The sequence below is a fragment of the Haladaptatus rarus genome, from assembly GCF_054177585.1.
Genome location: NZ_JBPEHG010000012.1, coordinates 1 through 56,251, shown reverse-complemented (window position 1 = coordinate 56,251; position 56,251 = coordinate 1). Strand labels below are relative to the sequence as shown.

General features: G+C 61.0%; 54 protein-coding genes (1 of these 54 cut by a window edge). 25 read left to right on the top strand and 29 right to left on the bottom strand.

Annotation, left to right across the window (positions count from 1 at the left end):
• Positions 1–1,084, bottom strand: partial view of an ABC transporter substrate-binding protein gene (locus ACR3FE_RS20500; RefSeq protein ID WP_458209439.1) — the 5' portion only. Its footprint begins 593 nt before the window's first position; only the first 1,084 of its 1,677 coding nucleotides appear in the window; the start codon lies at positions 1,082–1,084; its stop codon lies off the left edge, out of view.
• 164 nt (positions 1,085–1,248) lie between these two features.
• Between ACR3FE_RS20500 and ACR3FE_RS20495 the strand changes: the two genes are divergently transcribed.
• Positions 1,249–1,959 carry a helix-turn-helix domain-containing protein gene (locus ACR3FE_RS20495; RefSeq protein WP_458209438.1) on the top strand — a complete coding sequence of 237 codons (711 nt, stop codon included), beginning with the start codon at positions 1,249–1,251 and terminating at the stop codon, positions 1,957–1,959.
• On the opposite strand, the gene ACR3FE_RS20490 is transcribed toward ACR3FE_RS20495, so the two are convergent.
• Positions 1,930–3,168: an MFS transporter gene (locus tag ACR3FE_RS20490; RefSeq protein WP_458209437.1), complete on the bottom strand. Its 1,239-nt coding sequence runs from the start codon at positions 3,166–3,168 to the stop codon at positions 1,930–1,932. The genes ACR3FE_RS20495 and ACR3FE_RS20490 overlap by 30 nt on opposite strands.
• Positions 3,169–3,285: 117 nt before the next feature.
• Between ACR3FE_RS20490 and ACR3FE_RS20485 the strand changes: the two genes are divergently transcribed.
• On the top strand, positions 3,286–5,013 hold the full coding sequence (locus tag ACR3FE_RS20485; protein ID WP_458209436.1) for a thiamine pyrophosphate-binding protein: 1,728 nt from the start codon (positions 3,286–3,288) through the stop codon (positions 5,011–5,013).
• Positions 5,014–5,023: 10 nt separating this feature from the next.
• On the opposite strand, the gene ACR3FE_RS20480 is transcribed toward ACR3FE_RS20485, so the two are convergent.
• The 3 genes from ACR3FE_RS20480 to ACR3FE_RS20470 all read right to left on the bottom strand — a co-directional run bounded on the left by ACR3FE_RS20480 (position 5,024) and on the right by ACR3FE_RS20470 (position 7,234).
• On the bottom strand, positions 5,024–5,260 hold the full coding sequence (locus ACR3FE_RS20480) for a DUF8150 family protein (RefSeq protein WP_458209435.1): 237 nt from the start codon (positions 5,258–5,260) through the stop codon (positions 5,024–5,026).
• Positions 5,238–5,870, bottom strand: coding sequence for a hypothetical protein (locus tag ACR3FE_RS20475; RefSeq protein ID WP_458209433.1), 633 nt, complete (start codon positions 5,868–5,870; stop codon positions 5,238–5,240). The genes ACR3FE_RS20480 and ACR3FE_RS20475 overlap by 23 nt, the downstream gene beginning before the upstream one ends.
• An 83-nt stretch (positions 5,871–5,953) precedes the next feature.
• Positions 5,954–7,234: an MFS transporter gene (locus ACR3FE_RS20470; RefSeq protein ID WP_458209432.1), complete on the bottom strand. Its 1,281-nt coding sequence runs from the start codon at positions 7,232–7,234 to the stop codon at positions 5,954–5,956.
• 154 nt (positions 7,235–7,388) lie between these two features.
• Between ACR3FE_RS20470 and ACR3FE_RS20465 the strand changes: the two genes are divergently transcribed.
• Both ACR3FE_RS20465 and ACR3FE_RS20460 read left to right on the top strand, forming a co-directional pair.
• Entirely contained in the window at positions 7,389–8,354 is a 966-nt protein-coding gene (locus ACR3FE_RS20465) for an NAD-dependent epimerase/dehydratase family protein (protein WP_458209431.1), read from the top strand.
• Between the two features lie 184 nt (positions 8,355–8,538).
• Positions 8,539–8,895 (top strand): VOC family protein, encoded by a 357-nt coding sequence (locus tag ACR3FE_RS20460; protein ID WP_458209430.1) that lies wholly within the window; start codon positions 8,539–8,541, stop codon positions 8,893–8,895.
• Between the two features lie 350 nt (positions 8,896–9,245).
• Here ACR3FE_RS20460 and ACR3FE_RS20455 read toward each other — a convergent pair whose 3' ends face one another.
• From ACR3FE_RS20455 to ACR3FE_RS20425, 7 genes are all read right to left on the bottom strand, one after another.
• On the bottom strand, positions 9,246–9,704 hold the full coding sequence (locus tag ACR3FE_RS20455) for a RidA family protein (RefSeq protein ID WP_458209429.1): 459 nt from the start codon (positions 9,702–9,704) through the stop codon (positions 9,246–9,248).
• Between the two features lie 23 nt (positions 9,705–9,727).
• Entirely contained in the window at positions 9,728–10,936 is a 1,209-nt protein-coding gene (locus tag ACR3FE_RS20450; protein ID WP_458209428.1) for an ABC transporter ATP-binding protein, read from the bottom strand.
• 38 nt (positions 10,937–10,974) lie between these two features.
• The gene (locus ACR3FE_RS20445) at positions 10,975–11,841 is read right to left on the bottom strand and encodes a carbohydrate ABC transporter permease (protein ID WP_458209427.1); all 867 of its coding nucleotides are present in this window, start codon (positions 11,839–11,841) and stop codon (positions 10,975–10,977) included.
• Positions 11,838–12,794, bottom strand: coding sequence for a carbohydrate ABC transporter permease (locus ACR3FE_RS20440; protein ID WP_458209426.1), 957 nt, complete (start codon positions 12,792–12,794; stop codon positions 11,838–11,840). Before ACR3FE_RS20440 ends, ACR3FE_RS20445 begins: the two co-directional genes overlap by 4 nt.
• An 18-nt stretch (positions 12,795–12,812) precedes the next feature.
• Positions 12,813–14,312, bottom strand: a complete 1,500-nt coding sequence (locus ACR3FE_RS20435; RefSeq protein WP_458209425.1) for an ABC transporter substrate-binding protein — start codon at positions 14,310–14,312, stop codon at positions 12,813–12,815.
• A 147-nt stretch (positions 14,313–14,459) separates the two neighbouring features.
• Positions 14,460–15,062: an HD domain-containing protein gene (locus ACR3FE_RS20430; RefSeq protein ID WP_458209424.1), complete on the bottom strand. Its 603-nt coding sequence runs from the start codon at positions 15,060–15,062 to the stop codon at positions 14,460–14,462.
• Positions 15,063–15,861: 799 nt separating this feature from the next.
• Entirely contained in the window at positions 15,862–17,136 is a 1,275-nt protein-coding gene (locus ACR3FE_RS20425) for a M24 family metallopeptidase (RefSeq protein WP_458209423.1), read from the bottom strand.
• Between the two features lie 114 nt (positions 17,137–17,250).
• Between ACR3FE_RS20425 and ACR3FE_RS20420 the strand changes: the two genes are divergently transcribed.
• A complete protein-coding gene (locus ACR3FE_RS20420; RefSeq protein WP_458209422.1) occupies positions 17,251–17,733 on the top strand; it encodes a VOC family protein in 483 nt (160 codons plus the stop codon).
• 26 nt (positions 17,734–17,759) lie between these two features.
• On the opposite strand, the gene ACR3FE_RS20415 is transcribed toward ACR3FE_RS20420, so the two are convergent.
• The 4 genes from ACR3FE_RS20415 to ACR3FE_RS20400 are packed head-to-tail and all read right to left on the bottom strand — an operon-like array spanning position 17,760 to position 22,453.
• Positions 17,760–18,467 (bottom strand): ABC transporter ATP-binding protein, encoded by a 708-nt coding sequence (locus tag ACR3FE_RS20415; protein ID WP_458209421.1) that lies wholly within the window; start codon positions 18,465–18,467, stop codon positions 17,760–17,762.
• Positions 18,467–19,225: an ABC transporter ATP-binding protein gene (locus tag ACR3FE_RS20410; protein WP_458209420.1), complete on the bottom strand. Its 759-nt coding sequence runs from the start codon at positions 19,223–19,225 to the stop codon at positions 18,467–18,469. The genes ACR3FE_RS20415 and ACR3FE_RS20410 overlap by 1 nt, the downstream gene beginning before the upstream one ends.
• Entirely contained in the window at positions 19,225–21,198 is a 1,974-nt protein-coding gene (locus tag ACR3FE_RS20405) for an ABC transporter permease (protein ID WP_458209418.1), read from the bottom strand. The genes ACR3FE_RS20410 and ACR3FE_RS20405 overlap by 1 nt, the downstream gene beginning before the upstream one ends.
• A 1-nt stretch (position 21,199) precedes the next feature.
• On the bottom strand, positions 21,200–22,453 hold the full coding sequence (locus ACR3FE_RS20400; protein WP_458209417.1) for an ABC transporter substrate-binding protein: 1,254 nt from the start codon (positions 22,451–22,453) through the stop codon (positions 21,200–21,202).
• Positions 22,454–22,594: 141 nt separating this feature from the next.
• On the opposite strand from ACR3FE_RS20400, the gene ACR3FE_RS20395 reads away from it, so the two are divergent.
• From ACR3FE_RS20395 to ACR3FE_RS20385, 3 genes are all read left to right on the top strand, one after another.
• The gene (locus tag ACR3FE_RS20395; protein WP_458209415.1) at positions 22,595–23,872 is read left to right on the top strand and encodes a phenylacetate--CoA ligase family protein; all 1,278 of its coding nucleotides are present in this window, start codon (positions 22,595–22,597) and stop codon (positions 23,870–23,872) included.
• Positions 23,873–23,965: 93 nt separating this feature from the next.
• Positions 23,966–25,471 (top strand): DUF3179 domain-containing (seleno)protein, encoded by a 1,506-nt coding sequence (locus ACR3FE_RS20390; protein ID WP_458209413.1) that lies wholly within the window; start codon positions 23,966–23,968, stop codon positions 25,469–25,471.
• 352 nt (positions 25,472–25,823) lie between these two features.
• Positions 25,824–26,546: an EthD domain-containing protein gene (locus ACR3FE_RS20385; protein ID WP_458209555.1), complete on the top strand. Its 723-nt coding sequence runs from the start codon at positions 25,824–25,826 to the stop codon at positions 26,544–26,546.
• Between the two features lie 12 nt (positions 26,547–26,558).
• Here the strand turns inward: ACR3FE_RS20385 and ACR3FE_RS20380 are convergent, their stop codons facing one another.
• On the bottom strand, positions 26,559–27,449 hold the full coding sequence (locus tag ACR3FE_RS20380; protein WP_458209411.1) for a CPBP family intramembrane glutamic endopeptidase: 891 nt from the start codon (positions 27,447–27,449) through the stop codon (positions 26,559–26,561).
• A gap of 212 nt (positions 27,450–27,661) precedes the next feature.
• Between ACR3FE_RS20380 and ACR3FE_RS20375 the strand changes: the two genes are divergently transcribed.
• The 3 genes from ACR3FE_RS20375 (at position 27,662) to ACR3FE_RS20365 (ending at position 29,886) form a co-directional block, all read left to right on the top strand.
• Positions 27,662–28,489, top strand: coding sequence for a phosphosulfolactate synthase (locus tag ACR3FE_RS20375; protein WP_458209410.1), 828 nt, complete (start codon positions 27,662–27,664; stop codon positions 28,487–28,489).
• A gap of 196 nt (positions 28,490–28,685) precedes the next feature.
• Complete coding sequence (locus tag ACR3FE_RS20370) at positions 28,686–29,504, top strand: aldo/keto reductase (RefSeq protein ID WP_458209408.1); 819 nt, start codon at positions 28,686–28,688, stop codon at positions 29,502–29,504.
• A gap of 1 nt (position 29,505) precedes the next feature.
• Positions 29,506–29,886, top strand: a complete 381-nt coding sequence (locus tag ACR3FE_RS20365) for a DoxX family protein (RefSeq protein ID WP_458209406.1) — start codon at positions 29,506–29,508, stop codon at positions 29,884–29,886.
• Positions 29,887–29,904: 18 nt separating this feature from the next.
• Here ACR3FE_RS20365 and ACR3FE_RS20360 read toward each other — a convergent pair whose 3' ends face one another.
• Together ACR3FE_RS20360 and ACR3FE_RS20355 are read right to left on the bottom strand one after the other, a co-directional pair.
• The gene (locus ACR3FE_RS20360; RefSeq protein WP_458209404.1) at positions 29,905–30,813 is read right to left on the bottom strand and encodes a phosphorylase family protein; all 909 of its coding nucleotides are present in this window, start codon (positions 30,811–30,813) and stop codon (positions 29,905–29,907) included.
• 74 nt (positions 30,814–30,887) lie between these two features.
• Entirely contained in the window at positions 30,888–32,462 is a 1,575-nt protein-coding gene (locus tag ACR3FE_RS20355; protein WP_458209403.1) for an acetolactate synthase large subunit, read from the bottom strand.
• A 137-nt stretch (positions 32,463–32,599) separates the two neighbouring features.
• Between ACR3FE_RS20355 and ACR3FE_RS20350 the strand changes: the two genes are divergently transcribed.
• Both ACR3FE_RS20350 and ACR3FE_RS20345 read left to right on the top strand, forming a co-directional pair.
• Complete coding sequence (locus ACR3FE_RS20350; protein ID WP_458209401.1) at positions 32,600–32,773, top strand: hypothetical protein; 174 nt, start codon at positions 32,600–32,602, stop codon at positions 32,771–32,773.
• Between the two features lie 33 nt (positions 32,774–32,806).
• The gene (locus ACR3FE_RS20345; RefSeq protein WP_458209400.1) at positions 32,807–33,652 is read left to right on the top strand and encodes a bactofilin family protein; all 846 of its coding nucleotides are present in this window, start codon (positions 32,807–32,809) and stop codon (positions 33,650–33,652) included.
• Positions 33,653–33,715: 63 nt separating this feature from the next.
• Here ACR3FE_RS20345 and ACR3FE_RS20340 read toward each other — a convergent pair whose 3' ends face one another.
• Complete coding sequence (locus ACR3FE_RS20340; RefSeq protein ID WP_458209398.1) at positions 33,716–34,279, bottom strand: twin-arginine translocation signal domain-containing protein; 564 nt, start codon at positions 34,277–34,279, stop codon at positions 33,716–33,718.
• Between the two features lie 156 nt (positions 34,280–34,435).
• Here ACR3FE_RS20340 and ACR3FE_RS20335 point away from each other — a divergent pair, with 156 nt between their 5' ends.
• Positions 34,436–34,975 carry a hypothetical protein gene (locus ACR3FE_RS20335; RefSeq protein ID WP_458209396.1) on the top strand — a complete coding sequence of 180 codons (540 nt, stop codon included), beginning with the start codon at positions 34,436–34,438 and terminating at the stop codon, positions 34,973–34,975.
• A gap of 3 nt (positions 34,976–34,978) precedes the next feature.
• On the opposite strand, the gene ACR3FE_RS20330 is transcribed toward ACR3FE_RS20335, so the two are convergent.
• Positions 34,979–35,587 (bottom strand): hypothetical protein, encoded by a 609-nt coding sequence (locus ACR3FE_RS20330; protein WP_458209395.1) that lies wholly within the window; start codon positions 35,585–35,587, stop codon positions 34,979–34,981.
• A 323-nt stretch (positions 35,588–35,910) separates the two neighbouring features.
• Between ACR3FE_RS20330 and ACR3FE_RS20325 the strand changes: the two genes are divergently transcribed.
• The 3 genes from ACR3FE_RS20325 (at position 35,911) to ACR3FE_RS20315 (ending at position 38,928) form a co-directional block, all read left to right on the top strand.
• The gene (locus ACR3FE_RS20325) at positions 35,911–36,768 is read left to right on the top strand and encodes a succinate dehydrogenase/fumarate reductase iron-sulfur subunit (RefSeq protein WP_458209554.1); all 858 of its coding nucleotides are present in this window, start codon (positions 35,911–35,913) and stop codon (positions 36,766–36,768) included.
• 205 nt (positions 36,769–36,973) lie between these two features.
• On the top strand, positions 36,974–38,719 hold the full coding sequence (locus tag ACR3FE_RS20320; protein ID WP_458209394.1) for a cbb3-type cytochrome c oxidase subunit I: 1,746 nt from the start codon (positions 36,974–36,976) through the stop codon (positions 38,717–38,719).
• On the top strand, positions 38,719–38,928 hold the full coding sequence (locus ACR3FE_RS20315) for a DUF6684 family protein (protein ID WP_458209393.1): 210 nt from the start codon (positions 38,719–38,721) through the stop codon (positions 38,926–38,928). The genes ACR3FE_RS20320 and ACR3FE_RS20315 overlap by 1 nt, the downstream gene beginning before the upstream one ends.
• 63 nt (positions 38,929–38,991) lie before the next feature.
• Here ACR3FE_RS20315 and ACR3FE_RS20310 read toward each other — a convergent pair whose 3' ends face one another.
• The gene (locus tag ACR3FE_RS20310) at positions 38,992–40,011 is read right to left on the bottom strand and encodes a Gfo/Idh/MocA family protein (RefSeq protein ID WP_458209392.1); all 1,020 of its coding nucleotides are present in this window, start codon (positions 40,009–40,011) and stop codon (positions 38,992–38,994) included.
• Between the two features lie 63 nt (positions 40,012–40,074).
• A complete protein-coding gene (locus tag ACR3FE_RS20305) occupies positions 40,075–41,328 on the bottom strand; it encodes an outer membrane protein assembly factor BamB family protein (protein ID WP_458209390.1) in 1,254 nt (417 codons plus the stop codon).
• A 175-nt stretch (positions 41,329–41,503) separates the two neighbouring features.
• Between ACR3FE_RS20305 and ACR3FE_RS20300 the strand changes: the two genes are divergently transcribed.
• A complete protein-coding gene (locus tag ACR3FE_RS20300) occupies positions 41,504–41,941 on the top strand; it encodes a hypothetical protein (protein WP_458209388.1) in 438 nt (145 codons plus the stop codon).
• Here ACR3FE_RS20300 and ACR3FE_RS20295 read toward each other — a convergent pair.
• From ACR3FE_RS20295 to coxB, 3 genes are read right to left on the bottom strand one after another with little or no spacing between them, the layout of a single operon-like run.
• Positions 41,938–42,198 carry a cytochrome C oxidase subunit IV family protein gene (locus ACR3FE_RS20295; protein ID WP_458209386.1) on the bottom strand — a complete coding sequence of 87 codons (261 nt, stop codon included), beginning with the start codon at positions 42,196–42,198 and terminating at the stop codon, positions 41,938–41,940. The genes ACR3FE_RS20300 and ACR3FE_RS20295 overlap by 4 nt on opposite strands.
• 2 nt (positions 42,199–42,200) lie before the next feature.
• Positions 42,201–44,672 carry a cbb3-type cytochrome c oxidase subunit I gene (locus tag ACR3FE_RS20290; RefSeq protein WP_458209384.1) on the bottom strand — a complete coding sequence of 824 codons (2,472 nt, stop codon included), beginning with the start codon at positions 44,670–44,672 and terminating at the stop codon, positions 42,201–42,203.
• Positions 44,669–45,439, bottom strand: coding sequence for a cytochrome c oxidase subunit II (gene coxB, locus ACR3FE_RS20285; RefSeq protein ID WP_458209382.1), 771 nt, complete (start codon positions 45,437–45,439; stop codon positions 44,669–44,671). Before coxB ends, ACR3FE_RS20290 begins: the two co-directional genes overlap by 4 nt.
• 90 nt (positions 45,440–45,529) lie before the next feature.
• Between coxB and ACR3FE_RS20280 the strand changes: the two genes are divergently transcribed.
• On the top strand, positions 45,530–46,057 hold the full coding sequence (locus ACR3FE_RS20280; RefSeq protein ID WP_458209381.1) for a DUF6789 family protein: 528 nt from the start codon (positions 45,530–45,532) through the stop codon (positions 46,055–46,057).
• Positions 46,058–46,084: 27 nt separating this feature from the next.
• Here the strand turns inward: ACR3FE_RS20280 and ACR3FE_RS20275 are convergent, their stop codons facing one another.
• The gene (locus ACR3FE_RS20275; RefSeq protein WP_458209379.1) at positions 46,085–47,407 is read right to left on the bottom strand and encodes a M28 family peptidase; all 1,323 of its coding nucleotides are present in this window, start codon (positions 47,405–47,407) and stop codon (positions 46,085–46,087) included.
• Positions 47,408–47,583: 176 nt separating this feature from the next.
• Here ACR3FE_RS20275 and ACR3FE_RS20270 point away from each other — a divergent pair, with 176 nt between their 5' ends.
• From ACR3FE_RS20270 to ACR3FE_RS20255, 4 genes are all read left to right on the top strand, one after another.
• Entirely contained in the window at positions 47,584–49,440 is a 1,857-nt protein-coding gene (locus ACR3FE_RS20270; RefSeq protein ID WP_458209377.1) for a bacterio-opsin activator domain-containing protein, read from the top strand.
• A gap of 121 nt (positions 49,441–49,561) precedes the next feature.
• A complete protein-coding gene (locus ACR3FE_RS20265) occupies positions 49,562–51,343 on the top strand; it encodes an asparagine synthase-related protein (RefSeq protein WP_458209375.1) in 1,782 nt (593 codons plus the stop codon).
• A gap of 192 nt (positions 51,344–51,535) precedes the next feature.
• Complete coding sequence (locus tag ACR3FE_RS20260) at positions 51,536–51,790, top strand: hypothetical protein (RefSeq protein ID WP_458209374.1); 255 nt, start codon at positions 51,536–51,538, stop codon at positions 51,788–51,790.
• A 19-nt stretch (positions 51,791–51,809) separates the two neighbouring features.
• Entirely contained in the window at positions 51,810–51,974 is a 165-nt protein-coding gene (locus ACR3FE_RS20255) for a hypothetical protein (protein ID WP_458209373.1), read from the top strand.
• On the opposite strand, the gene ACR3FE_RS20250 is transcribed toward ACR3FE_RS20255, so the two are convergent.
• Complete coding sequence (locus ACR3FE_RS20250; protein WP_458209371.1) at positions 51,971–53,773, bottom strand: ATP-binding protein; 1,803 nt, start codon at positions 53,771–53,773, stop codon at positions 51,971–51,973. The two genes, ACR3FE_RS20255 and ACR3FE_RS20250, sit on opposite strands and share 4 nt — an antisense overlap.
• Before the next feature lie 160 nt (positions 53,774–53,933).
• Between ACR3FE_RS20250 and ACR3FE_RS20245 the strand changes: the two genes are divergently transcribed.
• A complete protein-coding gene (locus tag ACR3FE_RS20245) occupies positions 53,934–54,137 on the top strand; it encodes a hypothetical protein (RefSeq protein ID WP_458209370.1) in 204 nt (67 codons plus the stop codon).
• A 1-nt stretch (position 54,138) separates the two neighbouring features.
• On the top strand, positions 54,139–55,188 hold the full coding sequence (locus ACR3FE_RS20240) for an NAD(P)/FAD-dependent oxidoreductase (protein WP_458209368.1): 1,050 nt from the start codon (positions 54,139–54,141) through the stop codon (positions 55,186–55,188).
• A gap of 46 nt (positions 55,189–55,234) precedes the next feature.
• Here ACR3FE_RS20240 and ACR3FE_RS20235 read toward each other — a convergent pair whose 3' ends face one another.
• Complete coding sequence (locus tag ACR3FE_RS20235; protein ID WP_458209367.1) at positions 55,235–56,014, bottom strand: helix-turn-helix transcriptional regulator; 780 nt, start codon at positions 56,012–56,014, stop codon at positions 55,235–55,237.
• Positions 56,015–56,251 lie beyond the last annotated feature (237 nt).

Below are 56,251 nucleotides of genomic sequence, written 5' to 3'. Positions count from 1 at the left end.
GTGCGTTGCCGAAGTACGCCGCATCGACGAACGCCTGATTGTCGATGGACTTGGCGATCCCCATGCGTGCTTTCTTCGAATCGAACGGCTTTCGGCGCTGGTTCATGGCGAAGCCGTACCAGTTGATTCCCGGCGCTTCGAGTTTCGAGACGCTGTTCGACGACTCGATCTTCTTCACGTTCTGGAGCGGGACGAGGTTGGCGAAGTCGATATCACCGCTCCGAAGCGCGTTCACGATCGTCGCCGGTTCCGGAATCGGTTTGATGTCGATACCGTCGAGATAGGGGAGTGCGTTCCCTTCGCTGTCCTTCTCGAAGTAGTCGTCGAACGCTTCGAGCGTGACACCGGAGCCGACCTCGTGCTGTTTGACCTGGAACGGCCCGGTACCGACCGGCGTCACCTTGTACTTCTTCGCACCCTTCTTCTCGATAGCCTCCTTGTTGACTATGGTAGCCGCACGGCCGGGGCCACGCGTGAGATAGACGAGTGCGGGAGCCATCGGTTCCTCGAAGTTGAGTTCGACGGTGTGGTCGTCTTTCACGACGACGCCACCGTTGTCGACCGGTTTGAGCGACTCCAGTTTCGAGGCGGCTGGCGCTTCCTCGGAGATCGTCCGGTTGATGGTGTATTTCACGTCGTCAGCGGTGAAATCCGTCCCATTGTGAAATTTCACCCCCTGTCGAAGGTTGAACGTGAACTTCTTCCCACCGTCAGCGACCTGCCAATCTTTTGCAAGATCACCGCGGATCGTGAGGTCTTTCTTCAGCGTGACCAGTCCGTTGAACACGTTCGCGGCCACCTGGAAGTACTGTCCGACGCTGATGAACGGCGGGTCGAGAACGTCGATGCTACCGGTGAACCACCCGGCTTTCAGTCGGCCACCCCGCTGGTTGGACGACGGGACGTCGGTCGTTCCACCGCCACCGTCGGTCGTACCACCACCGCCACCGCCGTCTCCGTCACCGCTGTCGGTACAACCGGCCAACCCGGTGATTCCAGCGGCCCCGAGCAGTTTAATCGTCGTCCGCCGGTCGACGACCGGACCGCTTAGATCTGCATCCGAAATTTTGCCACCTGTTGTCATGGTACATAGGTTCACAGTAACACGGTCACTTTGCTATACCACCGGATATATTCGGATGCGAAAACAATCGCACGATATTTTTATAGAATCATATATCTTTATGGTAAGAACCATAACTTATCGAAAGCGAAGCTTCAACTCTATCGGTTCCCTCATTCAGAGCCATGCGAGAAGTGACGCTCCGAGTACGTCATCACGGCGAACCCGAGAGCGACATCAGTGCCGAGTACCCCGCGATCACGCTCCGTTCCGTCTCCTCGATGACGGGGAGTGCAGCCGAGCGAAAACGCATCATCGAGATCACGGGGCCGGAAGCGTCAGTCGCGGGATTTCTCGACGAATTCGCAGCAGCCGACGCCGTGTTAGCTGTCGATCCTCTGACCCCGCTCGACGTCGGCCGCGTGTTGGTCGCCATCACCTACGACAGCTACCGGTGGGACAGCATCTCACAGAGATTGACCGACATGGGGGTTCACTACCGTACCGGGACGACCATCACAGCCGGGTGGGAACGCTGGACGTTGTACCTCGACGACGACGAGGATCTGAACGAGATCGTCGATTCGATCGAACGAGCGGGAAACGAGACCGACCTCGTCCGAAACGTGAAACTCGGAGAGGTGACCGCACAGGAGCAACTGGAGCTCTCGCGTGTCCTACACGAACTCACCGACCGCCAGCGTGAGGTGCTGGGGACAGCGATCGACCTCGGCTACTACCGAACGAAAAAGGATACGAGCATCGAAGATATCGCGGATGCTGTCGGTATCGCCTCGACGACGGCGTGGGAACATCTCGCACGCGCAGAGACGAAGGTGATGGACGAAGTCGGCAAGCATTTCAGCTCAGTCGGCACTCGATCCTCGAATCGATAGCAGTACCCCGAGCAGAGACGCGACGGTAGCGAATCCGGCAAGAACTGCGAACAGGACGGCCGGAGAGAAGAAATCGAGGACGACTCCCGCGATGGCCGCCCCGAGCGCCCCGACGCCGAACACCCCGAGATAGGTGTAGCCGTAAGAGAGACCACGTGTCCCGGCTGGCGTGTACTCCGCGACCGTCGCCTGATAGAGGGGTTGGACGACGAACAGGCAGAATCCGAGGACGAAACTGACGGCGAGCAGGGGGCCGAGTCCGGCGTTCGCGGCGGGAACGAACACGAGCGCGATGACCGCCAAGACGCCGAACGCCGCCGCGATAGCGCGAGCGTTCTCCACCCTGTCGGTCAGTTTTCCGCCGACGAACTGCCCGGCCATCCCGACGGTGAGGAGTCCGGCGTAGAGATACCGGGCCGGTTTCAGCGATTCGCCCGCGACTTCGACGGGGTCGAACAGTGCCAGTCCACCGAGCAGATCGGGGAGGAAGGTCAGGACACCACGATAGAACAGCCCCGACATCATGACGATGCCGAAGACGGCGACGAACCACCCCGCGAAGAGCGTCCGCGAGTCGGCGAGAAAATCCGAGAAGGACGAGACGCCGCCGTCTGCACGAGCGTCCGAGCGTGCGTCGGCGCGACCTTCGACTGCTGCCGATTCGTCGATATTGGTGCGAAACGCGAGTATCGCGGCGACGAGCGCGGGAATGGCGAGGATGGCGACGACGGTTCGCCAGTCGAACGCGAGGAGCAAGAGGGTCGTCACCAGTGGCCCGAAGGCGATTCCGAAGTTGCCTGCCATCCCGTGGTAGGCGAACGCGCTCCCGCGCTCACTGACACCCTTGCTGAGAAGTGCGAGACCGGAGGGGTGGTAGACGCTCGCCGCCGCGCCCCACAGGACGAGCGCCAGCGCGACGAATGGGAGAGTCGGTGCGACGGATAAAACGAGAAACGACCCGCTCATGCCGAGGAGACAGGCGACGATGAGGCGGCGTGAGCCGTAGGCGTCCGAGAGGATACCGCCCGGCAGTGCGCCGAGTCCGAACAGGGCGTAGCCGACGGAGACGACGATGCCGAGTGTCGCCGTCGAGGTGTCGAACTCCGTCAGCCAGACGGTGAGGAAGATGGGAAAGGAGAGTTCGTAGGTATGAACCATCGCGTGCGCGAGCATGGCGAGCGAGACGATGGTTCGGTCGTTGCGGTTCACGGTGGCTGTTGGTTCGTTATCTGTTATAAAAGGTTGCCCGAATCGAACCGGGTGGTGGTCAGTCGGACTTCGATAATCGACAGAACAAAGAGCGCAGAGTGGGTCGATTCGGCTAGTATGACAGGCGTTGACGACACCGACGGGGGAACGACGAACACGAGCGAGGAACTGGTTTCGGTTCTCGAATCGCTCGGTGTGGAGTACGTGTTCGGCTATCCCGGCGGCCGCGTCATCGAGTTGCTGGACGACCTCCCGGAGTCGGACGTGGACGTCGTCCGACCGCGCGACGAACGCGAGGGAAGCGTCATGGCGGAGATGTACGGCCGCCTCCACGGGAAACCTGCCGTCCTCGCCGGACAGGGGCCGTGGATCGGAAGCCTCGGAACCATCGGACAGATGGAGGCCCGCCTCGCCTCCTCGCCGATGGTCGTCCTGACGGAGGCGAGCGAACGCGGCGACTACTCGACGCTCGCCCCGTATCAGCAGTCTCGGGGGGATTACGGCGGCCTCTCGCTTCCCAAGATTCTGGACGGCGTGACGAAAGAACACTGGTTCCCGCGAACGCCGACCGAAACGCTACGAAGCGTCCAACTAGCATTCAAGCACGCGACTGCGGGTCGCTCGGGACCGACCGCCGTCATCCTCGATGGCGGTGCGATCACCGACGAGGTACCGGACGACCCGACGCCACCGGTCTGGGACAGTGAAGAGCAAGTGCGAAACTGGGAGTCGAAACCGACCGACAGAGACGTGGCGGCGGCGAAAGACGCCCTCGAGTCGGCAGAACGACCGGTCATCGTCGCCGGAAACGGCGTTCACGCGGCACAGGCGTACGACGAGCTTCAGGATGTCGCCGAAGCGTACGACGCGGTAGTTGCAACCTCCTACCTCGGCAAATCGACGATTCCGGAAACCCACGGCTTCGCGGCGGGGGTCATCGGTTCGTTCGGCCACGAAGGTGCGAATCAGGTGGTCAGCGAGGCAGACACGCTCCTCGTCGTCGGTTGTCGGATGAACCCGATGGACACCAACTGGCAAGCACCGTCGTTCATTCGCCCGGACGAGCAGACGATCATCCATGCCGACATCGACACCCGGAACGCGGGGTGGGTGTACCCCGCCGACGTGGGACTCATCGGGGACGCAAAGGAGAGCCTTCGCGCTCTAGCGGACGCCGGAAGCGCGGACAACGACTGGGCGAGAGAACGCGCCGAAGAGGCGCGAGAATCGTTCTTCACCGAGAAATGCGAGAGTGACGCCGCGCCGATCAAACCCCAGCGCGCGGTGAAGGAGATCGAGGCGATGGTGAACGAGGACACCATCGTGACGGCCGACTCGGGCAACAATCGCTTCTGGCTGTTGAACTACCTGCAGACGCCCGCCATCCGCACGTACTTCGGTAGCGGAGGCGTCGGCGGAATGGGCTGGTCTGCGCCCGCCGCCGTCAGTGCCGCCATCTCGACCGACAAGGACGTCATCAGCGTCGCGGGAGACGGTGGATTCACGATGACGATGACGAGCGTCGAGGTCGCCGTCGAGTACGGCGTCGCACCGACGTTCGTCGTCCTGAACGACACCAGCCTCGGCATGGTGCGCCAGATGCAGGAGGAAGACGGCGACATCGCGGGCGTTGAATTCCACGACACCGACTTCGTGAAAGTTGCCGAAGGCTTCGGAGCCGAGGGAGTACGAGTGACGACGCCGGACGAACTGGCTGAGGCACTCCGCGAGGGGAAAGCGAGCGACCTGCCGTTCGTCATCGACACCCGAATCGACCGCGACGAGGACATGGCCGAGCAGTTGCAGTCGTCGTTCTACGCGGAAGTCGGTGGGCTACACGAATAGGCGAAACGATTCAGTCGGCGTTGTCAGCGTTTTTCCGGGCGATTTTGTCCTTCTTTCTGTAGAATTCGGCAGGGCTAGTCTCCCCTTTCTCCGCGAGTTCCTTCGCGGACTGGAGCTGAGAATCGACGACCTTCTTCTGCTGGCGTGACCACTCTTCGTCGTCGTGGGTGCGGACGTAGTTGGCCCACTGCTTGATGAACGCTCTGCGCTCTTCGGCGTTTTTCTCACGCATTTCGGAGTTCATCATAGTATCGCTGGACACCGAGTTCTTTGACGAGGTGTTCGAGTTCCTCCATATTAAGTCGTTCCTCGAACGTCACGTAGAGATGGAGGGCATCCTCGAAATCCTTGCCGGTGACGCTATCGGCACCCTGTGCCAAGTGAAGTTTGTACGCGATTTGGAGTTCGATGGGACTAACGTGGAGAGAGTTGCTATCGAGATCAGCAACGAGCGGGTCTTCGAGGACGCTTCGCTCCAGAGGGGAGTCAGCGAACCACACCTCGAAATTCGGAATCATCTCGTCTTCTTCTGCAATTCGAATTCGGTCACCCTCATGCAGCATCTCGTACATGCTGTCGAGCGGCATCGCCATTCCCCAGTAGCCACTGTCTTTCAGCGTCATCGCCAGTTGTTCAGTTTCCACCTCGGACAGTGGCTCGATGATGATATCAATATCTTCAGTCGAGCGAGAACGCCCAGTCAAGATAGCGAGATAGCCACTGACGATGACGTACGAAACACCCCGGTCTTCGAGAACGTCGATGAACTCGATAACGTCTCGGTCGAGTTCTGTTAGCTCCTTCGAGACGGTCAGCCTGTCCTCGCTCAACTCCATCAGTTGGAGGTACTGCGCCATCACTTAAGAATGTACGCCGGTTCCGGATCGACAGCGAGGAGCACGTGGGCGAGCAGTCACAGTCGTCTCAGTACTTCTCCGAGTCACTCCGCCTCCATCGTTCCCGCCGCCGAACCGCTCGTGTCGCGCCAGTAGAGTACGAACACCGTGACCAGCACCGCCACGACGGAGATTCCGGCGATGAGGGCGAACGCGGTCTGTAACCCGGCCCGCGAGATGAGCGCGCCGAACAGTGGGGGAGCGAGTGCGCTCCCGGTCATCGTACCGACCGTGATGAGCGCGAAATTGCGACCGAGGTCGCTCCGCGTCGAGAGGCGGTCGGCGAGTTTCGACCGAGCAGGGCCGGCGAGCGACCGGATTCCACCGACGACGAGCAAACTGCTGACCGCGACCGCCGCCGGAACCGTGAGCGTGGCGAGCAGGCCGACGAACAGGACGACGACGGTGTAACTCCCGACGATGAGCGGGCCGGGTGAGAAACGATCCGAGAGGTCGCCACCGACCAGCACCATCACCGCGCCGACGACGAACATCGCCGAGAGGGTCAGGTTCGCGGCGTCGAGTGCGAGGCCGTAGCCATCGCGGAGGAGGACGACCGCGTAGGACGTGAGTCCCCAGCTCGCGGTCGAGGCCACCAGTGCGAGGACGGCGAGCGCGAGGATGGACGGTGAAGCGAGGATGGCCCTGAGTTCGCAGCGTGCCCGCTCGCGGAACGGTATCGATTCGTCGGTAGCCTTCCGCTCCGGTTCGGGTGCGGTCACCCCTGAGCCGACGTATCGTTGGAACGCTGCCATCGTGATCGTCGCATAAATGGCTCCGAAGAGACCGATGAGCGCGACGGCGTATCGCCACGTCACGCCGGGAAAGGAAAGGGTCGCCGCGAAGAAGACAGGTGGAGCGGCGAAGCCGAGACTGCCGAGAAATCCCCGGACGCTGAACGCTCTGGCGCGAAGGTGTTCGGGTGTGGCGTCGGCGAGCAACGGGAAGTGAGTCGGGTGGTGACCGGCGATACCGATTCCAAGCAGGGCTTGCCCGAGGAGGAGGATTTCGAACGTCGGCGCGAACGCGACGAGAAACACGCTGCCCGTACTGAGTGCGAGCGAGAGTCCGAGGGCGATGCGGCGGTCGTAGTTGTCCGAGAGGTAGCCGAAGGGTAGCTGGAAGAGGGCGTTCGTGAACCCCTGAACGCCCATGGCGACGCCGAGCATGGCGAGGGACGCGTCGAACTCGGTGGCGAGGATTTCGAGGATGGGTGGAAAGAGGACGAGATACGTGTGGTTGACGAACTCCGCACCACCGATAAGACCGACGACGAGTGCGGTTTCCCGCGAGATACTGGGGAGAAAGAGTGACGGTCGCTTCACAGATGGTTCCCTTCGAACTGGTTCGACCGGAAAGATGAATCATGGGTTCGCGGAAATCTATGCGTCGGAGGAGGTCACCCGATTGCGCTCGACAGGAGAGAAGGCGTAACGACGGGAAGAAAACCTTTTCCCGCCACTCCGAGACTCCAAACGCATGGCGCAAAGCGAGACGGTGCTCGTCACAGGTGGGACAGGCTTCATCGGGTCGTACACGGCAAAAGACCTCGTCGAACAGGGACACGACGTGGTCGCCTACGACCTCTCGACCGACACGCGAATCTTGGAGAAACTCGGCGTCGCAGACGACGTGGAGGTGCGGCGGGGCGACCTCACCGACCCGACGGACGTGTTCCGGGCGGTGCGGGAGACTGGTGCGACGCGAATCATCCACCTCGCGGCCCTGCTCACGACCACGGCGCGCGAGAACCCACGGCTCGCCATCGACGTGAACATCCAAGGGACGAACAACGTCTTCGAGGCGGCACGCACGCTCTCGGATCAGGTCGAGCGCGTGGCGTGGGCGTCCAGCGCGGCGGTGTTCGCCCCGCCCGCGAACTACGACGATGGGTGGGTCACGGAAGACGATCTCGTCTACCCCGACACGCTCTACGGCGCGACGAAGGAGTTCAACGAACATCAGGCGAAGGTGTACTTCGAAGACCACGACATCAGCCACGTCGCCCTGCGCCCGACCGTCGCCTACGGACCCTACCGCGAGACGGGCGGGTCGGCGTTCCTCGCCAACATCATCGAAAAGCCCGCGCTCGGTGACTCGTTCAGCGTCGAGTACGGCGACCAGGTCATCGACTGGCAGCACGTCGAGGACATCGCGCAGGCGTTCCGACTCGCGGCATTCGCCGACGAGGACCACATCAACCAGCGCGTCTACAACGTCCGTGGCACCGTGGCGACGATTCGAGAAGCCGCCGAGACGGTCGAGAAGATCATGCCCGATGCCGACCTCGAAGTGTCCGACGAGGGCGAACTGCCGTGGACCCAGAAGCTCGACATGACCGCGATTCAGGAAGAACTGGGCTACGAACCGCAGTACGATCTCGAGAGTGGTTTCCGGAAGTACATCAACGTGCTTCGGGAAGAGAACGGACTGGAGCAGGTCTGAGAGTCCGGTTTCTCTTTCGAACCGTTTTTCGGTGGCGGATTCACAGGTGTTCAGAGTGGCCCTCTCTGTCGGAGTCCGCAAAAATTTAGCAAGGGTAAACATTCTCGCCACGAGAAGTTTATAAGAAGTCATCGTGAATCGGGGAACAGGTGTCAACGATGATACAGCAAGAGGTGACTGCAGGATGGAGATAAGCCCGGTGTATGTCGGTGTCGAGGACGTGGCGCGAGCACTGGATTTTTACCGGGAACTGTTCGAGATGGAACCCGAGCAGGAAGAAGAACGGTTCTCGAAGTTTGCGTTCGATACCGTCGATTTCGGCCTGTACAACGCCGGATACGACGGGTACGACATCGAATTCGGAAACAACTGTGTCCCCAATTTCGAGGTGGACGATGTCAAGGACGCCTATCACAGAATCGAGAAGATCGCGCCGGAGATGGTTCACGACGAGATACTCGAGTTCGGCGAGTATCGAACCTTCCATTTCATCGATACCGAAGGGAATGAGATCGAGGTTTTCAGTATCGATTCTACATAGTCTCGACTACCCGTTCTTCCTCGATAACTGAACTAAGCCGTTTACGGTTGATTCATCAGAAACGTTTCTCACTGGGAGAAGTTTAGCAGAGACAGGAATTCAAAAAAAGCCGTCACAGAGAGAAATCCACCTATATTTCTGGAGAGCTATCTGAATATGTATCCAGAAATCCTCCTGCACAACCTACTGCAACGTTCGAGCACGACGTTCAGTTGCCGAATTCGAGAAAGAATCGAAGATGGTAGAGGAGCACGTTCCGGGCGTCACAGAGAACAGCAGATAGCGATCTAGATATCTGACCAGAAAGCCCTTCGTCTGGATACGCTGAACGAACCGAATCACCAGACCGATCAGTCGTCGCGCTCGATGGTTTCGACGGTCCAGTCGTCGTTCGGGACGATGGCCTCCGAACCGATCTCGATCAGCTTTCCCTCGCGGACGAGGTCTGCCACCTCGACGAGCGTGCTCGCGGGGTAATGTTCCGCGTCGAAGAACTCTCCTCTCGCGTCGTGGATCGCCTGAAAGTTCTCCTCGGTGAGATGCGGTTCGGGGACGTACACCCGGACGCGGACGACGTCATCCATCGTTCCACCGACCTCGTTCAGGTCGGCCTCGATTTGCTCCAACACGTCGCGGGTCTGGTCTCCCATGCCTAGCTCTGGGTCGCGGGCAGTCAGGCCCGCCAAGAACACGCGCTTGTACTCAGGCGTCTCGACGACGACGCCCTCCGCGTACGCCGGTTCCGTTTCGGTTCCCTCGGTGTAGCCGATTCGTTCGCCTGCTGCCGGATTGATGATGGTCTTTCGCATGGTGTCGATGCTGTCGAAGTCGTTCAGACCGTGAGGTTCTCCCCCGACTGGCCGTCGAAGACGTGGGTCTCCACGACGTCCACCGCGAGCGTGATATCGTCGCCCGCCACTGCGACCGTGTCGTTCGAGACGCGAGCGGTGAACTCCTCTTCCTCCGGTGATTCTGCGTCCGGGGCGAGCGTGAGGTCGACGTTCGACCCCATCGGTTCGACGACCTTGACGTGGGCTTGGAACGTGGCACCAGCGTCGGTTCCGCCTCCTGCGTCGATCTCGTCGGTGTCGAGCAACGATGCGTCGTGGAGATTCTCGGGACGGACGCCGAATACGAGTCGCCCGTGGTCGCCCTCCCAGCGTTCGAGTTTCGAAGCCACGTCTTCGGGAATGGTGAGTTCGAAGGCGTCGGAGACGAGTCGATGGTCGCCGTCTCGTTCGACGAACTCGACGTCGAAGAAGTTCATCGGTGGCTCGCCGATGAATCCCGCGACGAACCGGTTCGTCGGTTCGTCGTACACGCGCTGCGGTGAGTCGAACTGCTGGAGTTGTCCGTCGTTCATGACCGCGATACGGTCGCCGAGGGTCATCGCCTCCTCCTGATCGTGCGTGACGTACACCGAGGTCTTGCCGACCCGGTCGTGAAGTTTGTTCAGTTCTGTTCGCATCTGGATGCGTAGTTTGGCGTCGAGATTCGAGAGCGGTTCGTCGAACAGGAACAACTCCGGGTCGCGGATGATGGCCCGTCCTAGCGACACTCGCTGTTGTTGCCCGCCAGAGAGGTCACCGGGCCTGCGGTCGAGCAGTTCCGGGATACCGAGCAGTTCGCTGACCTCCCGAACGCGGCGCTCGCGTTCTTCTTCCGGATATTTCCGAATCTTCAGCGGGAACGCGAGGTTCTGCCTGACCGTCTTGTGTGGATACAGAGCGTAGTTCTGGAACACCATGGCGACGTTGCGCTCGCGCGGGTCTCGACCGGCCACGTTCTCTCCGTTTATCTCGATTCGGCCCTCAGTCGGCGCTTCCAGTCCGGCGACCATCCGAAGTGTCGTGGTCTTCCCACACCCCGACGGGCCGACGAGAACGACGAACTCCCCGTCGTAGATGTCCATCGAGACGTGGTCTACCGCGACCACCTCTCCCCCCTTCTCCTCGAACGTCTTGGTCACGTCGTCGAGTCGAAGGCTCACGTCTGTCTCGATTCGATCCTCCGACGTCGGACGGGTTGTGGCATCATTCATTATCTTTCATTTTCTGCTGTCAGTGGCTCTGTTCTGTCTCATCGCTTCAGCCCTCCCGTGAGTCCGACCACGATGTATCGCTGGAAGAAGAACACCACGAGTGCTGACGGTATCGTCGCCACGACTGCGGCCGCGGCCATCGACGCCCACTGGATCGAGGTGTCACCGACGAAGAGGTACGTGGCGACCGGGATGGTCATCGACGAGAGGTCGGTGCTCACCGTGAACGCGAACAGGAACTCCCGCCAGGAGTAGAGGAAGGTGAGGATGGTTCCTGCGGCGAAGCCTGGTAGAACGACCGGGAAGACGACGTGGCGGAATGCCTGAATCTTCGTACAGCCATCGACCATCGCCGCCTCGTCGAGTTCTCGTGGGATCGTGATGAAGAAGTTACGCATGATGTAGACCACCAGCGGAAGCCAGAGGTATACGTTGGCGATGACGATTCCCAGCTTGGAGTTCAGCAGTCCGGTCGAACTCATGATGCGGTAGTACGGAACCACGAGCCCGATCGGTGGGAACAGTCGGGTGAAGAGGACGAACGTGAACACCGCGTTGTCGAACGGGAACCGGTATCGGCTGAACACGTAGCCCGCTGGCGTTCCGAGCAACATCACCACCGCCGTCGATGCGGTCGAGATCATGATGCTGTTGCGAACCGCCTTCCAGAACCCGCGCTCGAACAGTGCGATGTAGTAACTCTCCAGCGTCGGATTTCGAGGCAGGTAGTTGAGGTCGTATACCGCCTGATTGGTCTTCAGGGATGTCAGCAACTCCCAGAGGAGCGGCGAGACGATGAAGAACACCGACAGGAACAACACCAGATGGACGACGTACGGACTTTCGAGGGCGTTCCAGAATCGCTGTCGGCGGCGGTAGCGCGCCGTGTCGAGTCGCGTGCTCATTCTTCTATCTCCCGTATCTGTTCGAGGATGAACGTCACGTACACTGCTGCGACGACGAGCGTCACCGCGACGAGGAACATCGACACCGCCGATGCGAAGCCGTAGTCAGTCAGCGCGATACCGAACCGATGGATGTAGATGGCGAGCACCTCCGTCGCGCCCGCAGGACCGCCGTCGGTCGTCGCGGTCGGGATGGCGAACGCCCGGAAGGCGAACATCCACGTGATGAGTCCGGCGACGAAGAACGATGGCCGCAGGTACGGTAACGTCACGTGCCGGAACGTCTGGAACGTCGTCGCCCCGTCTACCTTGGCAGCGTCGTACATCTCCTGCGGTATCGACTGGAGGCCCGCGAGGATGACGATGGTCGCAAACGGGATGCGCGACCACGAGTCCGCCAGTATCACGACGCCCATCGCCGTGGTCGGGTTACCGAGCCACGAGTACGTCCCCTGGAGGAGGCCGATGTCGATGAGGAGTTTGTTCACGACGCCGAGTTGGCCGTTGAACATCCACCGCCACGTGACACCGACGATGGATAGCGGCACCGCCCACGACAGCAACAGTAGGGTGGTGTACACGTCTCGTACTCGTCTCCGAACCACCTTGTCGAGTGCCAGTGCGATCGCCAGACCGGCCACCATCGACACGAACAGCGACCCGAACGAGTACATCAGGGTCTTCTCGACGGCGTTCCAGAACGTCGGGTCTGAGAACATCCGCGTATAGTTGGCCGTCGGCGCGAACTCGGTGCCGATGCCGAACCCCAGCGTTCGATGGAGCGAACTCCAGACGAGGAACACGACCGGGTAAACGAAGATGACGACGAGCGCGAGTAGCGCCGGGCCGAGCAGCATCAGTCGCACGTGGTCGTTGACGAACGTCGAGAGCCGCCGCTTCAGCCGCCCGTACAACGAATCCGGTACACGCTGGTACACTTCTTCAGTAGCCATGACGGGAACCCGAGCAGGTTACTGGCCGAGCACGCTGTCGATGAGTTGCTGGCCCTGCTGGGTCGCCTGTTGTGGACTCATATCGCCGGTGATCGCGCTCTGGAAAGGAGTCGTGAGTTGCTGGAAGATTGCCTGTTGCTGTGGGAACAGCTCCAGCACCCCTCTGTCGATGGCGTTCCCGAGGACGTCGCTGAACTGGACGAAGTCGGCCTCGGCCGCGTCGTCGTACACTCGGTCGATGAACGACATGTTCCCCTCGTAGGTGAACTCCCACCACTGGCTCGGATAGCTCAACCGAAGGTCGCCGTACAGTAGCCCCGCAACTTTGTGGGCGGGGTCGGCGAACGGATTGATGGCCGTCGTGTTCGGAGCGACGAGTGACGCTTGCTCCGGGTTCGGGCCGGTGTTGGCCGCCGGCGGTAAGATCGCGCGGTACTGGTTCCCGGCTTCGAACTCGGCGAGCGAGCGCGGGACGAAGTCGCTGAACGCATCGACGTACGCGACCCTGCCCGCCAGGAACAGGTCGATGAGGTCGCCCTCTCCGTACGAGATGACGTCGCCAGGAACCCATCCCTTGTCGCGCCACTCAGCCATCTTTCGGAGTACCGTCCGTGCTGCTGGCGTGTCGACGCGAACGTTCCCGTTGTCCTGGACGAGCCGCCCGCCCTGCTGGTAGAGCAGTTGTCGGAACGAGTAGAACAGGTAGACTGGATTGCCCGCGTAGTATGCGTAGCCGAACGTGTCGGTGCCCTCGAACGCCTGCATCGTCTCCTCCAGTAAGTCCCAGTTCCACTCGCCGTTGAATCCCGATGGATCGACGCCCTGCTCTTCGACGAGGTCTGGGCGAAGGTTCCCGACGGTCGCCTCAGCGATGTTCGGGAACCCGTACTGGTGGGTGCCCTGTAGTTGGGGATTGATGTCCCACTCGACCAGATTCCGCAGTGCCGGGATGTAGGCGTCCCACATCTCCCCGTTGTACAGCGGATCGACGATCTCCAGGAATCCCTGCTGGACGAACACGGGCGTCAGCGGGCCGTCGACGTTCATCACGTGTGGCTGTCCCTCCTGTGCGCTGAGGAACTGCTGTTCTTTCAGGTTCGCCTGGTCGACGCCGATCTCCAGCGGTTCGATGGTGATGCCCGTCTTCTCCTCGAACAGTTCGTGCGTGGCCAGCGTCGCCGGGTCGAACTCCATGTTGGCCGCGCCGTGGTTCAGTATCTGGAGCGTGTCCACGTCGCCCGCGATGGTGTTCTGCCAGCCTGACGGCGGCTCCCACGGTGCCGTGGCGAACGACTGTGTTCCAGTGAACGACGAGTCCTGCTCTCTGTCAGGGACGTCCCTGCGCGCCTCCATCGACCAGTCGTTCGCGCTCGCGATGCGTCGTTGTCGCCAGTTCTCGGTAAAGCCGATATTTCGCGCTGCTTGTAAGTACGGATTCTGCTGTTGACCGCTCACGAGTCCGCTCAGTCCCCCAAGACCAGCGAGACCCGTCACCGCGATGAATTGTCGCCGTTTCATGTTCCCCCACCTCAACTAATTCGTCATCAAAAACCCTTAATGTCTTTGAGCCGATACTGACAGTTTTCCGACTGTAGTTTCGTCACCCCCACTTGTAATTTACGGCCAACCTGTCGGGGATTACCGCTTCTCCCGGTGCAGGTTCGCTCAGTCCGTCGTCTGGCTGTACGTATCGACCCACTCTTTGAGCGTGATTCCCATCGCGGACTGGGTGATGGCGTTCGAACTCGCCGAGTTCGCGCTCTTGACCAGTTCGGCTTCCAGCGTTCGTTTCGGGACCTCACCGAGGAAGTGGGGAATCGCACGCTGGACGGCGAGCGGACAGCCGACTTCGTGGGCCAGCGCGTACCCCGAGATGGAGTGTGGAATCTCCTCGGTGGCGTAGGTCGGGTCGGGGTCGAGCAGTGTTTCGTCATCCACGAAATCGACGTACTCGTAGCACTTCCCCACGTCGTGGAGCAGGCAGGCCGCGATGATCACGTCCTCGTCGGGGTCTGCGCCGTGGAACTCCCGCTGTTCTTCGGCGGCCCGCATGGCGATCCGCGTCACCCCGCGAACGTGCTCGACGTTCGTCACCTCGTGGATGTTCCAGGCGTACGGGATATCGTCGACGTCCTGCCAGCCGCCTCGTTCGAGGCCCAACACCCACGCCTCGATGACCTGTTCGCGCAGTTCGTCGCTCTCGATAGATTGCAGTTCGGGATAGGCATCCACGACCTGTTTCCGGTAGTCGGGGGTATCGTTGCTCATGGGTCGAGGTTCGTGTCGTGGAACGTAATGGTTCGTGAATCGGCCAGGTGGGGGTGGGACACGTTTCGTAAGCGACCTTACTCTTCGACTCAGCCACTAGAGAGTCGGAGTCCCAGAAAGCCCTCTCTCGACATCAACGAGACGAATCAGTTCCCGCAGTTACGTTGTCTTCGAAAGCCCTCGTGTGCTACCCTCGCGCGCGCCACACTGCGCCTCTCGGTGCTCCTTGCAGTCGCGCCTGCGGTACTTACGGGGTCGTGCTTCGGGTATCCTACTCGCCCTTTCATTCCACCAGGAAATTGTCTGGACGGGGTGGCACGTTTCCGTAACTGTTCGGTGTGGATGCTCGGCGGTTGGTCGGCCATGCGTGCGGTGGCGCGTGCGAGGGACGAGCGAAGCGAGGAGGCTGGGGAGGACGAGGGGCGGTAGCCGAGTGGGGTGGGAATGAAAGGGGCCGGGCGCTCGCGTTTGCGTGGTCGTCTCGGCGACCCCTCTCGACGCAGGCGAGCGCAAGCGAGCCAAGGAGGGATGCCGCCGAGCGGCCGCGAGCACCCGGGGGCTTTCGAAGACTGCCTCTCAGGAGGTTCAACCACACAAGAACCGAACTGGTCTCGTAGCGAGCGCCCGGGGGCTTTCGAGGACACCTCGACTGCGGGAACTCGTTCGTCACGGCGGGGTCGGTTTCGAGTCGAGTGTCCGAATCTCCATCCGCCCAGTACATTTCAGTACAAAATAGTACACGGGGCAACCCAGACCAATCGCACGAAATTCTCCTCCAAAAATCACTCTCGAACGACGGTCAGTAGTCGATAGTCGTGATCTCTTCGACGGGCCACTGGCTGAGGATCTCGACGCCGTTCTCGCGCACGACGACCATCTCTTCCACTCGTACACCCTGCCTGTCGGCGGGTTCCATCGTCTCGACGGCCATGGTCATCCCCTCTTCGATCTCGATGGGGTGCTCGGGGGAGATGCCGCGCCAGATGAGCGGGACTTCGTACAGTTGCAGGCCGAGGCCGTGCGCCCAGTGGTTCGTCGTCATCTGCCAGTGGTCGGTGGCGTCGTACCAGTCGGCGTGTTCGCCTTCCATGTCAGGGAAGCCCTTGCAGATCTCGTCCGTCGTCGCACCGGGTTCGATGCGTTCGAGCACGTCGTAGAGGTTGTCGCGGGCGATCTCGTAGGCGTCCTGCTGGGCCTGCGTCGGCTCACCCATGCTGAAGGTGCGGTAGTAACAGGAGCGATAGCCCATGAAGCCGATGTTGTAGAAGTCGGCGTAAACGAGGTCACCGGGGCGGATGATCCTGTCAGTGGTGTTCGCCTGATGCTTCGGCCAGGTGTTCGGCCCGGAGGTGACGTAGCCGCCCTGCACCATCGCGCCGAGGCCCCAGAGTTCTCGGGTCGCCTCGCCCCAGACCTCCGACTCGCGCACGCCCGGTTTCGCCGTCTCCGTGATGCGCTGGAATCCGGCCTCACAGAGCGCGGCGACCATCCGCAGACACTCGATCTCGTCGCGCGTCTTCACCTTTCGAGCACCCTCCATCACCTTCGCGCACTCCTCGGTGCGTACGTCCACGCCGCGGTCTTCGAACTTCGAGATGAGCGCCCCGTTGCCGATGTCGATTCCCATCGGCTCCTTGGCCACGCCGTACTCCTCCATCGCCTCGTAGACGAGGTCGGCCATCTTGCCCTTCAGAAAGTCGCGGGCGGAGTCGCGTCCGGACGCGCGAGGGACGTTCCCCAGACCGGGGCAAGCGTAGCGGATGTCGTCCAGCCACGGGCAGTTGAACCGCTGGTTGCTCGCGTGGTCGGCCGTATCCCAGTGGACGATGTCGCCGTCTTCAGTGAGCAGGGTGTAGTGGTCTGCGCCCGACCCACCCGTCATGGCGAGACCGGTCACGTACCGGACGTTGGGGTCGTTGATCAGAAGCATGCTCCCCAGTCCGGCCTCCCGCATCCGGGTCAGGGCGCGCTCTTTGCGCTCCTCGCGCATCCGCTGCATGTCGATCCGCTCCTCCCAATCGACACTCATCGTCCCGCGCGTGCCTTCCATGAAATCGCGTTGGTAGAATCCCATGTCCGGGGGTACTCAGAACGGCGTTATGAAATTTCCCGAAGCGGTCGGACGTGTCGGCTCGACCAGCTTCGTTTAACCACACACTCAAGACACCTCATTCCGTTCAGTTGTCCAATGCGAACACACGACACGCCGATTCGCGTCGATCACGTCGGCATCGCCATCGAATCCATCGAGAACGCAGAACCAGTGCTGTTGGCGCTCGGCTGCGAACGCTTGATCGTCGAGCCAGTCGAAGACCGGTTCCGCTGGGCGTACTACCGACTCGGTGACGCCTCTCGACTCGAACTCATCGAACCTATCGCGGAAGACACCTTCCTCACCGACTTCCTCGACGAGAACGGGCCGGGTCTCCACCACGTCACCCTCGAAGTCGCCGACATCGATGCAGTCATCGACGCCCTCCAAGAGAACGACCTCCGGGTCATCGACCGGAAGGAGTTCGACACGTGGACGGAGGCGTTCGTCTCCCCACGCAATCCGACCGGCGTGCTCTTTCAACTGATGGAGTATCACGACGACTACCACGAAGAACGGATGTCGCCGCAGGAACTGTACGTGAACGAGAGTCGAATCGGTGAATTGTTCAAGAAGTGATGGTCGAACCCTGGACGGCGACCGAATTACACGCTGATGCCAAGATGTCGATCCATCACGTCCTCGTTCGCTTCCAGTTCCTCGGGCGTTCCCTCGAAGACGATTCGGCCCTGGTCTAGCAGGTACACGCGATCCGCGAGCGAGAGTGCGACGGCGACGTTCTGCTCGACGAGGAGCACCGTGATGCCTTCCTCGCTCACGTCGCGGATGAGTTCTTCCACCCGTTCGACGATGAGCGGTGCGAGTCCCTCGGTCGGTTCGTCCAGCATGAGTAGATCCGCACCGCAGACCAGCGCCCGAGCGATAGAGAGCATCTGCTGTTCGCCGCCCGAGAGGTCTGTGCCGCGACTGTCCTGCCGCTCGCGGAGATTCTCGAAGGTCGATAGCACGTCGTCCACCTCCTTTCGATGGGCGCTGTCGTTCCCGCCGAGTGCGCCGACCGCCAGGTTCTCGCGCACCGAGAGACCGGGGAACACCCGCCGCTCTTCGGGCACCAGCGCGATTCCTCGCTCGACGGTTTCGACTGGCGAGAGACCAGCGATGTCGACACCGTCGAGTCGAATCGTTCCGGCGGTGGGCGTCAGTGCGCCCGTGATACACCGCAGTGTGGTGGTTTTTCCGACGCCGTTGCGCCCGATGAGTGCGACGACCTCGCCCTCCGCCACGTCGAGCGAGACGCCCGAGAGCACTTCCGTTTCGCCGTAGCCTGCCCGAAGGTTCTCGATGGAGAGCATCAGGCCCGAACACCTCCGAGATACGCCGCCTGCACCTCGTCGTTCGCCGCCACGTCCTCCGGGGTTCCGGTCGCCAGTTCTTGCCCGCGATTGAGCACCGTGATACGGTCGGAGATGTTCATCACGAGGTCGATGTCGTGTTCGATGAGCAACAGCGTCCGGTCGGCGAGCACGTCGTCGATGAGTTCCATCGTCGCTCGCGTCTCCTCCACGCTCATCCCGGCGGTCGGTTCGTCCAGCAGAACGACCTGCGGGTCGGTCGCCAGCACCAGCCCGATCTCCAGTCGTCGCCGGTCGCCGTAGGCCAGCGCCGCAGACTGCTCGTCCGCCCGACCCGCCAGTCCGATTCGATCCAATACGTCCTCGACTCGGTCGTTCACCGCCGGGAAGCTGTCGGCTGGTCGGAACAGGTGCTCGCCGACCCAGCGCGATTCGTCGTGGATGGCCTGTGCCGCGAGTCGGACGTTCTCCCGGACGCTGAGTCCGCCGAAGACGGTCGTGATCTGGAACGACCGCCCGATACCTCGCCTGACGCGCTCGTGTGGGGGAAGCTTCGTCACGTCTTCGCCTGCGAAGACGACCGTCCCCGACGTGGGGCTGAGCGCCCCCGTGATGAGGTTGAACAGCGTCGTCTTCCCGGCACCGTTGGGGCCGATGACGCTCCGGAACTCGCCAGCTTCCACGGAGAGGTTCACGTGATCCACCGCGACGAGTTCGCCGAACTGCCGGGAGAGGTCGTTCGTCTCCAACACTGCCATCAGTTGCCCACCTCCGATTCGGGGTCAGTGACGGGTTCGGGACCGCCACCGGCCTCCTGATCCGTGTGTCGAGCGAGCATCCCTGGAACCGAGACGAGGCCGCGTGGCACGAAGATGACGAACAGGACGAACACGACGCCGAGGATGCCCTGCCACTGTTCGGTGAACGAACGGAGAACTTCACCCAGTGCGACGTACACGCCTGCCCCGATCATCGGGCCGTAGAGGGTGCCCATCCCGCCGAGGATGGTCATCACGATGACCTCGCCGGACTTGATCCACGCGAGGAACGAGGGTGCGACTCCGCTCGTGTGGATCGCGGAGAGACCGCCAGCGAGTCCGGCCAGCGCGCCGCTGACGACGAACGCCCGGCGCTTGTACGCGGTCACGTCGTAGCCGACGAACGATGCTCGCTCTTCGCTCTCGCGGATGCCCTGCAGAACGTTTCCGAAGGGGGCGTTCATCATCCGCCGGGCGAGCAGGTACGACCCGACGACCAGCACGAGCACGAAGTAGTAGAACAACTCGATGTCGCCGAGCAGAGCGACGTCGCCGACTTCGGGGCCACTCATCAGTCCGTAGACCGGGGCGAAACCGAACAAGCCGTCACTTCCGCCCGTGAACTCGACGTTCTGCACCAGTTGGAAGAACAACTCCGCGAACCCGAGAGTTATCATCGAGAAGTAGACGCCCGACACGCGGATGGAGAGGTGGCCCACACCCCACGCGACGAGGGCCGCGACGACGATGCCGACCGCGAGTGCGGCGAACACCGAGGGCGTCGCGTACTCGACGGTGAGGACGGTTCCGTAGGCTCCCAGCCCGAAGAAGAGGACGTGCCCGAGCGAGACGAGACCGGCGTAGCCCATCACGAAGTCGAGGCTGAGCGCGAACAGCGCCCAGACGAGCGCGGTCAACAGGAGCGAGTTCACCTCGTAGGACGTGTAGAGGACGCCGATTCCGAGCGGAGCGAGGAAGAGGAGTCCGACAGCCACCGCACCGAGGCGGAACCGCGTCGTGTCGTCGATCAGGCCGCCGCTCCCGCCCGTCAGCAGTTCACCGCTGCCGTCCGAGGATTCCCACTCGGGGTTCCCGAATAGCCCTTGCGGGCGGACGAGCAGGACGCCGATCATCAGCAGGAAGACGACCACGCCGCCGATATCCGGGAGAACCGCATCGAGTCCGAACGGTGGAGTGCGGAAGAACGTTTCGAGGACGCCCACCGCGAATCCGCCGAGAACCGCGCCGCGGAAGCTGCCGAGGCCGCCGAGGACGACGATGACGAACGCCGGGATGATCACCGAGTTACCCATCCCGGTGTAGACGCCCTGTTTCGCGCCGAGGACGATTCCGGCGAGGGCAGCGAGGAACGCACCGAACGCGAAGACGACGGTGTAGTAGCGGTCGATGTCGATACCGAGGTGACGAACCATCTCGCGGTCCTGTGACCCGGCACGCACGACGAGTCCGAACCGAGTTCTGTTCAGGATGAGCCACGTTCCGATAGCCATTACGACGCCGATACCGATGACGAACAGGTTGTACTTCGAGTAGCTGAACCCGAACAGGTCGATGGGACCTCGAAGCGTGAGAGGCTTTGCAAACGGTTTGGGGTTGTCGCCCCAGATCAGCGCGATGGCGTCCTTGAAGATGAGGACGAGCCCGAACGTGAGCAGGATGTGATACAGCGGATTGCGCCCGTACAAGGGTCGAATCGTCGCTCGTTCGATGACCGCGCCGACGACCGCTACGAGCAGGGGTGCGACGAGGAGGGCAACCCAGAAGACGCCGCCACCGGTTCCGACGGCGACGATGGCGAACGCGAGGTACGCGCCGAGGGCGAAGAACTCGCCGTGGGCGAAGTTGATGACGTCCATCACGCCGAAGATGATGGACAGCCCTGCCGCTAGCAGGACGTAGACCGCCCCGATGGTCAGCCCGTTCAGAAGTTGTTCGAAGAGTGCGCCCGCCATATCAGAGCTGGCAGTTAGTCTGGTCACACGGTGGGATCGCCTTGTCACCGTCGACTTTCTTGATGAGTTTCACGTCGGCCATCTTTCCGCTCTTGTAGACGTTCTGCCCGACCCAGACCGGATTCTTCGCTTGATGATCGCACTCACGGAACTGGTTTTTCCCGAACAGGGTGTCCATCTCCATCCCCGCGAGTGCGTCCGCCACTTCGTCCGTGTCGGTGCTTCCCGCTTCCCTGATGCCGTTTGCGACCATCCGGATGGAGTCGTAGGCGACCCGCGCGAAGTTACCCGGCTCGCTCCCGTTGGCTTCCTTGTACGAATTCACGAACTCCTTGTTGTCGCCGGAATCGATCTTCGGGACGTACCGCGTACCGCTGTAGATTCCATCGGCGTCCTTGCCGAGTGCACCCCGGATGACCTGGAACGTCGCGGTCGTCGTCATCAGCTTCTTGTCTTTCATCAATCCCTGCGATTTCGCCTGCTTTGCGAAGGTGATGAAGTCGCCGCCGGTCGAACCGACGACGACGACATCGGCGTCCGAGTTCTTTATCTGGCTGATGAACGAGTCGAAGTTCTTCGCGCCGAACTCCGCCTTCGTGACGCCGACTTCGGTGAAATCCGCACTCGACTGTTTCATCCGGGAACGCCACTCCTGGAGGACGGAGTTGCCGTAGGCGTAGTCGGCGATGTGGAACCACACCTTGCTTCCGAGATTGTTCAGCGTCCACTCGGAGCAGGCTTCCGCGATCTGTGCGGTGTTCGTCTCGCAGCGGAAGACGTACTTGTTGCAGTTCTTTCCCGTGATGGGAATCGCTGCCGCCCCCGGCGAGTAGATCGTGCTCTCGCCGTTTGCGAACTCGTTCAGCCCGAGTGCGACGGAACTGGAGATCGCCCCCATCAGAAACGAGGCGCTGTGTTGTTCGACCAGTTTTCGTGCCTCCTGCTGGCCCGTCTCGACGTCTGCCTGCGTGTCGCCGTACTTCGCGTCGATGGTGAAGTCGTACTCGTCGCTGTCGTTTATCGTCTTGATCGCCAGTTTCGCACCCTTTCGCTGTTCTTTGGCGAGTCCGGCGTAGGGGCCGGTCATCGGGTTGAGGATACCGTATTTCACGGTATCGACACTTCCCCCGCCACCGCCACCGATGTTGCTGAGACAGCCTGCTACACCCGCGAGGCCGCCAGCCCCCACCGCACCAAGCATTGCACGACGAGTCGTTTCGAATCTGTTCGTCTCACCCGAGTTACCGTTTGCCATGGCAACAAGAAACGATGGGTCAATAATAAATGATTGTATAAAATAAACTGAACATTTTCACCGGAATGGAACTATCGAAGATCGTGGGTAGCAGTTTTCGAGAGGAGTAAACGATTTACTCCGCTCGTGAGATGGCATAACATGGCTTACGACTCCGCATATTCTCTCACTCGGACAGACATTCGGGAGCGGCAGGCGGTTCGCCTCCGTCGGTCGGTCGAACACGCGTACGAGAACGTTCCTCAGTACCGTCGTCGCTTCGACGATGTCGGCCTCTCACCATCGGACATCGACGGCGTCGAGGCTATCTCCCGGCTCCCGTTCACGACGAAATCGGACTTCCGAGACACGTATCCAGATGGTCTGTTCGCGGTCGAGCGCGACGAGATTCGACGGTTCCACGCCTCCTCCGGGACGACCGGGAAGCCGAAGATCGTCGCCTACACCGACTCCGACCTCGATACGTGGGCCGACCTCACGGCGCGTACCCTCTCGACCGCGGGCGTTTCGCCCGGCCAGACCGTCCAGAATGCGGCGGGGTACGGCCTCTTTACCGGGGGATTGGGATTTCACGCTGGAATCGAGCGCCTTGGCTGTGCGGCCGTGCCGACAGGTGCGGGTAACACTGCACGCCAACTACGGTTCATTCGAGACCTCGACGTGGACGCCCTCGTCACCATCCCCTCCTACGCACTGTATCTGGCCGAAACGGCGGACGAACGTGGTATCGACCCTCGAGACCTCACACTCTCGTCGATCCTGGTCGGCGCAGAACCCTCGACACCCGCCATGCGCGCCGAGATCGAAGAGCGATTCGACGCCACGGTCACCGAGAACTACGGTCTCTCTGAGCTGATGGGGCCGGGTATCGCCACGGAGTGTGCGGAGGTTTGCGACGGGATGCATCTCTGGGAAGATCACTTCTATCCCGAAATCGTCGATCCATCGACGGGCGACGTGTTGTCGGAAGGCGAGGAGGGCGAACTCGTGCTGACGGCACTCTCGAAAGTCGCACTTCCCGTCCTGCGCTATCGAACCGGCGACATCGGGAAACTCACGCGCGAGCGATGTGCCTGCGGGCGAACCTACGCTCGCCTGTCGCTCACCGGGCGAAGCGACGACTTACTCGTCGTTCGCGGGGTCAACGTCTATCCCGGTCAGATCGAGAGCGTTATCCTGGAGTTCGACGCGGTGGCACCACAGTATCGGATCGACCTTCGAACAGAGAGCAGTCTCGATACGCTCGAACTGACGGTCGAGCACGAACCCGGTACCGACGCGACAGACCTCGCAGACCGCCTCCGCGCACGACTCCGCGACGTGCTCCAGTTGACCCCCGACGAGGTTCGGGTGGTCGAACCGGGCACGATCGATCGAACCGAGGTCGGCAAGGCGAAACGGATCTACGACCATCGGTGAAAAAGGTCGTGTGCCGCTGACTATGGAGTGTGTGGGATTGGCGATGGGGGGTGTAGCCGACAGTATAAGTGTTCGTTCTCCGATGTGGTGCGCATGGCCGCTGACTCCGACCTCCGCGACCTCGCCGACCGCCTGTTGGTCAAAGACCGGGCCGTCCACCGCGAGACGCTCTCACGAATCGCCGAGGAGGGTGACGACCGCCTCGTCCCACATCTCGTGGAACTGGCGACGATCGACGCGGTGGCGAACGACTGGGAGACGTTCGGCTTCCCCGAGGTGCTTCGAGAGGAGCAACCACCGCGGTCGCTCACCCACCCGGAAGTCGCGTGGCCGGGGGTCATCGACGCACTCTGTGCGATCGCCGAACCGACGTTCGACGGCCCGGCGGCGTGGTTGAAGTGGGAGGCGTGGCTCACGGAGCAGGACATCGAACCACTCCCCGGATTCGCCGAGTGGAAGATTCGACTGTTCAAACGCTATCATCCGCTGGTCGGCAATCTGCTCGATACGTCGCCGCGACACCCGGACATGGAGGGCGTTCGCTGGGGGAACACCGACCCTGCTTCACTGCATCCACTGAACGGTCCGGAGTTTCTGCCTGCCGGGGAGGCCGAGTATCTCCGCGATTCTGACCTCGTGTTCGGTTTCGAGGTGGCCGGACAGCCCTACGCAGTTCCTCGCTACCTGGTCTTCCCACACGAGATGCTGAACGTCGAACTCGGAGGAATCCCCCTTTCGCTGACCTACTGTACGATGTGTAACTCGCCGATCCTGTACGACTGCCGGGTCGACGAACTCACGAACGCGGCCTCCGAAGACGGCCGAACGCTCTCTTTCGGGAGCACGGGCTGTATCCACGGCGGCAACAAACTGATGTACGACGAAGAGACTGGAAGCCTGTGGGCACAACACCGGGGCGTACCGGTCGCAGGCCCCTACGCAAAGACGGACACGACCCTCGATTTCCTTCCCGTCACCCAGTGTTCGTGGCGCGAGTGGCGCGAAAAGACATCGGAAACGATGGTGTTGAACCCGGACACGGGCTACGAGTGGGAGTACGAGTACTACCGCGACTACGATGGCTTCATCAGTCGTCACTACTGGGAGAACGACTCGGTCACCCATCCCGGAGTGAAAGCCAGCGAGAGCGACGACAGCGACGAAAACGGCGAGAAGGACGAGCACGCTCTCGGTGACAAGGAGTACGTCTACGGTGTGGAGCACGACGAGACGGTTCACGTCTATCCCGTGGACTGGGTGGCCGAGCGCGGAGTGGTCGCCGACGAGCTCGACGGGCAGTCGGTGGTCATCCTCGGGAATGGCACCGACGTTGCGGTGTACGAGGCACCACCGTTTCCGCTGTCTCGGTCGGGAGATTCGCTGGAGGATGGTTCGGGGACGACGTGGAAGATCACCCGCGATGCACTCGTTGGGGAGACAGAAGCGCCAGAAGTCGCAGGGTCAGAAGCGACGACGGTGGAAGACGACAGTCCCCGATTGGAGCGGGTTCCGGGTCGACACGGTCTCTGGCTTGCGTTCCGAACGTCGTACGACGACTGGCGAATCGTTCCTCGGGACGATCGGTTCAGGGATCAGTAACGAAACACAACTATCCGCACGGGTGAACGCTCTCTATCGTCACTACGTGCTCGACCGTGGTGAAATCTTCTACCACGGCCACCGAAAAGTTGCGAGAAGACGATGAGGTTCTGAACCGGCATCCGGGAGTGTCGACGTAGATACCGAACGGGATGAAAATCTCCCGAACTTGCCACAGTTCCGAGATTTTTCGGTGGGACGACTCCGAAACGAAGAGGGGAGGGAAACATCGGAAACGATGGTGTAGATTCGTGAGCGAGACACGCCGGCGAGCAGTTCACCTCGATTTCGGTGCCTGGAACGGACACCCTTCGGGTGCTTTATGATACCACGGGCAGTGGTTCCGGATGAAATGTACAAACACGTCGCCTTACTGGTGCGCAAGGAGGGAATGAGCCACGACGAATTCGTCGACCACTGGCAGAACAACCACACGAAGATCGCCCGTGAGATCGAGGGCGTCGTGAAGTACAGCACGGTACTGCCGGTGAACCCCGAAGCCGCCGAATTCGACGGGTTGGCCGAGCTCTATTTCGAGGATCTGGACGCCCTGCACGACGCGCTCGGAAGCGAGGGGTCGCGTGACTACGACCCCGCCAAAGGCAAAGCGAAAGAAGCCCGCGAAGACGTGGATAACTTCCTGGCTATCGAGGAGCGGCCTCGATTCATCGGCGAAATCGTCACGCAGAGAGACGAAGTGGATGGCGAGACGGACGGCCTGTACAAACACAGCGCGTTCCTCGTCCGAAAGGAAGGGATGACCCACGAGGAGTTCGTCGACCACTGGCAGAACAACCACACGCCCATCGCCCGCGAGATCGAGGGCGTCGTGAAGTACGACACCGTCCTGCCCACAGACCCCGAAAACGCGGAGTTCGACGGTATCGCAGAACTCTACTTCGACGACCTGGATGCCCTGCACGACGCGCTCGGAAGCGAGGGGTCGCGAGACTACGACCCCGCCAAAGGCAAAGCGAAAGAAGCCCGCGAAGACGTGGACAACTTCCTCGCCATCGAAGAACGACCGCGGTTCATCGGCGAGGAGATCGTCCAGAAGGACGAGATCCAGGACTGAACGACGCCTTTTCTACGATGCCGTCTCCGACTCCAGTGCGTCGTCGGACGTCGATGCGTCGGGCGGCGATGGTTTCGGTTCGTCTCGCCGAAGCGTCGTCGGCCCCCACCAGCGGAGAACGACGAGAACGAATCCGAGCACGATTCCCGTTCGAAGCGTTTCCGCCGCGGGGTCGAGAGCGACGACCTGCCCCGTGAAATTCTCTGCAAAGTGATAGCTGATCGCGCCCAGCACGCTCCGTCGTGTGTTGTTGAATATCCACGTGTAGATGATCGAGCCGACGACGATGTTGAAGGCGAAGTTGAGCGGTTCGGGTGCGAAATCCACTCCGCTGTAGTACCCCGGCATGAGGAACAGAGGCGCATGCCAGATGGCCCACACCATCCCGAGGAGGACACTCGACGTGAGAGCACTCCGCCGGAGTTGGAGCCGATCTAAGAGATAGCCTCGCCAGCCGATCTCCTCCGGGAGCGGGCCGAGCACGAGGACGAACCCCACGTAGGCGACCAATCCGACCGGGTTTGCCAGCAGGTTCGACAGCTCTTCGAGGTCGAGTGGGTCGGCGGCGATACCTGCAATCGCGGCGACGCCAGCCGCGATGGCGGTGAGTGCCGGGACGAGAAGGAAGATGACCGCGAACCAGCGAAACGGAATTCGACTCACGTCGGTCATGCGTCTCCAGAGATCCTGGACGCCCTCGTGTCCGTAGGTGACCCACGACATGACGACCCCACCCAGTGGTGGACCCAGACCGCCGAGTACCGTGAACCCGATGCCGGGGACGCTGAAGGCGTCGAATCCGGCGACGATATTGACCCCCCACCAGCCCCACGTCCAGCCGTGGGAGAAGAGGAAGTACCCCCAGAGGTCGCTGTTCCATCCCGTTCGAAGTTTCGTTCTCATTTCGATCGTGCCCCCGTGTCGTCGAGTCGGTGGGAAGTCCACTCGGGACAGGAAAAAGGTGGCTCACTGGTATGGAATCTCCGTTCGATTCGGATTCGTCGTGCTGAATCTCCTTGCAAGATTGCGACATCTATCGGAGTGTCCTCGAAAGTTCCTGTTCGCATCGCCCAACCGCTTTTGTAGGAGTTCGTCGTACCCCGTCCGGGGGTTTCATGACCGACAGAGCATTCGACTTTCTGCACGTCAACGAGCGAGAATCGAAACCGAGAGAGAAGGGAATCACCGAGATGCGCGGGCCGTACTACGACCCGATGGGGCCACGCGAACTCCAAGACATCCTCGATACGATGGGTAAGTACGTGGATATCTACAAATTTTCGGGGGGTTCGTTCGCCCTCATGCCGGAGGACGTGGTCGAGGAACTCATCACGGTCTGTCACAACTACGACGTTCAGGTCTCGACGGGCGGGTTCATCGAGAACGTCCTCGTCCGGGACCACGAAAGAGTGGAACAGTACGTCGAAGAGGCCGGAAACCTCGGCTTCGACATCGTGGAGATATCGTCGGGGTTCATCGCCATCGACACCGACGACCTCGTCGCGCTGACCGAACTCGTCCAGGACCACGGCCTGAAGGCCAAACCCGAGATCAACGTCCAGTTCGGTGCTGGCGGTGCCTCAGCGGTCGAAGAACTGGAGAGCGAGGAGGCCATCGACCCGGCGAGCGCGATCCGCGAGGCACAGCGCCACCTCGACGCCGGAGCCTACAAGATCATGGTCGAATCCGAGGGCATCACCGAGCAGGTACGCGAGTGGCGCACCGACGTGGCCTTCGAGATCGCCAACGAGATCGGCATCGAGAACTGCGTGTTTGAGGCCGCAGACCCTGAGGTGTTCGAGTGGTACATCAAGAACTTCGGACCGGAGGTGAACCTGTTCGTCGACAACTCACAGATCGTCGAGTTGGAGTGCATGCGCTCGGGGCTGTGGGGCAAGAAGAGTTCGTGGGGCCGGGTGGTGTCGTACAAGGGGGAAGAATAACCGAACCCGTCCGCGGTTTTCTCGCGATCAGATCCGTCCGGGGCCTTCTCGCCGTCAGGATCCGGGTTCGATACCCGACGTTCATCGACACGCGGCGGGTTTCGACTTACCGCGCTTTTCGGCATGCTGTGGTTACGAACGCGTGCCCTTACCAGTCTGCCACTCGCTATTTATCCTTCGCAAGCAATTGCAACACATGGAGTACGAGACGATTCACGGAGAGGAGATTCCGAAGATCGGTCTCGGGACGTGGCAGATGGAGAGCACGAATTGCCGGAACGCGGTTCGAACCGCGCTCGATCTCGGCTACCGACACATCGACACCGCACAGGCGTACGGAAACGAACGACAGGTCGGGCAGGCAATCGCACTCTCGGACGTCGACCGCGAAGATGTGTTCTTGACGACGAAGGTGTGGCCCATGCACCGAAAGTACGGCGACATCGTCGATTCCGTACACGAGAGTCTGGCCCGACTCGGCACGGACTATATCGACCTCCTTCTCATCCACTGGCCGAATCCCATCGCCTCAACCCGCGAAGTGATGCGTGCCCTCTCGGACGTCCGAAGCGAGGGCCTAACCCGCCACATCGGCGTGAGCAACTTCGACACCGACCAGTTGGCGACAGCGCGGGACCTCGCCAGCGCACCCATCGTCACCGACCAGGTGCAGTTCCACCCGTTCAACCCGCAATCCGACCTCCTCGACTACTGCCAGCGCCACGACGTGCTGTTGACGGCCTACAGCCCACTCGCACAAGGTGGCGTCATGCACGACCACGTCCTCGTCGAACTCGGGAAGAAGTACGATAAGACTCCGGCACAGGTCGCACTTCGCTGGGTCGTCCAGCAGGATGGCGTGGTGACGATTCCGAAATCCACGAGCAGAGAGCACCTCGAACAGAACCTCGCCATCTTCGACTTCGAACTGACGGAGACGGAGATGGCCCTCGTGGAGCGACCGTCGCGCACGCGGACGGGCGTGGCGATGCTCCGTGGACGATTAGGGGTGTGAGATGGCCCGACTGCGCCGATGGCTCCCGCTCATCCTCCGAACCCTCATCGTCGTCATCGTCGCCATTCCCGCCATCACGAAGTTCGCAGATTACGCTGGACAGGTCGAGTTCTTCACCAGCCTCGGCATTCCTGCACCCGAAGTGATGGTTCTCGTCGTCGGGTTCGTCGAAGTAGCGTCCATCGTCATGCTCGCCCTGGGTACCGCCGGGCGAGTCGCCGCACTCGCGCTCTCGGTCGTCATGCTCGTCGCTATCGTCACAGACGGAGCGAACCCACTCAACGTCACGGTGCTTCTCGCATCGCTCGCCATCATCTATCTCGGAACCGGCCCGTACTCACTCTGGCAACCGGAAGATCGGTACGTGAGCCAGGTGTCGTGAGATTCGACCGCTCGGGAATCAGGGGTCACTCAGCCACTCGACGAGTTGCGATCCGACGCGAAACGCGTTCTCCAGACCGAGTTCGATGGTCTCTTTGCCGACGTCCTCGTGGAGACTTTCTCGGGCCGTCTTTCCCTCGTAGGGCTGATCGAAGTTCACCGCACCGCGAACAGTAGGGTATCTGTCCAGGAGACCGAAGCGGTCGAGTGCCGTCGCAGTGCCGAAATCCTCCATCTCGGTCGTCGCGTACAAACCGACACCGTACTGCTCGGTGAGCCATTGTGCCTGCTCCGAGAGTGTCTCCCCGTGCCAGAACTCGTCACCGCAGACCGTCGTTCCCCGCGCAACCGTCGGCTTCGAACGGGCCGCGGCCTGTGAGTACTCGTTCCGGTACTGCTGGACGGGTTCAGAGTCGAGCAGTTCGACGCGCTTCGCCGAGCGATACGCTTCCGAAACGAGCGCGTCGTTCAGATGGAAGACGTAGTCATGTGGGCGATAACTGAGCAACTCGATCGGACGATCGCCCTCCGAGTTCGGGAATCGATGTTTCCTATCCCAATCGACGATGGTGTCGCTGATATAGACCGACCCGAGCGTCCCGACGTCGGGTCGCACACCAGCGATACCGACCGTCAGAAAGTACGTGTCCGAGCAGTCGAATCCGGGGTGAGCGAGAACGGCGGTCACGGTTGCCGCTGCGTCTGCTTTCCCCATTCCTGTCGCCGTGATTCCGATGCCATCGTCGGTATGATACACCGGCATATTCGCACCCGGCACCGACACTTCGTGCGAGAAATCGTACGCGTCCAGCCACGGTTGGAACTCGTCTGGTAGTTCCTCCTCGGTCGCAAAATCGTCTGCCGCGAACGCTGGCAGGAGGAGGATGTCGAGTTCTATCCGGGGGGAATCGGCACCGTCAACGGTCATCTGACGGGTGGAAGATGGCGGTCGTTTCCTGTAGACGTTCCGGTGCGTATCGGGGAGATCGAGCAGGTAGAATTCTATACTGGAACCTCGACAAGCGTCATCTCGTCGCTCTCGACGCCTGCTTGCAGTGCGTCCTCTATCTCATCCCACGTCTCCGCTCGGGTCGCATCGATGCCGAAGCTTTCGGCGAAGGTGACGAAATCGGGGTTCGTCAGATGCGTTCCGAAGTGCTCGCCCCGGTGTGCCTCCTGTTCTTCGGTGATGAGGTTGTACTCCGAATCGTTGAACAGGAGGATGGTGTAGCCACAGCCGAGTCTGGTCGCCGTCTCGATCTCCGCCGCGTTCATCATGAATCCCCCATCTCCGGTGGCGACAACGACCTCCGAATCGAGCGCGAGGTCGGCTGCGATACCGCCCGGTACTGCGATTCCCATGCTGGCGAGTCCGTTGGAGATGATAACGGTGTTCGGTTCGTACGTCGGGAAGTTCTGCGCGATAGCCATCTTGTGACTGCCGACGTCGGAGATGAGGACGTCCTCGTCTGCCATCGCCTCTCGGAGGATGGGGAGGACGTTCTCGACGGTCACCGGGTCGTCGGTCTCGGGCGTTCGCGTGACCTGCTCAACGATGGCTTCGCGCTGGTCACGGTACCACTCGGCTGGACAGGAGACGTCGACCGCATCGAGCACGGCGTCGAGTCCGGCGGAGATGTCACAGACGAGTTCCACGTCGGGGTTGTAGTGTTCGTACACCTCGGCGGGTTCGTGGTCGAGGTGGATGACGTGCTTGTCGAGGTCGGGATTCCACTTCTCTGGATCGTGCTCTGCGATATCGTACCCCACGGCAAGCAGGCAGTCGGCCTGCTCGATGGCGTCTGCCGCTTCATCGTTCACACCGGAATCGAGCGTGAAAAGGGAGTGCTCGTCTGCGTCCGAGAGCGCCCCTTTGCCCATGTACGTTGCGACGACCGGAACGGCGGTGTCGGAGACGAACTCGCGGAGCGACCGAGCAGTCCGTGTTCGAACTGCGCCATTGCCTGCGATGACGAGGGGATGGTCTGCCGCTTCGAGCAGTTCGGCGGCGTGTTCGACCGACTGCTGGTCGGGATCGGGACGGCGCACTCGCTTGCGGGGTTCGAGTGGATTCGAGTCCGTTTTTTCCTTCGCCACGTCCTCTGGAAATTCGAGGTGTGTCGCACCGGGTTTCTCGTACTCCGCGAGTTTGAACGCCTTGCGAACCGACTCGTTGATGATCTCGGGATTGCTCAACTGCGCGTTCCACTTCGTCACCGACCGATAGGTGTGGACGATATCGAGCGCCTGATGGCTCTCCTTGTGGAGGCGTTCGAGGTCTGCTTGTCCCGTGATGGCGACGAGCGGACTCTTGTCGAGGTGAGCGTCTGCGACACCGGTAAGAAGATTCGTCGCGCCCGGCCCGAGCGTGGAGAGACAGACCCCCGCCTGCCCGGTCACGCGCCCGTGAACGTCGGCCATGAACGCCGCCCCCTGTTCGTGACGGACTGGAATGAACTCGATGTCGGAATCACGGATCGAGAACAGCACGTCTTCGAGTTCCTCGCCCGGCAGGCCGAAGACGTACTCGACCCCTTCCCGTTCGAGACACTCGACGAGTAGGTCAGATGCCTTCATGGCTCCGGATACGTCGGGAGTTAAGTAGTGCCTGTTGGCGGTCTCCCTGTGAGTATATCCACCATTATATGTCGTTTCACTGTTAGGTTAAGTGGGGAGAAAGCGTACGTTCACTCATGGATAGTTCATGGTCGAAAATGAGAGTAAGATTGCTCGTGTTACTGCTCGTCTTCGCCACGATTCCCGGTATCGCGGCTGCCGAATCGCGTGCCGGGGGAACTATCGTCGTCGAAGAGGGTGAAACCGTCAAGGGTCTCGAAGCGTTCGGCGGCACGGTCATCGTTCGCGGGACTGTCGATGGTGACCTTTAGGCATTCGGGGGCAGTGTCATCGTCGACGGAGAGGTGACCGACAACGTCGAGGTCTTCGCCGGTAGTGTTCGAATCAGCGGCACCGTCGGCGGAGATGTCGAAACAGCAGGCGGGAGCGTCGTCGTGACTCGTGACGCGATCATCGACGGAAGTCTCACCGCTGGAGGCGAGGATGTCGTTCTCGATGGGGCGGTCGCCGGAGACGTCACCGTCGGTGCCGAGACGATCTCCCTCGGCCCGACTGCGAGCGTCGGTGGCGATCTGAGGTACGACGGCGCTCTCTCGCAAGCAGCTGGCTCGGCTGTCGCCGGGTCGGTCACCCGTGACGGCGACCTGTCCATCGAACCCACGTTCCCCGGTATGGGCCCGCTCGACCTGTCGATACCTGGCTGGGTGTTCGACGTGTACTTCCTCGCGGTCGGTATCATCGCCACCGCCGTCTTGCTCGTCATCTTCCCTGCCTTCTCGGACAGGGTGACGACCGGAGCCCTCGAATCACCGCTTCGCTCCGGCGGAATCGGCTTGCTCGCCGTTATCGCGGTTCCGATAGCCCTCGTGCTCGTCGCACTGACCATCGTCGGAATCCCGCTGACGATCCTCGGCGCGTTCGTATTCGCCTTCCTCGCCATGGTCGGTGCGGCCTACGGTCGAGTCGCGGTCGGCACGTGGCTTACCTCGTTCGCCAACGTGGAGAACCGTTGGGCGAGCCTCGTCGTGGCCGTCGTCGCCCAGATCCCGTACCTCGGTGGGTTCGTGGAAGCACTCGTCTCGCTACTCGGACTCGGTGCGCTGGTCGCGTTGCTGTACGACCACTACCGCGGAACTCCCCCGGAGACGGTCGAGCAAGCGACCGACGAATCGGGCGTTCGACCAGCGTGAGACGAGGAGTGTGAGACGGGAAGAAACGAAAAGTGTGAAACGAAAATCGGTTCGCGCCGAAAATCAGTTTTTGCCGTTCGATTTGTCCACGACTCTGACCGTGTCGAGTCCGAGCAGGCGGCAGCCGGCTTTCGTTTCCGCTTCGAGGACGAGATACTTGTCGCTCGGCATGAGGTCGAGGTCTCGGGTGCGGAATTTCAACACCGTGTCGTTGTCACCATCGCCGTCAAGGTCTTCGCGCGTCATCCGGATCGGCATCGCGGATCGACCGTCAGATTCCGAGAGGAGTCGTTCCATATCCTCACAGGAGACACCACTCCATTCTGGGTTCATGTAGTCCTGACAGCCGGAGAACTGCACACAGCGGTGGCCAGCCGACGGAACGAGGCGAACGCTGTCCATCTTCACGTTCGGCCACCCGACGGCCACGCTGACGACGCCGTTGTTCTTCGGGTTGATGGAATTCGGACAGCTGTTCGGTTTCACGTCCACCCAGCAGGTCTTACAGCAACCATCTGCACTTGCCAGTCCGGTGACCATCGGAAGGCCGATCGCCGCAGTCGCAGTCGCAAGAACACCCTTCTTGAGTACAGTTCGGCGGGTCTGAGGAAGTTGATTCGATTCCATAAAACTCGTATATAGATTGTCGGGAGAGGTATTATAATTATTGTATGTTATAAAGACAGCTTGCGAATTTCGTAATGTATCTTGGAATAATTGTCGATATAACGGATTAGCTGTTCGCCCACGGGAATCAAGCATCTCCCAGCTGAATGGCGAATGATGACGGGGGGACATACCAGTAGACGTTCGTTCGTGACACTGGTCGGGGTGGCACTCGTCGCCGTGCTATCCGGCTGTGCGTCGGAGACGACCGGCGATGGGCAGACGACCGGCGAAACGGAAACGACGGAGACCACCCGAATGACACAGACGCAGACGACTGCGACCGACCTCGACCTTCGGGAGGCCAACGTCGTCGGCGTCGAATTCGAGCGCGAGGGACGGTCGTACACCTTCGACGTGACGCTCTATCACGACGACGACGGCGAACAGGGCTACGCGAACTGGTGGCAGGTCGAAACGCTAGACGGGGAGCGACTGGGTCGGCGCGAACTGCTCCACGCGCACGGGACTGAACGGTTTACGCGCTCCGAGACGGTCGAGATTCCGAAAGGAACGCGGCGCGTCGTGATTCGGGGGCACGACGAGACACACGGCTACGGCGGGCAAGCGATGGTCGTGGATCTGGAGAGTGGTGAGAATCGGGCCGTCCAGCAAGGTTCGGAGACGAGCACCAACACGACGACTCAGGGCGAGTGAGAGTCAGTCGTACCGTATCGCCCGCCGACGGCACACGACCGGAAGGATAGCAGTGTATTCTCGCTGAGGGAACAGCATCGTCACTTCGGCCGACCGAGGCGTCACATCGACGACCGTCTGGAACGATATATCTGGCTCGGAGATGAGGTCGCCATCGCGGGAGTACAGGTACTCGTAGGAGACGGTTACGCCGAGATTGACATCCCACTCGAATGCAGATTCGGTCGCTGACTGGTCAGTGCCTGTCGAATCCAGGTCAGTCAGATTCACCTCTCCCACACCGACAGAGATGCCAGTACCGGTGGGCGATTCGTCCGTCAAAATAGTATGGACGTGATCGGCAGCGTGATCAGTGGCTCGCCTCGTTCCCCACTCGTCGAACGACATCGTGCTCGTCTGGCCAGAATCGTAGTGGATACGCACGCGATCGCTCTCTTCGAGATACTCGTACTCACGGATCGGTTCGGCTTCGACGGAAACCGAGGATGCCCCCCCGAGGCGGGTCACGGGGTCGATGTCGGGGTCGAAATCGGACGAGGTGCTACTCGAACAGCCACTGATCAACGGAGCGAGGGCAGTTCCGGTGGCTACGAGGAACCTGCGGCGATTCATATCACCACTCACCGATAGGGAGGAATAAGTTTCCCCCACGTTGATGTCTCCGTGAATCACGCCCACGACATAGTTTGCACTCGTCATCACAAACAAAAGTCAGAATCTGACAGTACACTCCAGTACATTTCAGTAGAAAACAGTACATCACGTTCAAACAGTACATCACGTTCGGAAGATCGTTCGAATGCCGCTTTTCCTCGATAGTCCGGCGGAGCGTGTGAACCGTCGGCGGTACTTATTGTCGTTCGACCCGAGATACGGTCGGAGAGGGGTTTCCGATGAGTCAACAGGAACAGCAAGCCGAGCAACCGGATGCCGAGATGCGAACCGAAGACGCCCAGCTAGACGAGATGCGAGCAGAGCGGTCGCCACAACAGCGGCGATTGGCCGAGAAAGCGCGACGGCGGGAGCAACGCGACGCGGAGGCCGAACGGGCGGCGGAAACGCCAACTGAGACGGTTCATCTGAAGGTGTTCCGCTACGACCCGGACGTCGCCGAGAAGGAGAAACCGCGGTTCGATCACTTCTACGTCCCCAACGAGCGCGGGTTGACCGTCCTCGACGCGCTCATCTACGCACGCGACCACTTCGATACGTCGCTGACGGTGCGCCACTCCTGTCGGCAGGCCATCTGCGGCAGTGACGCCGTGTTCATCAACGGACGACAGCGACTCGCCTGCAAGACCCAGATCTCGGATCTGGACGAACCGGTGCAGGTCGAACCACTACCGCATCAGGAGGTCATCAAAGACCTCGTCGTGGAGATGGAACACTTCTACGACCAGATGCTCGCTATCGAACCGTACTTCCAGACCGACTCGCTTCCGGAGGACGAACTGGAAGAACAGCGCCAGTCCCGCGAGAACCGCGAGGAGATCAAGATGGCCACGCGCTGCATCTGGTGCGGCGCGTGCATGTCCTCCTGCAACATCGCAGCGGGTGACAACCAGTATCTCGGCCCGGCGGCCATCAGCACGGCCTACCGCTTCGCTATGGACGAGCGCGAAGGCGAAGGGATGAAAGAACATCGGCTGGACGTCATGGATCAGGAACACGGCGTCTGGCGCTGTCAGACCCAGTTCTCGTGTACCGAAGTGTGTCCGAAAGACATCCCGCTGACCGAGCACATCCAGGAACTCAAACGCGAGGCGGTGAAACAAAACCTCAAATTCTGGTGAATCGAGACGTGTTGATCTGGCGATGAGAGAGCCCCACGATAGGTCGTTTTCGCGAGTGGTTCGACATCGTGACCACCGAGGAACTACTTTCTCGACACCATCCCGCGTCCACAACGAAACGACGGCGTAGATTGAATGCGAACTGACGCAGAATAAATGACAATTGACCGAAAGGAATTACCCTCTTCCGGCCAACTACAGAACGATGGCTGCGATTAGTACGGAATTGGCGCTCACAGTCCTGATGGGTGGATTCCTCCTCGCCGTGTTGTTCTACGTCCTTCGCGTCGAGGATTGGCGGTCATACACACCAGCAGGTGGGGGGGTGGGACAGGTCGAAGAGCGGCGAGTCGAGTACGCAGAGAAACCAGGTGGAGCCCTCCGATGGCTGACGACGGTCGATCACAAGGATATCGGGATGCTATACGGTCTCTACGGCCTCATCGCGTTCGTCTGGGGCGGCATTGGCGTCCTCCTGATGCGAACCGAACTGCTCACACCCGAATCCATGTTCATGCAGGCGCAGATGTACAACGCCCTGCTCACGACGCACGGTCTGACGATGCTCCTGCTGTTCGGCACGCCGATGATCGCGGCGTTCGGGAACTACTTCATCCCGTTGCTCATCGGCGCGGACGACATGGCGTTCCCCCGCATCAACGCCATCGCGTTCTGGCTCCTGCCACCCGCCGCGATTCTCGTCTGGATCGGCTTCCCGCTCGCACTGCTCGGTACTGGCATCCAGGCGCCGCAGACCAGTTGGACGATGTACACGCCCCTGTCGATCGAACAGCCGACTCCGGCGACAGACCTAATGATCCTCGGGCTGCATCTCTCCGGCATCAGCACCACGATGGGTGCGATAAACTTCATCGCCACCATCTTCACCGAGCGCGACATCGACTGGCCGCAACTCGACCTCTTCTCGTGGACGATGCTCACCCAGTCGGGACTCATCCTCTTTGCCTTCCCCCTGCTCGGCAGTGCCTTCATCATGCTTCTGCTCGACCGGAACTTCGGCACCACCTTCTTCGCCGCCGAGGGCGGCGGTGGCCCCATCCTGTGGCAACATCTGTTCTGGTTCTTCGGCCACCCCGAAGTGTACATCCTCGTCCTCCCGCCGATGGGACTCGTGAGTCTCATCCTCCCGCGGTTCTCGGGACGAAAGCTGTTCGGGTACAAGTTCGTCGTCTACTCGACGCTGGCCATCGGTGTCCTCAGCTTCGGCGTCTGGGCCCACCACATGTTCGCCACCGGCATCGACCCACGGATTCGCCTCAGCTTCATGGCGGTGTCGCTGGCTATCGCGGTGCCGAGCGCGGTGAAGGTGTTCAACTGGATCACGACGATGTGGAACGGGAACATCAGACTCACCGCGCCGATGCTGTTCAGTGTCGGCTTCGTCCAGAACTTCATCATCGGTGGCGTCACCGGGGTCTTCCTGGCGTCGATTCCGGTCGACCTCGTGCTCCACGACACCTACTACGTCGTCGGTCACTTCCACTTCATCGTGATGGGAGCCATCGCCGTGGCCGTTTTCTCGGCGGTCTACTACTGGTTCCCCATCTACTCGGGGAAGATGTACCAGACGAGGCTCGCCCACTGGCACTTCTGGCTGACCATGATCGGGTCGAACGTGACGTTCTTCGCCCTGATGCTCCTCGGCTACGGTGGGATGCCGCGTCGGTACGCGACCTACCTCCCGCAGTTCACGTCGCTCCACCAGATCGCCACATTCGGCGCGTTCATCCTCGCGCTGGGGCAGTTCATCTTCGTCTGGAACATCGTCCAGTCGTGGCTCGAAGGCCCGGTGGTCGAAGACAGCGACCCGTGGGATCTGGAAGCGGAAGGAATGAGTTCGCCGGAGTGGGCGTGGTTCGAGAAGAAGCGCGAGACGGCACTCGCGGATGGGGCGATGGCAGACGGCGGCGACGAAGGAGGTGAGAACTGATGCCACACCCAGTGTGGAATCGTGAGACACTGCTCGACCTGACGGTGAACGTCGTTCCGCTCGTCATCCTCGCGTTTTTCTTCTTCCTCTTCCTGTTCTTCTCGCCGTGGGCACCGAACACCTTCATCGAGGTCATCAGCCTCGGATTGACGCTCATCCCACTCGTCCTGCTCGCACTGCTGACGTGGGTGGCCGCCCACTACATCTGAGACGTATCTGAAGACGAAAACCGGGTGGAGCCGGGTGAAACCGGTGAAATGTCCGGGAGTTCGTCAGTCGAGATGTATCGAGACGCTCTTACCCGTCCGAGCAGACTCGTATGCCGCCTCCGTGAGCGCGGTCACGGCGTACGCGTCGTGGGCGGTCGCGGGAGGTTCCTCACCGTTCTCGATGCAGTCGATGAACGCACCGGCTTTGCTCTCGCGCCGCTGGTTGTTCATGAAGGGAATGACGGTGGTACTGTCCTCTCGAACCTCGGTCAACTGGCGGGGTTCCCACTGTCTTCCTTCGAGGTAGAGCGCACCTTCGTCGTCCCAGATGTGGATATGCTCGCGGACGCAGGGTGCGTCGCTGTACACCGAGATGCTGGCGGACGACCCTTCCTCGAACTCGACCGTGAGTTGCGCTCGTTCGTCCACTCGCTGTTCGTCGTCGGCGAATTTCATGTTCGCCTGCACGGACTTTGGCGTCAATCCGGTCGTCCAGAGGACGGCGTCGATGAGATGGCTCCCGGTGTCGTAGAGGTTGCCACCGCCGGAGAGGTCGGGGTCGGTTCGCCACGCGTCCTCGAACCGTGAGATCCAGTTCTGCGTGATCTCTGCGCTGATGAAGCGAGGCGTCAGGTCGGTGCCGTCCCATCGTTCTCGTGCCTTTGCGAACGCCTGGTTCAGGTGGCGCTGGTAGCCGACCATCAATACCTGATCGCCCTGGCTTCGTTCGGCGAGTTCGCGGGCAGTCTCCTGGTCGGTCGTGAGCGGCTTGTCACAGAGGACGTGAAGTCCCTGATCGAGGGCAGCAGTCACCTGCTCGTAGTGGAAGGCGTGTGGCGTTCCGATTAGCACGGCGTCCAGTTGCTCCGAATCGAGCATCTCGGCATAGTCGTCGTACCGCGACCCTTGCCCGACGTAGAGCGACTCACCAGCCTCGGTTCGTGCTGCCTCGCTCACGTCCGCGAGTGCGACGACCGACGCTCGACGATCTTCTTCGAACTCTCGACCGACTGTGGTTCCGATAAAACCGCAACCGATGATGCCGACTCGAAGCTTTTCCGATGTTGGATTCGTTCCTGACATAGATTACTCCGTCGTTGAAGAAATTTTCACGCTCGTTCCGTTAGAGCGGTCGTGACTTATGTTTCATGGCCCATTCTCCGATTCGTACGAGAGTGAAACGACCCGGCCATCACCGTAGATGACGTAGATCTCGTCGGCCCCATCGCCATCCAGATCGGCGAGTGTCGGGTGGGTGTAGATAGGCACCGAACGCTCGTACGTCGCCAGCACGCGCCCCGAGTCGGGAGCGACGACCGTGACTTTCCCGTCGTTCGTCGCTGTCACCAGTTCGGCGTCGTCGTCACCGTCCACGTCACCGACGACCGGTGGCGGCGTCATCTGGGTGCCCGTCGTCAACGAGGTCTTCCACTCGACGGTGCCGTCGGTCGCCTGAAGTGCGAACAGCGTTCCGTCGCGTGAGACGGCATACACCTCCGGCGTTCCGTCGTCGTCCGCATCCACGACGTCGTGAACCGCCGCGAGGTCGCCGACCGACCGTCGCCATTCGACGCTCCCATCGGCACCGTCGAGCAGGACGATCGCACCGTCGGACGTTGCGACGGAGATCTCGATGGCCGGGTCACCGTCCGCCTGTCCGCTACCCAGCCAGAGGATCGAGTCTTCGATAGCATCGGTCTGCCATTCTGTGGTGTTGTCTCCACCGAGAAGCACGACGCGACCGCCACCGTGCGCTGCCACACCAACCACGAGTTCGGTGGAACCGTCCGCATCGAAATCGGCAGTGGTGGGTTGTGCCCACACCATCCCGCCGAGGTTACGATGCCACAGTCCGGTTCCGTTCGCGCTGACTACGGACAGTCTCCCCTGCACGTCGACCACGGCGGTTTCTCTGCCCGACTCGGGTGCGAGGTTCGCAACGACGGGTTGGGTGTAGCCGTACGTGTCGAGTTCGTGTCGCATCGTTTCCTCCCCGGAGAGCGCCTCGTAGGCCGCCACTCGTCGTTCCGTGCTCGAAGCGAGCACTTCGCGGTCGCCGTCGCCGTCGAAATCTGCGACGGTCGGGTCGGCGACGGCGTGGAGGGTGCAGTTCGCTGGTGGAACTCGATGGTTCCACACGACGTTTCCGTCACCGGCATCGAGTGCGTACAGTCCACACCCGGTGCCGTTTCCGCGGTCGCTGATCGGTGCGAAGACGAGTGACTGGTTCGAGAACGTGGCTGCCGCCGGAGCGTGGTGATTCCCGTTCATATCCCGCCCGGTATCGCTGACCCAGCGTTCCGAGAGGGTTCCACCGCCGTCGGTTCCGAACGCGAAGAAGCCGACGCCGACGAGGGCGGCAACGACGACGAGGAGGACGACCCCGGTTACGACGCGCATCGGTCGGTGTTAGAATTCACTGGGCAAAAGCCCTCCCTCTCGCTGCCGATATTCGAAAGCCGAACCACGGTCGATTCGGTCTGTCCACAATATGTCGGTGACGCCGCTCCGCGCTTCGTTTCTCTCGCTGGACGAACGTTTATGCTGTTGGAAACATAATGATAGTACGTTACGTATGGCGTCCCTCGGCTACGTCGCAAGTGCCCTCGTGATGGGATTCGTGCTGGTCGCACTCGCGCTCGGACTCACACGCGGGCGAAACTGGGAGCGATATACGATGGAGGGAAGCGAGCGCGATAGCGCCGATGTCATTCGAAAGACAGCTTCGAATCCGACCGTCTGGGTGCTCGCGTTCGTCCTGTTCTCGCTCGTCGCTGGCGGCGGAGCCATCCTCTTCGTCAGTGGTGAATCCGTTCCGGCATCCATGCAACAGGGAGCGACACTCGCAGTCGTCTCGCTCACGATTCTCCTCGGTGCAGGATACATCTTCTGGGGTACGTACCAGTCGTCACGCTATCGCGGACTCGACAGTGCACAGGCCACGCTCGCGGCGCTCTGGGCATGGGGTATCCTGTTCGTCCTGGCCGTGACCGTGAAACTCGTGATGGGTTAGAGGATGGAGTACGACGCCGCGAGCGTGAGCGCGAGCGCGGCGAGGAGGCCAGCCACCACGACGAACGTGATCGACCGCGGTTCGTACCGAAGATGCTGGTAGTAGCCCGCGACGAACAGTGCTTTCACGAACGACAGTACGATGATGACCGTGAAGCCGGTCCAGTACGTCAACTCCGCGAACTCGACGAGCACCTGCGCTGTCGCCAGCACGAACAGGAGGACGTATATCGCGGTGTACAGTTTCGTCTTTGTCATGGTTACAGGATGTAGAACAGTGGGAACAGGAACAGCCATACGATGTCCACGAAGTGCCAGTACAGCCCGAAGTATTCAATGGGGCGTTCGTCGTCCAGATACGCCCCACGCCACGCGCGTGCGACAAGGTACAACACGATGAACAGCCCGACGACGACGTGTGCGCCGTGCAGTCCGGTCGTCAGGTAGAACGTCGAGGTCTGGACGTTCGTCGAGAGTGTCTGGCCCTCGTGGAACAGTTCCTGCCATTCGAGTGCCTTGTTCACGAGGAAGCCGACACCGAGCAGGAACGTAACCACGAGGCTCGCAACCAGCCCCTTCCTGCTGTTTCGCTCCGCCGCTACGAGCGCCAGCACGACGCTGAAACTGCTCGTGAGCAGGAGATACGTGTTGACCAGTCCGGGGAGTGGGTCGTGCGGAACCGGATGCCAGTCCGTCCAGCCGTACGAGACGCGGATGAACGCGTACGAGCCGATGAACGCACCGAACAGCACCACGTCGGAGGCGAGGAAGATCCACATGCCGAGTTTCGTGTTCTCGACGCCAGCGAAGGGCCAGCTTTCACCGAACGGCCCCTCAGGTCCGTGGAATCGCTCCTTCGCCATCGAGACGAGTGCGAACACCCCGAGCGAGAGTCCGGACACGAGTGCGACGAGATAAGCAGTTCCCGCCGTCCCGCCGACCAGTTGGCCCTGTTTGAATCCGGACAGTCCCAGAAAGGTGAAAAACGCCCCGACGCTGACGACGAACGGCCAGATGCTCGCGTGGTCTTCACCGTGAGCGACTGCTGTCGCGCCACCATCGGGCTGAACGTCGGACGACGCTCGGGCCACGTCGACGTCAGACGACGTTCGAGCTACGTCGGTCGCTTCTCCGCCGTTCGTCGCGCTCGATGCGAACCGGAGCGACCCACTGGAGAAATTCGGACGCCCCGGGAAGTTATCGAGTGGCGGCGGCGAGGGGATCGCCCACTCGGTCGTGGTCGAGTACGCCCACGGGTTGTCGTCCGCGGTCTCGCCAGCGACGAGGCTCTTCGAGAGGTTGTAGAACATCACGAGGAACGAGATACCCAGGATGAACGCACCAACGGTGGCGAGGCGGTGCCACGGGATGAAGGCCGCGTCGTACACGAAATCGCGGCGTGGCGTCTCCCACGCGATGAACATCGGGAAGTACAGGAGGTTGAAGCCGACGAAGTACAGCGCGAAGTGAACCTTGCCGAGGAACTCGTCGTACATCTTCCCGGACATCTTCGGGAACCAGTAGTAGAGACCGCCGACGAGCGCGGTCACGCCGCCGACCATCACGTAGTGGAAGTGAGCGACCACCCAGTAAGTGCCCCGGAACTCGTAGTCGAGGACGACCGCACCGAGGAAGACGCCCGTGATACCGCCGATGATGAACAGCAAGAGCGCGCCGAACGAGAAGAGGAATGGCGTCGTAAAGCGCACCCGCCCTTTTATCATCGTGTAGATGAGCGCGAACACCATCAGGTCGAACGGAAGCGAGATACCGATGGTGGTCGCCATGAACAGCGTCTTGATCTGGAGGTTGATGGCGGTCAGGAACATGTGGTGCATCCAGACCATGAAGCTCTGCACTGCCACGAGTATCATCGCCAGGATGAACCACTTGCGCCCGACGAGGCGCCTGCCGGTGAACGTCTGGAACGTCTCCGCCATTACGCCTAGCGCGGGGAAGAAGACGATGTACACCTCGGGGTGGCCGAAGAACCAGAACAGATGTGCCCACAGCAGTGACCCACCGGCTTTGGCCGTGAAGTAGGTCGTTCCGAGTAGCCGGTCGGAAGAGAGGATGAGCAGTGCCGCCAGCAGTGCGGCGAACGCGAAGAGCATCATCCAGACGGTGAGCAAGATCGTCCACGAGAACAGTGGCATCTTCCAGAGCGTCATCCCCTCGGCGCGCATCCGGTGCATCGTCGTCAGGAAGTTGACCGACGAGACCGTAACCGAGGCGACGAACAGGGTCAGTGCGAGTATCGCGGTGGACGCGCCGATGTCCGGCATGTAGACGGGGAGATTGAGTGGCGCGTACATCGTCCAGCCGCCCGAGAGGCTCCCACCCTGGAAGAACGAGACGCCGAGCAAGAGACCGGAAAAGAGATAGAGCCAGTACGAAAGCGCGTTGAGTCGCGGAAATGCGAGGTCTTTCGCACCGAGCTGCAAGGGAACGACGTAGTTGGCGAACCCGAACGCGAACGGCGAGAGGAACCAGAAGACCATGATGAGACCGTGCGTGGAGACTGCCTGATTGTACGAGACAGACGTGAGAACACCAGTCCCCGGCGTCCACAGCTGGAGGCGCATCAGGAGTGCCAACACGCCGCCGAAGATGAGGAAGAAGAGCGCGGTGATGGTGTAGAGGATTCCCACGTCCTTGTGGTTCGTCGTGACGAGCCACCGTCGGACGGAACTGGTCGGCGGAAACGCGCTGTGGTGGGTTTCGTCGGTCATGCTGTCGTAGTGGTGGTGGTCGAGTTGTTCGTCGTGGTGTTCGAGCTACTGGTGGAGTTGTTCGTCGTGGTGGTCGAGTTACCCGTGTTCGCGTACCACTCCTGGTACTTGTCCGCCTCCATCACTATCACTTCAGCTGTCATGTAGGAGTGGCCCGCCCCACAGAGTTCGAAACAGCGAGCTTCGTAGGTTCCCGTCTCGTCTCCGATGAACCACGTATCGGTTTGCTGGCCCGGTATCGCGTCCATCTTCACCCGTAGCTCGGGGACGCCGAACGTATGGAACACGTCGTCAGAGGTGATGATGAGTTTCACCTCCTTTCCCTTCGGCACCCGTAACGTATCGCTCTCGTGGCCGTTCGGATAGATGAACGTCCAGCTGAACTGGGAGCCGACGACTTTCACCTCCAGCGCGTCCTGGTGTTCTGCTGGTTCGTCGCTTTCGACGTAGAGGAGCGTCCCGTACGTCCACAAGATGAGCGAGAGGACGATGATGGCGCTGAGCGAGAAGGAGTACGCCAGTTTTCGCCCGCCTTCGCTTCCGCTCGGTAGTTCACCGAGAGCCGGGGGCGTGAACTCGCGTTTCCCATTGCCGTCCCGGTATTTGTACGCATTGTACACCATATACCCAATGACGACGACGCCCACGAGCACGCCGAGCACAAGGAACACGATGAAGATCTCCCGAAACACCTCTGCCCGTGTCCCACGGGGGATCAGTCCATCTGCTTCACCGTGCAGGGGGAATAATCGGAAGTACCCCATCATCTCTTTAAACTTAATGATTTTCTATTTACTTAGATGTTACGGAGGGCTACCCAGGGAACGTTTTTACCCTTCCGAGTGGTATGAACTATCATGGCAGATAATGACACACAATCCGTCGTTGATGTCGATGTTAGCGAAGAAGTCGCAGAGCCAGACTTCGACAGTCTCACCGGAATCGTCGTGGACGGGTTGATCGGTGCCGTCGGTGGATTGGTCGGCACTGCAGTCATGACCGCGGTACTCCTGGTTGCCGCGAGCATCGGCGCATTCGATCTCAATTCGTTCGTCGTGCTCGCCGATCTCACCGGAGCAGGGGCGCTCTATCCTGCGAATCCGGCGGCGATCGGGTACCTCGTCTTCCTCGCCGGCGGGATGATAACGTGGCCCCTCCTGTTCGCCTCTATCGGGTCGTATCTACCGGGCGAGAAGTACGCCACGAAGGGGATTCCCTACGGGTTCGTCCTCTGGACGGGGTTCTCTCTGGCGTTCTACGGCGACTACACGGGGATCTTACTCGTCCTCTATCTCCTGCTGACCCTACTCAGCCACTTCGCCTACGGCTTCGCGCTCGGTGCCGTGTTCGACTACCTCTCGAACCGTCCGACGACGTTGGTGTGAGTCGTACCGCGAAACCGATCTTCGAACCTAACCGTCGTAGGGCCACCGCCCGCCGATCTTCAACTCCTCGACGTAGCCCTCGTCGATTTCCTCTTTGATGTCGTCGCGCGATTTGTGGGGAATCTCACGTCCTTCCTCTGCTAGCGCAACCACGACGTTCGTCAGCACGAGAGCTAACGCACGCAGGTCGCGGATGTCCAGTTTGTCCAGCGTATCTGCGTGGGTGTGACCCCAGCCGCGTCCGCTTCCCTCCGAACGCGAGTAGGCCATGACCGCCGGGACACCCTCCTGGACGAACGCCCACTGGTCGCCGTGGGGACTGATTCCCTCGTGTGTCGAGAGCGGGACGCGCAGGTCGGCGGTCACCTCTTCGAACGTCTCGCTGAGTTCGTCGAAGCCATTCGTGCCGACGCCGAGATTGCGGGAGTTCCCCGCACCGTCGATGTTGACGACGCATTTCACCGAATCCAGATCGTGTGTCTCGGCCCAGTGATAGGCTCCGTAGAGGCCGATCTCCTCCGAGCCGAAAGTGACGAGGCGGACGCGCGTATCGAGTTCGGCTTGGCCGAGCAGTCGGCCAATCTCGGCGACAAGGGCGCTTCCCGCGCCGTTGTCGTTCGCCCCTTCGCTGATATCGTGGGCGTCTACGTGGGCGGTGACCAGGACTTCCTCGTCCGTGTTCGGGCCGACGACCGCTTCGACGTTCCGCGAGTTGGTAGGCTCGTTTCGACAGTCGACCGAGAGCGCCACTGTCTCGCCGTCGTACTCCCGGAGCAGTCGTGCCCCGATCTCGGCTGAGACACCGATCGCCGGAATAGGGCCGGGGCGGTTGTGGTAGCCTACTTCACCGGTCGGTGGCAGACAGCCTTCGACGTGATTTCGGAAGACGAAGCCGACCGCCCCGGCGTCCGCTGCACTTGCGTACTTCTCCATCCGGTGAATCCAGCGGTCGTGACTCTCAGGCGTCTCGCTCGACGCCATCACGATCTTTCCATCGAGGTCGTGCTCCTCGAAGTCCTCTGGCAGGCCACAGCCGACGTCGACGAGTTCGGCAGTCGCTTCACCGCTCGGCGTCCCAGGGAGTGCGATGACCTCGTGGTCTGCCGCGAACGTTTCGTCACCGGCGATGAGCGACGACGAACCGCGCCACCAGCCGGGAATCTCGAACTCGTTTATCTCGACCTCCCGTGCGCCTGCGCGCTCGAAGGCATCCGCGACGACTCGTGCGCCTTCGGCTTCGCCCTCCTGTCCCGCCATCCGGTTGCGAACGGAGACGAGCGATTCGAGCGTCTCCCACGATTCGGTGCTCGTGGCGGCATCGCCGACGACCGATTTGGGTACTAGTGACATACCACATCCTCCCACCCGGACACCAAGAACCTCCGGAACCCGGCACGCCTTACAGGGAGTCGAGAGGAATTCCCGATTTTCCATCCGCAGTCGAGGCCCGTGTCTTCCCGACTGCCAACGGGCGACCGCTCGCCGATAGCTGAACGCCTATCTGCCCGGACAACATAGGCAACCGCATGGATGGCTCTGACCAGCCCACGGCTGTACGGCAGGCGGTCGAGCGCCTCGCCGACCCCGTTCTCGCGCTCGACGCCGACTGGCGGGTGACGTACCTGAACGACCCGGCACGCGACGTGCTCGGACTCGCCATCGGCGAACGACTGCCGGTGGCGCTTCCGACGACCGTGGGAGAGACGATACATGAGCGATGTCAGGAGGCGGTGAGCGACGACGAACCGCGCTCGTTCCGACTCACGGTCGGCGAGACGCGATACGAGGTCACCGCCCATCCCGACGAGGGAGTGACACTCCAGTTCCGCGAGTTCGACGTGTTGGAAGACGTGAGTGCGGAACTCGAACTGAAAGAGCGAGCCATCAACGAAGCACCGGTGGGGATCACCATCGCCGATGCCCGGAAGGACGACGAGCCGCTCATCTACATCAACGAAGCGTTCGAGGAACTGACCGGCTATCCGTCCGAGGAGGTCGTCGGGCGAAACTGTCGATTCCTGCAAGGCGAGGACTCGGATCCAGAGGCGATCGCCGCGATGCGAACCGCCATCGACGCCGACGAACCCGTCACGGTCGATGTGCAGAACTATCGGAAAGACGGAGAGCAGTTCTGGAACCGGGTGACCATCGCACCAGTTCGTGACGAACAGGGGGAGGTAAGCCACTTCGTCGGCTTCCAGATGGATATCACCGAGCGAAAGCGCGCCGAGTTCGCCGCTCGCAGGCGGGCCGACGAACGCGAACACCTCCTCGAACGGATCGAAGGACTGCTCGGTGACGTGACGAGCGCGGTGGCCGAAGCATCCACTCGGGAAGCCATCGAGGCGGCTGTGTGTGACCGGGTGGCGAACGTCGAACCGTACACGCTCGCGTGGGTCGGAGAGCGCGACATCCGAACCGACCGCGTCGAAGTTCGCGCGATGTCGGGAGCGGGTGACCCGAATCCCGACCACCCGGTACTCACCCGCGCACTCGAAACCGGCGAAGTGCAAGTGGCAGACGGTGACAGCGACGACTGTGCTGCAGTCGCCGCCGTCCCGCTTACTTACGACGATTCGGAGTACGGCGTGCTCACAGTGTGTGCTGCGGAGTCGGACGCCTTCGATGAACGTGAACAGGTCGTTCTCCGGTCGCTGAGCCGAGCGATCGCAAGTGCGATCAACGCCCGCGAGACGCGAAGGATCCTCATCGCCGACAGCGTGGTCGAAGCGGAGTTCTCGTTTCGGAGTCCGGAACTGTTCTTCAAGGACATCACCGACCGAACTGGCGGTGAGCTCACCTACAGTCAGTCGGCCAACCGCGACGACGGATCGGTCGTCTCCTTCTTCACGATTCGTGGGGCTACTCCCGATGCAGTTCTCGATGCAGTCGAAGACAGGGACGACGTGACGGACGCGAAATTGGTCGCCGACAGAGATGGCGAGATGCTGTTCGAGTTCGTCCTTCCGGCGGGAACGCTCGTCTCGACTATGTCCGATTACGGCGGGAAGACGCAGGCGATAACGGCCACTTCGGACGAGGCGCGGGTGATCGTCGAGTTCCCCCAAGAAGCCGACGTTCGCGGCCTCGTCGAGCGACTGAAAGATTCCTACCCCGGCACGGAACTGCGCGCGTATCGTCACCGCGAGCGACCGGCGCGGACGAAGGGGGATTTCATCGAGAATCTGGCCGACAGTCTCACCGAACGCCAGTTGACCGCCCTCCAGAAAGCGTACGTGAGCGGGTTCTTCGACTGGCCTCGCCCAGTGACCGGCGACGACCTCGCCGAGTCGATGCAGATCTCTCGGTCGACGTTCCACGAACATCTGCGAGCCGCCGAGCGCAAGCTCTGTCAGGAGTTCTTCGAAGACACGAGAGTTTAGTCAAGACACGAGGGCGTGGGACGTCCAACCGGTTTTTCTCACCCTACGCCGTGCGACAGGGAGAACCTAATTCCGCCGAAAGCATCACATAACAATATAGGCAGTCGTGAACGTCAGAGCTATGCCCGGCGTAACCGGTGGCACCGTTAGCAGTCGAGCGCTCGGTGATATGTTCGACGTGATGGACGACGAACCGTGGTACGAGACTGCCGAACTGTCCGCAGGAGACTGTCGAATCGGTCTCGTCCACCACGGGCAGAGAGACCGAAATGGCTGGACGACGTGGCGTGACGACGAAACGGTCGGAGTGCTCCACGGAGTGGTGTCGAACCGCACTGAACTGGGGCTTTCGACCGACGAACTCTTCGAACGAGTTCTCGACGACCCCGACCGAACCCTTCCGGAACTCAGCGGCCCATTCCTGCTCGTGGCCGCCGACCGTTCGTCCGTAGTCGTCGCGACCGATAAGCTCGGGACGCGACCGTGTTACTACTCGACCGTTCACGGGTTCCTGTTCGGGAGCGAACTCAAGTCGCTGGTGACGCGGCTTTCCGACCCTCGAATCGACGACCGGGCGGTGAGCGACATGCTATTCATGGGATTCGTCTTCGGTCGAAAGACGCTCGTGAACGACGTTCGCTCGCTCCGACCCGCATCCTACCTGCGGTACGAGGATGGCAACGTCGAGACCTATCGCTACTGGGAACCCGATTTCGGTATCGCCCCGCAGGAAGGCTACGTCGCCGAGACTGTCCGGCAGTACCGACGAGTCGTCTCCAACGTCGCCAGTACCATCGGTGGCCGGGCGGGGGTGTGGCTCTCGGGGGGACTCGACAGCAGAACTCTCGCCGCCGCCCTGAAAGACGAGGTCGGCACCGTCCAGACGTTCACCTGCGACGATTCGCCGACACAGAACGACAGAATCGGCGCAGAGCGCGTCGCCCGGTCGCTCGAACTGCCGAACCAGTTCTGTGACTACTCCGTCGAAGAGTACGTCGCTGCCATAGACCGGGGTGTGAGCATCACGGACGGGATGTTACAGTGGTCGTTCTTCGGCAACGTCCCCACTACGTTGAACGACGTGGCCGGGCAGGTAGATGTGGTGTTCGACGAGAGCAGTCAGGGCGAGTTCTTCGGTGACGTACTCTATCGGTCGTATCTGACCAGCAAACAGCCGGTCGATGCGCTGGTCGCCCAGAAATCACAACTGCCCCCCGCTGACGTGCAGGCTCTCCTCTCCCCTGACGTGATGCCGAAACAGTCGCTAGGTCGAGTGGTCGAGATGAGCAGACAACCCCAGCTCGAACATCGGACGCTCGACGCCCTCTGGCGAATCTTCGCGGATTCACAGTTCCGCACGAACCGACTCTACCGGAGCCAGGCCGGAACGCGGGTTCCTTTCGCTGATGGCGAATTTATCGATCACGTCGCCAAGATGCCCTACGACCGATACCGAATCGGATGGATTCCTGGGACGCGAGGTAAGGTTCCCTCAGCGGTCGCCCCGCTCAAACTCGAAGTCGCCCGTCGCGTCGCTGGCCCTGCCGCAAGGGTGCCGTACAGTCGAACGAATCGCCCGCCGACCTCCCCCCTCGCCCTCCACACAGTCGGGTTCGTCACACAGAACGTCAAAAAGCGGATCGGCGGGCCGACGACCTGCCGACCAGGTCGATGGTACAGAGACGACTCGAAGATGCGCGCGTTCGTAAACGAACTGGTAGATGATGCCTGTGAGCGCGACGTTTTCGACTCGGATGCCGTACGCGACCTCCAGCGCGACCATATGACCGGAAGAACCGATCATCTGAAACCGATATCAGCCATCACGACCCTCGAACTCTGGGCACAGAAACATCTCGACGCGCTCCGACCGTCCACCGGTCAGCACGTTCCAGTCCGGTAGTTGGCGGCGGGAGAGATACCCCTTAGGGCATATGGAACGGGATAGGAGAATTCAGATCTGTAAAGAGTTGATAAAACAGAAATGATAAACTATGTATCCACCGTTGATAGCTGTAAATTCTGATATTTATCGGAGCGTCTGATGAAAACTTATAACCACAGGGGAGTCAGTGGCGATACAGGCTGGTCAGTAGTGACCGAACGAACGAACGACGAACCAACGAACGAAGCGACGGACGAAACACCGGTCGATTACCGGAAAGCCCTCGTCCTTCCACTGCTGGGAATCTGCTGGTTGGGATTTCTCGTCTACACCGATCTCAACGGTGACGGAGCCAACGTCGATCTCATCGCCATGCTACTCGGTATCGTGCTGATGGTTGCCGGTGTGTTCAGATTCCTTTCCGGTTCCAGCGATGGGGACGAGGCACCGAAAGATGAAGACTGACGGTCACCAACTAGTGGTGATGGCAAGCCTCGGCGCATTTCTCTTCCTCGAACTGCTCGTCGCAGTCGTACTGCTATCCGTCGGTGGCCTGCTCGTCTACCGATGCCGGGCGTCAGGCGAGTGGGAACCTCGGGGATTGCTGGACGCGGAACGCGACGCTGGAATCGACGAGGAGTGGCGTTAATCTCGCCACTGGGAGTGCAGTTCACTGTGGTGTGCCCGCTCGTCTGGGTCGGTGATGACGGCGATCATCGCTTCGCGGTCGAGAGCGTACTGTCGTTTCTCGTCGCGCGTGACGAACGACCGTTTTTTGAGCTCCGAGAGGAGGCTCTGGATCTGTTCGACGGACGCCGTCACCTCGTTTGCGAGGTCGTGAACCGTCATCGGGCCTTCGGTTGCGAGTGTGGCGACGACGTCCCACGTATGGTCTTCGTTGCAGAGTGATTCCCGGCGTGCAGCCGCGATTCGAATCACCACGGGGCTAGCGTTCGCCAACTCTACCAGGGAGGCCGACTCGGGAATCGAGACGTTGGAGACGGCGCTCCCGAGTTCGTAGCCCCGCTCCCGAAGTCGTTCCTGATACGCTTCGATCGACTCGTCGTGTTCCGACATCGTGTCGGTGCCATCGTCCGAACCACCTTCGAGTATCGCTTCCGGTGCCGGTTCGAACTGCGTCTCATCGAACTGCGTCTCTTCGGACTCTCCATGGGCGGTCTCCGGTTGCGTCTGCTCGTCACTCGGCGACTCGGTCGCTTCCTCTGGTCTCGCGTCATCTGAACTCTCGTCTTCCGAACCCTTCCCTTCGATCGAACTCGTGTCGCCCGATTCCGATGCTGTCGTTTCGAACGAACCCAGATCCGTCTGTTCGTTCTCCAGTTCGGCCACTCGTGTTTCGAGTTCGCGGATTCGTTCGTTCTTCTCGCGGAGTCGCTGTTCGAAATCCTCCGGCCCGCCGACGTCACCGTGTGCGAGAGCGTTCGCCATCTTCCGGGCGGCGGACGACACGTCACGCGCAGTTTGCAGTTCGTTTTCCAGGTCTGCGATCTGTTCTTGCTTGCGTTCCAGTTGGCTTTCGAGTTCGGCCACCCGGTCGTGTTCCTGCTCTTTGAGTTCCGTGATTCCTTCCAGGTCTTCCATCAGCGCGTCGCTGACCGATTTGAGTTCCGGGCGCTCGAAGTCGTCCAGTCCGGGTGTCGCACCCGCGTCGAACGTTCGCTTGCGGTTGAACTGCACCCGCCGGATGCTGCTATCTGTCCAGTCGGTCTGGACGAACGCCTCGCCAGCGTTCAGGTCGGGAACCGCCTCGCCGTACTCGTCACCGACGATTCGACTGACGACCTTCGTATCGTTCTCCCACGTCAGCCGATGCCAGACCAGCCAGTTCGCCTGCGTGATGAAGTCCTTCTTCACGTCGGCAGGGCGCTGGCTGATACCCATGATACCGAGACCGTGTTTCCGCCCGCGCTTGCCGACCTTGATGAGCATCTTGCCCGTCTCACCCATCCCCCCACCTTCGGGGATGTACTCGTGGCACTCCTCGACCACCAGCAAGAACGGCTTCTTCAGCTTCTTCTCCTTGGCGAACAGGTGTCTCGCCGTCTCGCGGATGAGTTCGTCGGCTTCGTCGTCGTCCAGATATCCCGATACGTCCACGATGACCGGAACGTTCTGTTCGAGCGCGAGCGTCGCGACTTTCTCGGCGTGCGCGGCACCGACCTGGATGTCACACTCCTCGTCCGCGCCGACGTGCAGGAGTTCGTACTCCTCTTTCAGCCCATAGTACTCACCGTCCGCGTCGATGATGGCGACCGGATACCCCGCGTCCAGCAGTTGCTCCACGACGACGGATGCGGTGTTCGACTTGCCCGACCCCGATTTCCCGGTGACGAACCCGCGGCCTGTCAGGATCTCGACCACGGGGATCGTCACCTCGGAGCCGTCAGAGACGAGGTGCCCCACCGACAGTCGTTGTTCGTTGTCCATTTTCTTGCATACTGGTATCGACAGATGTTCCTTGAACTTTTGCATCATTCTCCGGGTAGGTGAGAACCACTGACGTGTTTGGTTCCGGCTTCACTGATAAACCCTCGGACGCCACAACCACTTTCCTGCCAGCGTCCGAACCCTCGATAGGTGTCCAGCTATGCCGATACCAGGAGACGACACGTTCATCCAGGACGAACTGGAGGAAGCAGCACCGGACGACGAGGAGAACGAATCCGAGGAAAGTGTGGAAAACGAAGAGGAGGTGAACGGCGAGAGTGCCGAAAACGAAGGAGAGGGGTCGGAAGATACGAACGCGGAGCATGGGGAGGCCGAAGAGGCCAGATCGGACGAGGAGAACTGACGTGACTCGCGTAGCCGTCGTCGGTGCTGGTGTCGCCGGACTCGGCGTCGCGTACGCACTGCGCGACGACGCGGACGCGACCATCTTCGAGCGAGCCGACGGCGTGGGAGGTCGAACTGCCACACGAACGCAGGCTGGGTGTATCTACGACACCGGGGCAAATTACGTAAAAAGCGACGACGAGCGCGTGTCTCACGTCGTCCGTGAACTCTCGAGCGGCGGGGATAGCTGGGATGGACTGGTCGAAGTCGAAGGGGACGTCTGGACGTTCGATGCGGACGAGACGATCTCCGAGGGGCGCCACGAGGACATGCCGAAGTGGACATACCGGGACGGTATCGAAACCCTCGGCGAGCAACTGCTCGACGCGAGTGGGGCGACCATCCGACTCAACGCTCGAATCGCCGGTATCCGCCGAGATCAAGGATGGTACATCGAAGATGCTGGTGGAGACGAGCACGGCCCGTGGGACGAACTGGTGCTCACGCCACCAGCGCCGATCACTGCGTCTTTGTTAGACCTCGCGGATTGGGACGACGATCTGCGGCGAGAGCTTCGTGAACACGTCGGGCACGTCCCCTACAGGACGCTACTGTCTGTCGCACTCCACTACCCCTTCGAGTTCGACAGACCGTACTACGCGCTGGTGAACACCGACAAGGAGCACGACGTGGGATGGGTAGGCCGCGAGTCCTGCAAACCTGGACACATTCCGGACGGAGAGAGTCTCCTCGTCGTCCAGATGGCTCCGCACTGGTCGGCAGAGCACTACGACCACGACGATACCGAAGTCGCCGCAGCGGTCGCCGACAGGGTCGCAGATCTCTGCTCTGACCACTCGTTGGCAGCCCCGGACTGGTTCGACGTGATCCGATGGCGGGACGCACTGCCGGACGAGGGTGCCGACTTGGAACTACTCCAGCAGGCGGAATCTGAACGGCTCTGGTTCGCTGGCGATTGGGCAGCAGGTGAGGGACGAGTCCATCTCGCGCTCCGCTCGGGTCTCGACGTGGGAAGTCGGATCGCCGAGAAAAGTAGGGAAGTCGAGTGAAGCGGGGGATTTTAGCGAAGAGAGAATGAGCGGGGTGCAGGGAGCCTCAGTGTAAGAGGTCGCTGTGTTCCCGGAAGGGTGTCGCCTCGGCGTGATACTGTTCGTACAATGACTCGGCCCACTCCCGAACGTCGGAGTCGTCGGTGTCTGCGAAGACGCGAAGCACACCCATGTCGTCGTATCCGCCGATACCGACTCGATCGTCGAACAGCGACAGTCCGAAGGGAAGGTCGTCGTGGACGAGCAGTTCGAGTTGGCCGCTTTCGACTGCGTCGTCGATCGATTCGCGGTAGTTCATCAGAATCTGTTCGATGACCTCCGGGAGGTAGACGATCTCCGTCTGCATCCCATCGAGGATGTTGTCCCGGATCTCGTCGACGTACATCGGGGCGATGCTCGTCGTATCGAATCCTCGCAGCGTCTCCGAATCACTCAGAAGGGTGACGAACCGTCGAACCGGTCCGTAGGGGTCACCTGCTTCCGGTACCGTGATCGTCGCGTCCGTGAGCAGTTCGATGTCGAGGTCGGTTTCATCGAGGGAGGGGAGTACGGGTTCGAGTCGGACCGCCACCTCGATAGTCGTCTTCAGCCGTTCGACCTCCCCCGCGACGACTCTCCCGAGTGGAATTAGTTCGTATCTCCCATTGGTTCGTTCGACGAGCGAATCGTTTCGGAGCCCACGGACGATTCGGTGGGTCGTCGTCCGTGAGACGCCGATCTCCGCCTGCAACTCGCTTCGCGTGAGTGGACTGCTTTGCAGTGCTCGTAACGTCGTCGCTCGCCGAACTGCGGTGATGACGAGTTCGGAAACGCCATCGTCGTTCATTACACTTGAAACGGCGTTCGTCTTTATAGTGTTTGGCTCCCTGAAAACTGTTTCAGGTCGTGAAATCGTCCCAGGTGCCGGGAAAGTACCACTCAGCAACCATATAGATAAATCGTTCGGCTCTGGTGAATCACTAGACGGCGTCGGATTCGTCCGTTAATTCGAAGGAGTTGAAGCGGAAGAGTCCGGATGCTCAATGTCCAAGATCTCCCGCTTCACGAGCAAAGCGGTTACGTT

Excerpts from the sequence above, each read along its gene's own strand:
- ACR3FE_RS20495 (WP_458209438.1), top strand. The coding sequence starts at position 1,249 with ATGCGAGAAGTGACGCTCCGAGTACGTCATCACGGCGAACCCGAGAGC.
- ACR3FE_RS20485 (WP_458209436.1), top strand. The coding sequence starts at position 3,286 with ATGACAGGCGTTGACGACACCGACGGGGGAACGACGAACACGAGCGAG.
- ACR3FE_RS20480 (WP_458209435.1), bottom strand. The coding sequence starts at position 5,260 with ATGATGAACTCCGAAATGCGTGAGAAAAACGCCGAAGAGCGCAGAGCG.
- ACR3FE_RS20475 (WP_458209433.1), bottom strand. The coding sequence starts at position 5,870 with ATGGCGCAGTACCTCCAACTGATGGAGTTGAGCGAGGACAGGCTGACC.
- ACR3FE_RS20465 (WP_458209431.1), top strand. The coding sequence starts at position 7,389 with ATGGCGCAAAGCGAGACGGTGCTCGTCACAGGTGGGACAGGCTTCATC.
- ACR3FE_RS20460 (WP_458209430.1), top strand. The coding sequence starts at position 8,539 with ATGGAGATAAGCCCGGTGTATGTCGGTGTCGAGGACGTGGCGCGAGCA.
- ACR3FE_RS20455 (WP_458209429.1), bottom strand. The coding sequence starts at position 9,704 with ATGCGAAAGACCATCATCAATCCGGCAGCAGGCGAACGAATCGGCTAC.
- ACR3FE_RS20450 (WP_458209428.1), bottom strand. The coding sequence starts at position 10,936 with ATGAATGATGCCACAACCCGTCCGACGTCGGAGGATCGAATCGAGACA.
- ACR3FE_RS20445 (WP_458209427.1), bottom strand. The coding sequence starts at position 11,841 with ATGAGCACGCGACTCGACACGGCGCGCTACCGCCGCCGACAGCGATTC.
- ACR3FE_RS20440 (WP_458209426.1), bottom strand. The coding sequence starts at position 12,794 with ATGGCTACTGAAGAAGTGTACCAGCGTGTACCGGATTCGTTGTACGGG.
- ACR3FE_RS20435 (WP_458209425.1), bottom strand. The coding sequence starts at position 14,312 with ATGAAACGGCGACAATTCATCGCGGTGACGGGTCTCGCTGGTCTTGGG.
- ACR3FE_RS20430 (WP_458209424.1), bottom strand. The coding sequence starts at position 15,062 with ATGAGCAACGATACCCCCGACTACCGGAAACAGGTCGTGGATGCCTAT.
- ACR3FE_RS20425 (WP_458209423.1), bottom strand. The coding sequence starts at position 17,136 with ATGGGATTCTACCAACGCGATTTCATGGAAGGCACGCGCGGGACGATG.
- ACR3FE_RS20420 (WP_458209422.1), top strand. The coding sequence starts at position 17,251 with ATGCGAACACACGACACGCCGATTCGCGTCGATCACGTCGGCATCGCC.
- ACR3FE_RS20415 (WP_458209421.1), bottom strand. The coding sequence starts at position 18,467 with ATGCTCTCCATCGAGAACCTTCGGGCAGGCTACGGCGAAACGGAAGTG.
- ACR3FE_RS20410 (WP_458209420.1), bottom strand. The coding sequence starts at position 19,225 with ATGGCAGTGTTGGAGACGAACGACCTCTCCCGGCAGTTCGGCGAACTC.
- ACR3FE_RS20405 (WP_458209418.1), bottom strand. The coding sequence starts at position 21,198 with ATGGCGGGCGCACTCTTCGAACAACTTCTGAACGGGCTGACCATCGGG.
- ACR3FE_RS20400 (WP_458209417.1), bottom strand. The coding sequence starts at position 22,453 with ATGGCAAACGGTAACTCGGGTGAGACGAACAGATTCGAAACGACTCGT.
- ACR3FE_RS20395 (WP_458209415.1), top strand. The coding sequence starts at position 22,595 with ATGGCTTACGACTCCGCATATTCTCTCACTCGGACAGACATTCGGGAG.
- ACR3FE_RS20390 (WP_458209413.1), top strand. The coding sequence starts at position 23,966 with ATGGCCGCTGACTCCGACCTCCGCGACCTCGCCGACCGCCTGTTGGTC.
- ACR3FE_RS20385 (WP_458209555.1), top strand. The coding sequence starts at position 25,824 with ATGTACAAACACGTCGCCTTACTGGTGCGCAAGGAGGGAATGAGCCAC.
- ACR3FE_RS20380 (WP_458209411.1), bottom strand. The coding sequence starts at position 27,449 with ATGAGAACGAAACTTCGAACGGGATGGAACAGCGACCTCTGGGGGTAC.
- ACR3FE_RS20375 (WP_458209410.1), top strand. The coding sequence starts at position 27,662 with ATGACCGACAGAGCATTCGACTTTCTGCACGTCAACGAGCGAGAATCG.
- ACR3FE_RS20370 (WP_458209408.1), top strand. The coding sequence starts at position 28,686 with ATGGAGTACGAGACGATTCACGGAGAGGAGATTCCGAAGATCGGTCTC.
- ACR3FE_RS20365 (WP_458209406.1), top strand. The coding sequence starts at position 29,506 with ATGGCCCGACTGCGCCGATGGCTCCCGCTCATCCTCCGAACCCTCATC.
- ACR3FE_RS20360 (WP_458209404.1), bottom strand. The coding sequence starts at position 30,813 with ATGACCGTTGACGGTGCCGATTCCCCCCGGATAGAACTCGACATCCTC.
- ACR3FE_RS20355 (WP_458209403.1), bottom strand. The coding sequence starts at position 32,462 with ATGAAGGCATCTGACCTACTCGTCGAGTGTCTCGAACGGGAAGGGGTC.
- ACR3FE_RS20350 (WP_458209401.1), top strand. The coding sequence starts at position 32,600 with ATGAGAGTAAGATTGCTCGTGTTACTGCTCGTCTTCGCCACGATTCCC.
- ACR3FE_RS20340 (WP_458209398.1), bottom strand. The coding sequence starts at position 34,279 with ATGGAATCGAATCAACTTCCTCAGACCCGCCGAACTGTACTCAAGAAG.
- ACR3FE_RS20335 (WP_458209396.1), top strand. The coding sequence starts at position 34,436 with ATGACGGGGGGACATACCAGTAGACGTTCGTTCGTGACACTGGTCGGG.
- ACR3FE_RS20330 (WP_458209395.1), bottom strand. The coding sequence starts at position 35,587 with ATGAATCGCCGCAGGTTCCTCGTAGCCACCGGAACTGCCCTCGCTCCG.
- ACR3FE_RS20325 (WP_458209554.1), top strand. The coding sequence starts at position 35,911 with ATGCGAACCGAAGACGCCCAGCTAGACGAGATGCGAGCAGAGCGGTCG.
- ACR3FE_RS20320 (WP_458209394.1), top strand. The coding sequence starts at position 36,974 with ATGGCTGCGATTAGTACGGAATTGGCGCTCACAGTCCTGATGGGTGGA.
- ACR3FE_RS20315 (WP_458209393.1), top strand. The coding sequence starts at position 38,719 with ATGCCACACCCAGTGTGGAATCGTGAGACACTGCTCGACCTGACGGTG.
- ACR3FE_RS20310 (WP_458209392.1), bottom strand. The coding sequence starts at position 40,011 with ATGTCAGGAACGAATCCAACATCGGAAAAGCTTCGAGTCGGCATCATC.
- ACR3FE_RS20305 (WP_458209390.1), bottom strand. The coding sequence starts at position 41,328 with ATGCGCGTCGTAACCGGGGTCGTCCTCCTCGTCGTCGTTGCCGCCCTC.
- ACR3FE_RS20300 (WP_458209388.1), top strand. The coding sequence starts at position 41,504 with ATGGCGTCCCTCGGCTACGTCGCAAGTGCCCTCGTGATGGGATTCGTG.
- ACR3FE_RS20295 (WP_458209386.1), bottom strand. The coding sequence starts at position 42,198 with ATGACAAAGACGAAACTGTACACCGCGATATACGTCCTCCTGTTCGTG.
- ACR3FE_RS20290 (WP_458209384.1), bottom strand. The coding sequence starts at position 44,672 with ATGACCGACGAAACCCACCACAGCGCGTTTCCGCCGACCAGTTCCGTC.
- coxB (WP_458209382.1), bottom strand. The coding sequence starts at position 45,439 with ATGATGGGGTACTTCCGATTATTCCCCCTGCACGGTGAAGCAGATGGA.
- ACR3FE_RS20280 (WP_458209381.1), top strand. The coding sequence starts at position 45,530 with ATGGCAGATAATGACACACAATCCGTCGTTGATGTCGATGTTAGCGAA.
- ACR3FE_RS20275 (WP_458209379.1), bottom strand. The coding sequence starts at position 47,407 with ATGTCACTAGTACCCAAATCGGTCGTCGGCGATGCCGCCACGAGCACC.
- ACR3FE_RS20270 (WP_458209377.1), top strand. The coding sequence starts at position 47,584 with ATGGATGGCTCTGACCAGCCCACGGCTGTACGGCAGGCGGTCGAGCGC.
- ACR3FE_RS20265 (WP_458209375.1), top strand. The coding sequence starts at position 49,562 with ATGCCCGGCGTAACCGGTGGCACCGTTAGCAGTCGAGCGCTCGGTGAT.
- ACR3FE_RS20255 (WP_458209373.1), top strand. The coding sequence starts at position 51,810 with ATGGCAAGCCTCGGCGCATTTCTCTTCCTCGAACTGCTCGTCGCAGTC.
- ACR3FE_RS20250 (WP_458209371.1), bottom strand. The coding sequence starts at position 53,773 with ATGGACAACGAACAACGACTGTCGGTGGGGCACCTCGTCTCTGACGGC.
- ACR3FE_RS20245 (WP_458209370.1), top strand. The coding sequence starts at position 53,934 with ATGCCGATACCAGGAGACGACACGTTCATCCAGGACGAACTGGAGGAA.
- ACR3FE_RS20235 (WP_458209367.1), bottom strand. The coding sequence starts at position 56,014 with ATGAACGACGATGGCGTTTCCGAACTCGTCATCACCGCAGTTCGGCGA.